51 protein-coding genes and 1 pseudogene (1 of these 52 only partly in view) are annotated in these 55,785 nt (G+C 72.3%); 30 read left to right on the top strand and 22 right to left on the bottom strand.

Going from position 1 to position 55,785, the window contains the following annotated elements; translation table 11 throughout:
• The 3 genes from IG74_RS0110715 to IG74_RS0110705 form a co-directional block, all read left to right on the top strand.
• Window positions 1–696, top strand: partial view of a transglycosylase domain-containing protein gene (locus tag IG74_RS0110715; protein WP_051854775.1) — the end only. 1,230 nt of this gene lie to the left of the window's left edge; only the last 696 of its 1,926 coding nucleotides appear in the window; its start codon lies off the left edge, out of view; it ends in the stop codon at window positions 694–696.
• A gap of 28 nt (window positions 697–724) precedes the next feature.
• Window positions 725–1,630, top strand: a complete 906-nt coding sequence (locus IG74_RS0110710) for a MerR family transcriptional regulator (protein WP_078868702.1) — start codon at window positions 725–727, stop codon at window positions 1,628–1,630.
• A 310-nt stretch (window positions 1,631–1,940) separates the two neighbouring features.
• Window positions 1,941–3,605: a hypothetical protein gene (locus IG74_RS0110705; RefSeq protein ID WP_030673494.1), complete on the top strand. Its 1,665-nt coding sequence runs from the start codon at window positions 1,941–1,943 to the stop codon at window positions 3,603–3,605.
• Window positions 3,606–3,695: 90 nt separating this feature from the next.
• Here the strand turns inward: IG74_RS0110705 and IG74_RS53370 are convergent, their stop codons facing one another.
• Window positions 3,696–6,218 carry a D-alanyl-D-alanine carboxypeptidase gene (locus tag IG74_RS53370; protein WP_234334304.1) on the bottom strand — a complete coding sequence of 841 codons (2,523 nt, stop codon included), beginning with the start codon at window positions 6,216–6,218 and terminating at the stop codon, window positions 3,696–3,698.
• A 179-nt stretch (window positions 6,219–6,397) separates the two neighbouring features.
• On the opposite strand from IG74_RS53370, the gene IG74_RS0110695 reads away from it, so the two are divergent.
• From IG74_RS0110695 to IG74_RS0110685, 3 genes are all read left to right on the top strand, one after another.
• A complete protein-coding gene (locus IG74_RS0110695; RefSeq protein WP_030673489.1) occupies window positions 6,398–7,168 on the top strand; it encodes a GOLPH3/VPS74 family protein in 771 nt (256 codons plus the stop codon).
• A gap of 466 nt (window positions 7,169–7,634) precedes the next feature.
• Window positions 7,635–8,492 (top strand): helix-turn-helix domain-containing protein, encoded by an 858-nt coding sequence (locus tag IG74_RS0110690; RefSeq protein WP_030673487.1) that lies wholly within the window; start codon window positions 7,635–7,637, stop codon window positions 8,490–8,492.
• 265 nt (window positions 8,493–8,757) lie between these two features.
• On the top strand, window positions 8,758–8,967 hold the full coding sequence (locus IG74_RS0110685) for a DUF397 domain-containing protein (RefSeq protein ID WP_030673485.1): 210 nt from the start codon (window positions 8,758–8,760) through the stop codon (window positions 8,965–8,967).
• 106 nt (window positions 8,968–9,073) lie between these two features.
• Here the strand turns inward: IG74_RS0110685 and IG74_RS0110680 are convergent, their stop codons facing one another.
• Window positions 9,074–9,943, bottom strand: a complete 870-nt coding sequence (locus tag IG74_RS0110680; RefSeq protein ID WP_030673484.1) for a hypothetical protein — start codon at window positions 9,941–9,943, stop codon at window positions 9,074–9,076.
• A 74-nt stretch (window positions 9,944–10,017) separates the two neighbouring features.
• Between IG74_RS0110680 and IG74_RS0110675 the strand changes: the two genes are divergently transcribed.
• Window positions 10,018–10,803, top strand: coding sequence for an SDR family oxidoreductase (locus tag IG74_RS0110675; RefSeq protein ID WP_030673482.1), 786 nt, complete (start codon window positions 10,018–10,020; stop codon window positions 10,801–10,803).
• A gap of 263 nt (window positions 10,804–11,066) precedes the next feature.
• Window positions 11,067–12,635, top strand: coding sequence for a sodium:solute symporter family protein (locus IG74_RS0110670; RefSeq protein ID WP_030673480.1), 1,569 nt, complete (start codon window positions 11,067–11,069; stop codon window positions 12,633–12,635).
• Window positions 12,636–13,031: 396 nt separating this feature from the next.
• Here IG74_RS0110670 and IG74_RS0110665 read toward each other — a convergent pair whose 3' ends face one another.
• Together IG74_RS0110665 and IG74_RS0110660 are read right to left on the bottom strand one after the other, a co-directional pair.
• Window positions 13,032–14,150 carry an ADP-ribosylglycohydrolase family protein gene (locus IG74_RS0110665; protein WP_234334303.1) on the bottom strand — a complete coding sequence of 373 codons (1,119 nt, stop codon included), beginning with the start codon at window positions 14,148–14,150 and terminating at the stop codon, window positions 13,032–13,034.
• A gap of 104 nt (window positions 14,151–14,254) precedes the next feature.
• Entirely contained in the window at window positions 14,255–14,695 is a 441-nt protein-coding gene (locus IG74_RS0110660; protein WP_030673476.1) for a VOC family protein, read from the bottom strand.
• Window positions 14,696–14,764: 69 nt separating this feature from the next.
• On the opposite strand from IG74_RS0110660, the gene IG74_RS0110655 reads away from it, so the two are divergent.
• Complete coding sequence (locus IG74_RS0110655) at window positions 14,765–15,682, top strand: helix-turn-helix transcriptional regulator (RefSeq protein ID WP_078868701.1); 918 nt, start codon at window positions 14,765–14,767, stop codon at window positions 15,680–15,682.
• Here the strand turns inward: IG74_RS0110655 and IG74_RS45765 are convergent.
• Entirely contained in the window at window positions 15,661–19,002 is a 3,342-nt protein-coding gene (locus IG74_RS45765) for an ATP-binding protein (RefSeq protein ID WP_234334301.1), read from the bottom strand. The two genes, IG74_RS0110655 and IG74_RS45765, sit on opposite strands and share 22 nt — an antisense overlap.
• A gap of 83 nt (window positions 19,003–19,085) precedes the next feature.
• Window positions 19,086–19,475 carry a RidA family protein gene (locus IG74_RS0110645; RefSeq protein ID WP_030673466.1) on the bottom strand — a complete coding sequence of 130 codons (390 nt, stop codon included), beginning with the start codon at window positions 19,473–19,475 and terminating at the stop codon, window positions 19,086–19,088.
• A 98-nt stretch (window positions 19,476–19,573) separates the two neighbouring features.
• Between IG74_RS0110645 and IG74_RS0110640 the strand changes: the two genes are divergently transcribed.
• On the top strand, window positions 19,574–20,176 hold the full coding sequence (locus IG74_RS0110640; protein WP_051854774.1) for a Uma2 family endonuclease: 603 nt from the start codon (window positions 19,574–19,576) through the stop codon (window positions 20,174–20,176).
• Here IG74_RS0110640 and IG74_RS0110635 read toward each other — a convergent pair.
• Both IG74_RS0110635 and IG74_RS0110630 read right to left on the bottom strand, forming a co-directional pair.
• Window positions 20,173–20,922 carry a DNA-binding protein gene (locus tag IG74_RS0110635; protein WP_030673458.1) on the bottom strand — a complete coding sequence of 250 codons (750 nt, stop codon included), beginning with the start codon at window positions 20,920–20,922 and terminating at the stop codon, window positions 20,173–20,175. The genes IG74_RS0110640 and IG74_RS0110635 overlap by 4 nt on opposite strands.
• Window positions 20,923–21,147: 225 nt before the next feature.
• Complete coding sequence (locus IG74_RS0110630) at window positions 21,148–21,564, bottom strand: ATP-binding protein (protein ID WP_030673455.1); 417 nt, start codon at window positions 21,562–21,564, stop codon at window positions 21,148–21,150.
• Between the two features lie 126 nt (window positions 21,565–21,690).
• Between IG74_RS0110630 and IG74_RS0110625 the strand changes: the two genes are divergently transcribed.
• Window positions 21,691–22,503: a helix-turn-helix domain-containing protein gene (locus IG74_RS0110625; protein WP_030673452.1), complete on the top strand. Its 813-nt coding sequence runs from the start codon at window positions 21,691–21,693 to the stop codon at window positions 22,501–22,503.
• Window positions 22,500–22,811 (top strand): DUF397 domain-containing protein, encoded by a 312-nt coding sequence (locus IG74_RS0110620; RefSeq protein WP_030673449.1) that lies wholly within the window; start codon window positions 22,500–22,502, stop codon window positions 22,809–22,811. Before IG74_RS0110625 ends, IG74_RS0110620 begins: the two co-directional genes overlap by 4 nt.
• Here IG74_RS0110620 and IG74_RS0110615 read toward each other — a convergent pair.
• Entirely contained in the window at window positions 22,799–23,098 is a 300-nt protein-coding gene (locus IG74_RS0110615) for a hypothetical protein (protein ID WP_030673446.1), read from the bottom strand. The genes IG74_RS0110620 and IG74_RS0110615 overlap by 13 nt on opposite strands.
• 218 nt (window positions 23,099–23,316) lie before the next feature.
• Between IG74_RS0110615 and IG74_RS0110610 the strand changes: the two genes are divergently transcribed.
• The 8 genes from IG74_RS0110610 to IG74_RS0110575 all read left to right on the top strand — a co-directional run bounded on the left by IG74_RS0110610 (window position 23,317) and on the right by IG74_RS0110575 (window position 29,588).
• A complete protein-coding gene (locus IG74_RS0110610; protein ID WP_030673443.1) occupies window positions 23,317–23,910 on the top strand; it encodes a DUF1707 SHOCT-like domain-containing protein in 594 nt (197 codons plus the stop codon).
• 136 nt (window positions 23,911–24,046) lie between these two features.
• Complete coding sequence (locus IG74_RS0110605; protein WP_030673440.1) at window positions 24,047–24,304, top strand: hypothetical protein; 258 nt, start codon at window positions 24,047–24,049, stop codon at window positions 24,302–24,304.
• Complete coding sequence (locus IG74_RS0110600) at window positions 24,279–24,809, top strand: DUF6879 family protein (RefSeq protein WP_030673437.1); 531 nt, start codon at window positions 24,279–24,281, stop codon at window positions 24,807–24,809. Before IG74_RS0110605 ends, IG74_RS0110600 begins: the two co-directional genes overlap by 26 nt.
• A gap of 48 nt (window positions 24,810–24,857) precedes the next feature.
• Entirely contained in the window at window positions 24,858–25,706 is an 849-nt protein-coding gene (locus tag IG74_RS0110595; protein WP_030673434.1) for a helix-turn-helix domain-containing protein, read from the top strand.
• Window positions 25,707–25,800: 94 nt separating this feature from the next.
• Window positions 25,801–26,025 (top strand): hypothetical protein, encoded by a 225-nt coding sequence (locus tag IG74_RS0110590; protein ID WP_030673430.1) that lies wholly within the window; start codon window positions 25,801–25,803, stop codon window positions 26,023–26,025.
• Between the two features lie 12 nt (window positions 26,026–26,037).
• Window positions 26,038–26,505, top strand: coding sequence for a hypothetical protein (locus IG74_RS0110585; RefSeq protein WP_030673428.1), 468 nt, complete (start codon window positions 26,038–26,040; stop codon window positions 26,503–26,505).
• 142 nt (window positions 26,506–26,647) lie between these two features.
• Entirely contained in the window at window positions 26,648–28,093 is a 1,446-nt protein-coding gene (locus IG74_RS0110580) for an FG-GAP and VCBS repeat-containing protein (protein WP_030673424.1), read from the top strand.
• Window positions 28,094–28,112: 19 nt separating this feature from the next.
• Window positions 28,113–29,588, top strand: a complete 1,476-nt coding sequence (locus IG74_RS0110575) for an FG-GAP-like repeat-containing protein (RefSeq protein WP_063761231.1) — start codon at window positions 28,113–28,115, stop codon at window positions 29,586–29,588.
• 48 nt (window positions 29,589–29,636) lie between these two features.
• Here IG74_RS0110575 and IG74_RS0110570 read toward each other — a convergent pair whose 3' ends face one another.
• The gene (locus IG74_RS0110570) at window positions 29,637–30,239 is read right to left on the bottom strand and encodes a TetR/AcrR family transcriptional regulator (protein WP_030673418.1); all 603 of its coding nucleotides are present in this window, start codon (window positions 30,237–30,239) and stop codon (window positions 29,637–29,639) included.
• A gap of 90 nt (window positions 30,240–30,329) precedes the next feature.
• On the opposite strand from IG74_RS0110570, the gene IG74_RS0110565 reads away from it, so the two are divergent.
• Window positions 30,330–31,175, top strand: a complete 846-nt coding sequence (locus tag IG74_RS0110565) for an NAD(P)H-binding protein (RefSeq protein ID WP_030673414.1) — start codon at window positions 30,330–30,332, stop codon at window positions 31,173–31,175.
• A 13-nt stretch (window positions 31,176–31,188) separates the two neighbouring features.
• On the opposite strand, the gene IG74_RS0110560 is transcribed toward IG74_RS0110565, so the two are convergent.
• The 3 genes from IG74_RS0110560 to IG74_RS0110550 all read right to left on the bottom strand — a co-directional run bounded on the left by IG74_RS0110560 (window position 31,189) and on the right by IG74_RS0110550 (window position 34,882).
• Complete coding sequence (locus tag IG74_RS0110560) at window positions 31,189–31,587, bottom strand: VOC family protein (protein WP_030673411.1); 399 nt, start codon at window positions 31,585–31,587, stop codon at window positions 31,189–31,191.
• Complete coding sequence (locus IG74_RS0110555; protein WP_051854772.1) at window positions 31,584–32,147, bottom strand: cupin domain-containing protein; 564 nt, start codon at window positions 32,145–32,147, stop codon at window positions 31,584–31,586. Before IG74_RS0110555 ends, IG74_RS0110560 begins: the two co-directional genes overlap by 4 nt.
• A gap of 137 nt (window positions 32,148–32,284) precedes the next feature.
• Window positions 32,285–34,882 carry a bifunctional FO biosynthesis protein CofGH gene (locus tag IG74_RS0110550; protein ID WP_030673404.1) on the bottom strand — a complete coding sequence of 866 codons (2,598 nt, stop codon included), beginning with the start codon at window positions 34,880–34,882 and terminating at the stop codon, window positions 32,285–32,287.
• A gap of 225 nt (window positions 34,883–35,107) precedes the next feature.
• On the opposite strand from IG74_RS0110550, the gene IG74_RS0110545 reads away from it, so the two are divergent.
• Complete coding sequence (locus IG74_RS0110545) at window positions 35,108–36,625, top strand: CehA/McbA family metallohydrolase (RefSeq protein WP_030673401.1); 1,518 nt, start codon at window positions 35,108–35,110, stop codon at window positions 36,623–36,625.
• Here the strand turns inward: IG74_RS0110545 and IG74_RS0110540 are convergent.
• The 7 genes and pseudogenes from IG74_RS0110540 to IG74_RS0110510 form a co-directional block, all read right to left on the bottom strand.
• Window positions 36,626–37,273: pseudogene (locus IG74_RS0110540) on the bottom strand (NADPH-dependent F420 reductase); the annotation flags it as partial.
• A gap of 105 nt (window positions 37,274–37,378) precedes the next feature.
• A complete protein-coding gene (locus tag IG74_RS0110535) occupies window positions 37,379–38,851 on the bottom strand; it encodes an aldehyde dehydrogenase family protein (RefSeq protein WP_030673395.1) in 1,473 nt (490 codons plus the stop codon).
• Window positions 38,848–40,581, bottom strand: coding sequence for an N-acyl-D-amino-acid deacylase family protein (locus IG74_RS0110530; protein ID WP_030673393.1), 1,734 nt, complete (start codon window positions 40,579–40,581; stop codon window positions 38,848–38,850). Before IG74_RS0110530 ends, IG74_RS0110535 begins: the two co-directional genes overlap by 4 nt.
• Window positions 40,582–40,705: 124 nt before the next feature.
• Window positions 40,706–41,824 (bottom strand): LLM class flavin-dependent oxidoreductase, encoded by a 1,119-nt coding sequence (locus IG74_RS0110525; RefSeq protein ID WP_030673390.1) that lies wholly within the window; start codon window positions 41,822–41,824, stop codon window positions 40,706–40,708.
• 110 nt (window positions 41,825–41,934) lie between these two features.
• Window positions 41,935–42,720 carry an SDR family NAD(P)-dependent oxidoreductase gene (locus IG74_RS0110520; RefSeq protein WP_030673385.1) on the bottom strand — a complete coding sequence of 262 codons (786 nt, stop codon included), beginning with the start codon at window positions 42,718–42,720 and terminating at the stop codon, window positions 41,935–41,937.
• An 11-nt stretch (window positions 42,721–42,731) separates the two neighbouring features.
• Window positions 42,732–43,694 (bottom strand): TIGR03619 family F420-dependent LLM class oxidoreductase, encoded by a 963-nt coding sequence (locus tag IG74_RS0110515; protein ID WP_051854771.1) that lies wholly within the window; start codon window positions 43,692–43,694, stop codon window positions 42,732–42,734.
• A 128-nt stretch (window positions 43,695–43,822) separates the two neighbouring features.
• Entirely contained in the window at window positions 43,823–44,464 is a 642-nt protein-coding gene (locus tag IG74_RS0110510) for a pentapeptide repeat-containing protein (protein WP_030673380.1), read from the bottom strand.
• Between the two features lie 134 nt (window positions 44,465–44,598).
• On the opposite strand from IG74_RS0110510, the gene IG74_RS0110505 reads away from it, so the two are divergent.
• Window positions 44,599–45,147 (top strand): Uma2 family endonuclease, encoded by a 549-nt coding sequence (locus IG74_RS0110505; protein ID WP_030673377.1) that lies wholly within the window; start codon window positions 44,599–44,601, stop codon window positions 45,145–45,147.
• 7 nt (window positions 45,148–45,154) lie between these two features.
• Here IG74_RS0110505 and IG74_RS0110500 read toward each other — a convergent pair whose 3' ends face one another.
• Window positions 45,155–46,432 carry an amidohydrolase family protein gene (locus tag IG74_RS0110500; RefSeq protein ID WP_051854770.1) on the bottom strand — a complete coding sequence of 426 codons (1,278 nt, stop codon included), beginning with the start codon at window positions 46,430–46,432 and terminating at the stop codon, window positions 45,155–45,157.
• An 824-nt stretch (window positions 46,433–47,256) separates the two neighbouring features.
• Between IG74_RS0110500 and IG74_RS0110495 the strand changes: the two genes are divergently transcribed.
• The 4 genes from IG74_RS0110495 (at window position 47,257) to IG74_RS0110485 (ending at window position 51,412) form a co-directional block, all read left to right on the top strand.
• Window positions 47,257–50,151, top strand: a complete 2,895-nt coding sequence (locus IG74_RS0110495; RefSeq protein ID WP_030673373.1) for an AfsR/SARP family transcriptional regulator — start codon at window positions 47,257–47,259, stop codon at window positions 50,149–50,151.
• 201 nt (window positions 50,152–50,352) lie between these two features.
• A complete protein-coding gene (locus tag IG74_RS47860) occupies window positions 50,353–50,532 on the top strand; it encodes a hypothetical protein (RefSeq protein WP_051854768.1) in 180 nt (59 codons plus the stop codon).
• 182 nt (window positions 50,533–50,714) lie between these two features.
• The gene (locus tag IG74_RS50930) at window positions 50,715–50,915 is read left to right on the top strand and encodes a hypothetical protein (protein ID WP_107058917.1); all 201 of its coding nucleotides are present in this window, start codon (window positions 50,715–50,717) and stop codon (window positions 50,913–50,915) included.
• A gap of 110 nt (window positions 50,916–51,025) precedes the next feature.
• A complete protein-coding gene (locus IG74_RS0110485; protein WP_030673368.1) occupies window positions 51,026–51,412 on the top strand; it encodes a VOC family protein in 387 nt (128 codons plus the stop codon).
• Window positions 51,413–51,416: 4 nt separating this feature from the next.
• Here the strand turns inward: IG74_RS0110485 and IG74_RS0110480 are convergent, their stop codons facing one another.
• On the bottom strand, window positions 51,417–53,027 hold the full coding sequence (locus tag IG74_RS0110480; protein ID WP_030673366.1) for a FadD3 family acyl-CoA ligase: 1,611 nt from the start codon (window positions 53,025–53,027) through the stop codon (window positions 51,417–51,419).
• Window positions 53,028–53,133: 106 nt separating this feature from the next.
• On the opposite strand from IG74_RS0110480, the gene IG74_RS0110475 reads away from it, so the two are divergent.
• The 3 genes from IG74_RS0110475 to IG74_RS0110465 are packed head-to-tail and all read left to right on the top strand — an operon-like array spanning window position 53,134 to window position 55,668.
• Window positions 53,134–54,384, top strand: coding sequence for a lipid-transfer protein (locus IG74_RS0110475; protein ID WP_420709879.1), 1,251 nt, complete (start codon window positions 53,134–53,136; stop codon window positions 54,382–54,384).
• A gap of 58 nt (window positions 54,385–54,442) precedes the next feature.
• A complete protein-coding gene (locus IG74_RS0110470; protein ID WP_063761230.1) occupies window positions 54,443–54,883 on the top strand; it encodes a Zn-ribbon domain-containing OB-fold protein in 441 nt (146 codons plus the stop codon).
• Between the two features lie 8 nt (window positions 54,884–54,891).
• Window positions 54,892–55,668 carry an enoyl-CoA hydratase/isomerase family protein gene (locus IG74_RS0110465; RefSeq protein WP_030673359.1) on the top strand — a complete coding sequence of 259 codons (777 nt, stop codon included), beginning with the start codon at window positions 54,892–54,894 and terminating at the stop codon, window positions 55,666–55,668.
• Window positions 55,669–55,785: the final 117 nt, after the last annotated feature.

The following is a 55,785-nucleotide window of genomic DNA, read 5'->3' as shown; positions in this document are numbered from 1 at the left end:
GGCGTCGACACCGGCAAGGGCCCCACCGGGATGACCCCGCGCCAGGCCCTGATCGAGGGCGGCCACGCCACCTATCTGCACCTGGGCAAGCAGGTCGGCTGGCATCGGATGCGGGCCGTCGCCGTGGACTCCGGGATGCTGCCCGCCAGCATCGGCCCGAAGGAGGACATGTTCGCCATCGGCACCTCCACGCCGAGCGCCGTCCGGCTCGCGGGCGCGTACGGCACGTTCGCCCGCGGCGGGCTCCAGCACGACCCGTACTCGGTGGTCTCGGTGACCAAGGACGGCGAGGAGATCGAGGGCCTGGAGCGGCCGCCGACGCGGCGGGCCCTGGACTCCCGGGTCGCCGGGCAGGTCGGCGGCGCGCTGCGCGGGGCGGCGGCCGACAGCCTGGGCCGGGTGTCCAGCACCCGCGGCGGGCCGGTCGCGGCGGGCCGCACCACCGACCGGGACCGCCTGAAGTCCGCGTGGTTCGCCGGGTACACGCCCGAGGTGTCCACGGCCGTCACGCTGTTCCGGATGCGCAAGGGCGACCCGCTGCTCCAGCCGCTCTCCGGCGTCGGCGGCAAGGGCTCCCGGTACGGGAACGCCCTGGTCGAGCGCGTTTGGAGGGACGCCCTTCGCGGCATTGACCTTGCCCCTGGGGCAGGGTCCAAGGTCGGTCGGGCCGGGGCGCCCGCCCCGGACGCCCCCTGACCCACCCGCGGTCACCGAGGATGCCCCCATGGACAGCACTGCCAGCCCTGACAGCACTGACAGCACCGCCGGCGACCCCGGCAGGCCCGCCGGTCTGCTGAGCATCGGCACCTTCGCCCGCCGCACCCGGCTCTCGGCGAAGGCGCTGCGCCTCTACGACCGGCAGGGCCTGCTCACTCCCGCGCACGTGGACGCGGTGACCGGCTACCGCTCCTACCTGCCCGAGCAGGTCGAGCAGGCCAGGACCGTCGCGCTCCTGCGTCGCCTGGACATGCCGCTCGCGGACATCGCGGCGGTGGTCCGCCTGGACGGCGAGCGGGCCGCCGCGGCGCTGGACGGCTACTGGGCGGGTGTCGAGGAGCGGCTCGCCGCCCAGCGCACCCTGGTGGGTTACCTCCGCGGCCGTCTGTCCGGAAGGAGTACCGCCGTGCAAGGAACGTTCGAGGTCAAGATCGTCGAGGTGCCCGGAACGCCCGTCCTGAGCGAGACCCGGCACCTGGTCAGCGACGAGCTGCCGGTGTGGATCGGCACCTCGCTTGGCCGCCTGGAGCGGGCCGCCGCCGAGGAGTGCGGCGGGATCGCCGGGTCGCCGTTCGTGATCTACCACTCCGACGTCAGCGAGGAGAGCGACGGGCCCGCCGAGGCCTGTGTGCCCGTCGCCGACCTGGAGGCGGCCCGCGCCTGGGTCAGGGAGCGGGGGCGGGCCCAGGGCCTCACCGCCCGCATGGAGCCGGCGTACCGGATGGCGTACGTCCGCATCACCAAGGCGCAGGTGGTCTATCCGCAGATCCTCGCCGCGTTCGACGCCGTGGAGGAGTGGATCACCCGCGAGGGGCTCGCCCACGCCGGGCCGTGCAGGGAGGTGTACTTCGCGGACTGGGATGCGGCCGGGCCCGAGGACGAGGTGTGCGACGTGGCGTTCCCGGTGCGCTGACGGCACCCCCGCACACCCGAGTGAGCAAACACACAACTGCAAATGACCGAGGTGTCGGCGCCGCCTGCCGAAACCCCGGAATGGCGCTGGTGCACGGGCTGCGACGGCTCTGACGTGGACGTACTGCAACCGGCCGCAATCAGTCGCATACTGACGGATACCTGGGCTCGGGGTCGCTGTCTGCCAACCATTCCGCAGCGGTTAGCGTCTACTCCGAAGGAGTTGACCCCGCCAGCCGAACGGATCGCCGCCCGTGGCCTCTGCCGAACTGTCTCCGCCGACGCTCTCCCGGCCCCATCGGGGGAGTGACATGAGGGAGCCCTGGTACTGGCGCTACCGCTTGCCGCTGATGATCACGCTGGGTCTACTGCCGCTCTACGCGCTGTGGTGGACGGTCTTCGCGACCGGCGGCGGCGACCTCGCGGCGCAGCAGGCCTGGGCGGGCTTCGTCAGACGGTACCCCGGCTCCGCGTACGGCCTCTTCTGGTACGGCGGGGTGCACACCGCCAACTACAGCGTGATCTCGCCGTACCTCATGGCGGCCTTCGGGGTGCGGACCGTGGCGATGGCCTCGGGCCTCGCCTCGACCTGGATGGCCGTCGCGCTCATCACGCGCGTCGGCATACGCAAGCCCCTGTGGCCGTCGATCATCGTCGGCTTCTCCCTGTGGTGCCAGGTGGTGTGCGGGCGCGCCACCTTCATGCTGGGCGTGGCCTTCGGCGTCGGGGCCGTCCTCGCCGCCTCCGGGAAGGCCGGGCGCGGCCGGATCGCGGCCGCCGTGGCCTGCGCGGCGCTCGCGGCCATGGGCAGCCCGGTGGCGGGCCTGTTCATCGTCGTGGTGGGCGCCGCCTACCTGCTGTCGCGGGAGTGGGGCAAGGCGCTCGCCCTGATCCTGCCGCCGTTCGCCGTCGTCGGCCTCACGACCTGGCTGTTCCCCTTCGAGGGCGAGCAGCCGATGGCGTTCGTGCGGATCTTCCCGCCGGTGCTGCTCTGCCTGGTCGTCATCCTGGCCGCGCCGCCCGCCTGGCGGCTGCTCAAGCTCGGTGCCGGCGTGTACGCGGTCGGCGTCGTGCTGACCTGGATCATCCCCACGCCGATCGGCACGAACGTCGAGCGGCTCGCGGAGCTCGCCGCCCCGGCCATAGTGCTCGCCGCCGTCCTGAACCGGGACTTCCCCCGGGTGCGGCTGCTCAAGCCCAACGGCAAGCCCGCCCTGGTCTGGCGGCACGCCCTGCTCATCAGCGCCGTCGCCCTGTCCCTCATCTGGGTGTCGATCAAGACGACCTCCGACATAGTGGCGTACACGAAGGTGCCCACCTGGGCCGTGGAGACCGACGGCGTCGTCAAGGAGCTCAAGCGGCTCGGTGCCGACCGCACCCGCGTCGAGGTGGTCCCGGCCCGCGACCACCGCGAGGCCGCCGTCCTGTCGCCGTACATCAACATGGCGCGCGGCTGGAACCGCCAGGCCGACGTCGAGCGCGGGCGCCTCTTCTACGAGGGCCGCCCGGTCTCCGAGGTGAAGGAGGGCGCCTTCAGCTCGGCGTCCTACCGCGCCTGGCTGAACCAGTGGGCCGTCGGCTTCGTCGTGCTCTACAAGGGCGACAGCGTGCCGGACGGCGCAGCCGAGCGCGAGCACAACCTCGTGACCAGCGGGCCCAGCTACCTCAAGGAGGTCTGGCACGACGACAACTGGCGGATCTACCGGGTCAAGGACCCGGTGCCGCTCGTCGACAAGCCGGGCACCCTGGTCGCCGCCGACGGCGCCAACATGACCGTACGGATGTCGCAGCCCGGCTCCGTCATCGTCCGCGTCGCCTACTCGCCGTGGCTGTGGGCCGAGGGCGCCTGCCTGCGCAAGGACGGCGACTTCACGCGCCTGACCGTCACCAAGCCCGGCGACGTGCGCATCGGCTCGAACTACTCCGGCCCCTCGGGCCCGCAGCCGCGCTGCGCGCCCGAGAACGAGAAGGACTGACCGGACACCGCACGACGCGACGACGAAGGGGTGGGGGCGAGCCTTGCGGCTCGCCCCCACCCCTTTCGGCTCGCGCTGTCGCGCGTGCCGTCAGCCGATCCGCGTGAGCTTCGCGCCGAGGCCCGGCTCCGCGAGGTCCTTCTGCAGGGCCACCGGCACCTTGATGGCGCCGCTGGTGCCGTCGCCCACGGACAGGACGCCGACCTTCGTGCCCTTCTTCGCCGAGTGCGGGATCTCCTTGCCGCCGTCGGCGAGCTCCAGCTTCGCGGTCAGACCGGACCAGCCGACGGCCTTGACGTCCTTGGTGGCGACGACCGGAGTCGTCCCGCCGAGCCCGTCGTCGACGTGGCCGACGACCGTGCCCTTCTTCACCACCGTCTTCGCCGTGAGGGCCTGCTGACCCGCGCCGATCAGGTCCTTCACGACGTTGGTGACCTTGTCGATGTTGGCGACGCCGTCCGTGCCGAACTGGGCCAGGGCGGCGCCGATGATCACCTGGGTCTTGCCGCCGACCCGCTTCTCCGCGGCGAAGAGGATGTTGCCGCCCGCGGCCGACGTGGTGCCGGTCTTGATGCCGATGGCGACCGTCGGGACGAGGCCGAAGTAGTTCTTCTGCTCGTCGCCGTTGACGTCCTTGTACTTGCCCTGACGGGCGATCTCCTTGAACGTCGGGTTCTCCATCGCCACCCGGCCGAGCTTCACCAGGTCCTCGGCGGTCGACACGGTGGTCTTGTCGAGGCCGCTCGGGTCCGTGTAGTGGGTGTTCGTCATGCCGAGTTCCTTGGCCGTCTTGTTCATCTTGGCCACGAACTTCTTCTCGTCACCGCCGCTGTCCCAGCGCGCGAGCATCCGCGCGACGTTGTTGGCGGACGGCAGCATGACGGCCTGGAGGGCCTCGTACTGGGAGATCTTCTGCCCCTCGGTCACCTTGACCACGGACTCGTTCTCCGGCTTGCCCTTCTCGTAGTGGCGCTGCGCCTGGCCGTCGACAGTGAGCGTCTTGCCCTTCGTCCCCTTCTTGATGGGGTGATCGCGCAGGATCAGATACGTCGTCATCACCTTCGCGATGCTCGCGATCGGCACGGGCTTCGCCTTGCCCGAGGAGCCGAAGGTGCCGATGCCGTCGACGTCCATGGCCGCCTGGCCGTCGGCGGGCCAAGGGATGGAGGGCTTGCCGCCGCCGAAGGAGAACGTCTCCTTGGCGGTCATGCTGAGCTTCGCCTCCGGCAGCGGACGCACGGCCTGTACGACTGCAAACACAATCGCCAGGAGCGCCACGAGCGGCGTCCAGATCTTGAACCGCCGCACGAGGGTGCGGGTCGGGGTCTCCGGGGGCGGCGGCGTGTTCGTCAGCTCGGCGAGCAGGTCGAGCGGCGGCCGGGGCGGCAGCGGCTGCTGGGTGGTCCGCTCCGGGACCTCCGGCGCCACCGGCTTCGCCACCTGCGGGGCGGCGGGCGCGGCCGCCGGGGCCGCGGCGGAGGCGGCCGGGGCCTTGGGCGCGCCCTGCGGCGGCGCCTTCCGCTCGGGGGTGGAGCGGGGCTCGTCGAGCGGCTTCAGGGCGACGAACTTGCTGGTCCGCTCGGACTCGGACTCGGCCTTGTCCTTGGCCTTGCCGCCCTTGGCGTCGCCGAGCTTGAGCATGGTGGTGGGCTGGTCCACACCGCCGGAACCGGCGGCGGGGCCGGTGGGCTTGACGGCCTTGAAGACGGCGGTGGCCTGGTCGAGGGGCCGGTCGCCGGGCTTGTCCGCGTCGGGCTCGGCGTCGGGCTTGTCCGCGTCGGACTCGGCATCCGGCTCGGCGGCGTCGGACTTGGCGTCCGGCTCGGCGTCCGCGGCCGGTACGACGGCCTTGAAGACCGCCGTCGCCTGGTCGACAGGGCGCTCATCGGTGTCGGGCTCGGCGTCGGCGTCAGGCCCGGCACCCTTGGCGTCGTCCGCATCGTCGGCGTCCGTACCGGTGGCGGACCCGTCCTGAGCTGCGGACCCGGCGGAACCTTCCGCCTCGGCGTCGTCCTTCTTCGCCCACGACGGCACGGTCTTGAGCACCGCCGTCGCCCGGTCGGCGGGAGTCCCCGCGGCGTCGGACTCACCGTCGCCAGAGGTCTCGACCCGCGGCCGGTCGGTCCGGAACACGGCGGTGGCCGTGTCGGACTTCGGCTCGTCGACGGGGGCCGCCGCGGCCTTCGACGAGGCCTCGTCGGCAGCCTTGCCGTCGGCGTCGTCGCCAGCCTTGTCGTCGGCGTCGTCGCCGGTCGCGCCCTCGGTCCCGTCCGCGGCCTCCGCCTCAGCGGAAACGTCACCGCCAGCCGGAACGCCACTCGCCCGCTCGCCCGCGCCGCCCTCGGCGTCCGCGCCGTCGTCGGCCTTCGCACCGTCGTCGGCCTTCGCCTCGCCGTCGTCCGCCGACGCGTCGTCCGCCGACGCGACCCAGGCCGCCACCGCGTTCCGCAGGCGTGCGTCCCCGTTGGCCTCCTTGGCCTTGGGGGGCGTGGGGGGCGAGGCGGCCGCGTCGTCCTCAGAGGCGCCCCCGCCAGAAACCGTCTTCGAACTGTCGGGGTACTCGCCCGCCACCGATTCCTCCTCGTACTCGCCGTACTCGCCGTGCTTCGCCACACCGACCGGGGGCCCGGACCCACTGTCCGAACCATGTACCAGTGTCCTGTGTGAGGGCTTAACCCCCGTGGTAGACGAGAACGACATACCTACTGGTTCCCGTACGTACCGCCCACGCACTCTCGACAGACCAATGTGAGAGGGGTCACCCTGTCATTCATCCACGCGGGGAGGCATGGATGGGCAGGAGCCGCAGAACAATTCCGGAGGAGCTTCTGCTGCTCGCTTTGGACCCGACCACGGGTACCACAGCGCAGCCGCAGTCGCTCGACCTCGGTCTGGCCGGAGCACAGCTAGTGGAGCTGGCGCTGGCCGGACGGATAGCCCCTGACGGGGATCGTATCGCCGTGGTGATGCCACGGCCGACGGGAGATCCGACTCTGGACTCCGCACTGGAGCTGCTGCGCAGGCGCGGCAGCCCGGTCCGCGCGGTCCACTGGATCGGCGGGCCCCGCCTGGGGCTGCGCCAGACCTACCTTTCGCATCTGGAACGGTGCGGCATGGTGCATGCCGTGGCGGGCCAGATGTGCGGAGTGCTGCCGACGACTCGCTATCAGGCGACGGACACGGCGATCAGCCGGGAAATCAGGTCCCGGCTCGATTCGGCGATCCGCACCGGCGTACCGCCGGACCCGCGGACCGCGGCGCTCGCCGCGCTGGCCCACGCGGTCGGCCTCGGCAAGCACCTGTATCCGGGCAACGAGGGACGATCGTCCCGCTCCCGGCTGCGGGACCTGATCCGGCACGACCCGATGGGCGGCCTCGTGGCGCACGCCGTGATGGACGTCCAGAACGGCGTGGCGGCGCAGCCGCGCCGCAGCCCCGCGACGGCGGGGCAGGGCGCACGGCCGCCCGCACGGACGACGGCGAGGGCGGCGACGGACCCCGGCAGGGTGCCGATGCAGCCGCGCCGGGGTGCGGGAGCCATGGCCCGCGCCGTGGCCCACTGAACGAGCGGCCGCGCACGGGGAGCCGATCCCCGGGCAGCACCGCAGTACGCACCGGGACCGGTACGGGCGCCGACACCGGCATCGGTACCGGCACCACGAGCGCGCGGCCCGCACCGGCCGCGGCGCACGGCACCGCACCACGCAGCACCACCGCACGCAGCACCACCGCACGCCGCGTCACCCGCACCGTGTGACGCGCCCCGTGCCGCGGTCCCGAGAGACCCGGCGCGGGAGCCGCTGAGCCGTGCGGGTCCGGGCGCCGGTCGCACCGGCGCCCGGGTCCCGCGCGACCGCAACCACCGCACGTGACACGCCTGTTGAGAAGCACATGCGACGCCATCGGGGCGTCGGCACCCCCACATGACCGCCGTTCTGCTGTTTCCCAGCGGCGAGTTGCCCCTTGGTGGCACTCTGCTCCACAGCAGACACGCAATGTAGAGGCATATTTGCCGGAGGTGCACTTCCCGTGGCGTCCAACGTCAATCCCACCGTCAGGCGTCGCCGGCTCGGCCAGGAGCTGCGGCGGCTCCGTGAGCTCAAGGGCATGACGGCGGAGGAGGTGGCGGAGCGCCTGCTCGTCTCGCAGTCGAAGATCAGCCGCCTGGAGAACGGCCGCCGCTCCATCAGCCAGCGCGACGTCCGCGATCTGTGCGGGGTCTACGAGGTCGAGGACCACCGCATCGTCGACTCGCTGATGCAGATGGCCAAGGACTCCCGCCAGCAGGGCTGGTGGCACTCCTTCGGCGACATCCCGTACAGCGTGTACATCGGTCTGGAGACGGACGCGGCGTCCCTGCGCGTCTACGATCCGCAGGTCGTGCCGGGCCTGCTCCAGACCAGGCCGTACGCGGAGGCGCTGATCACCGGCGCGCTGCCGGAGACCACACCGACGGACATCGAGAAACGGGTCCAGGTCCGCATGCGCCGCCAGGAGCGCATCGCCGCGCCGGAGAATCCGCTGCGCCTGTGGACCGTCCTCGACGAGTCCGCCCTGCGCCGCGTCGTCGGCAACCGCGCGCTGATGCGCGAGCAGCTGGAGTGCCTGGTCGAGCAGTCCCAGCTGCCGCACGTGACGGTGCAGGTGATCCCGTTCGAGATGGGCGCGCATCCCGGCCTGAATGGCCAGTACGCGATCCTGGAGTTCCCGGACGCTTCGGATTCCAGCGTCGTCTACATCGAGGGCGTCACCAGCGACCTGTATCTGGAAAAGGCCAATGACGTGCAGCAATACAGCGTCATGTACGAGCATTTGCGGGCCCAGGCGCTGAACGTGGAGCAATCGCGGCAGCTGATCGCGGACATCGCCAAGGACTACGCCCGCTGACGGCACGTCGGCGACGCCCGATATGCGGAAGCGAACGGTCCACTTATGGCCGAAGGCCGCCGGGACCGGAAAAGCGCCGCACGGTACACCTTGGCATCGGCGCGACGGAAGACCCCTCTGGAATATGCCATCCGGTTGAGTGAACGAACCATCCGCCACTCGATGTTGGCGAGTAGCGTCATTCACGCCAACAGAGCAACGGCGTTGGCGTATACCGCTCTCCCGCGGGATACCGCAATTCACCAACTGCACAAACGGAGCAAACATGGCAATCCAGCAAGGCGCGTCGCCCTCGTGGACCAAGTCGTCCTACTCCACGGGTAACGGCGCGTGCGTCGAGGTCAAGTCCCCCGTTCTGCACGCGATCTCCGTGCGGGACTCCAAGGTGACGGGCGGCCCGGTCCTCGCCTTCCCCGCCGACTCGTGGAACGCCTTCGTGACCGAGGTGCGCGAAGGGTCCCACGACCTCGGGTGATACGTGCCAGTGAAGGCAACCGCAGAGACAACCGCATAGCTCCACCCGCAGAGCCCTCTCGACTGGTCCGCCGTCCCGGCCGAGGGGGCTCGGCCTTGCCCCGGCGCTACCGGAGCTGGTCGACGTACCGGTCCGTGCCCGGCACCGTCGGGACGAACGGCGCGAGCAGCTCCACGCGCCCCGGGCTCGCCTCGGACACCTCCGCCGCGCGCCCCGCGAAGTGCTCCGCCCAGCACGCGCGCGGGTCGCACTCCAGGAACCACAGCAGCGTGAGCCGGGTGTCCACGCCCTCGACCTGCTTCACGTACGTCATCCGGTCGCCCGGCAGCGGCGTGGGGCGGAAGACCGTGACCATGGCGGCGGGCGAATCCCTGAGCGCCCGGGGCAGGTGCCGGGCGCGCAGCCACTCCAGCACCTCCGCGCGCTCCCCGGGGCCCGCGGCGTCGATGACCTCCAGGACGAGTCCCTGGTACGGGTGGTCCAGGGCGTGCAGGTCGCGCGGTCCGGCGGCGCCGTCGCGGTAGACGGTGGCCTCGTGGTCCTGGAAGGCCGTGAACACGTGCGTGCGGGCCTGGTGGACGCGGCCGTCGCGGTTGAGGCGCTTGTTGATGGCGACGGTCCACTTCATGTGCTCGTCGTAGCGCCCCTCGGTGATCCAGTACGTCGACAGATAGCAGCCCGCCGTCACCGGCTGCGCGACCGCCGACTTCTCGGGCACGCGCAGGAGCTGCAGCTCCCGGGTCGCCACCCAGCGCCGCCCCGCGTACATCCAGGGCATCGCCATCGCGCCCGCGTAGTAGTGGTCGTCCTCGTACCAGCGGTTGTACGCGAACTCGTGCCCCGGGTGCGGCTCGACCATGGTGATCAGCGCGTGCCCCGGGCGCACGCCGTACGGGCCGACCGCGGCGAGCTCGCCGTACGCCTCGCCACGGGCCTCGGTGGACCGGGTGCCGTCGGACCGGGTGTCGTCGCCCATGCCTCTCCCCTTCTGCCGCGCGGACCCATACTCTGACGCCCCGTCAGACATAAGGCCAGAGCCGGGAGGCCCGCATGCCGCTGCTCCAGGGAAAGACCGTGATCGTCTCCGGTGTCGGCGCCGGGCTCGGCCACGAGGTGGCCGCGGCCGTCGTGGCCGAGGGCGGCAACGCCGTGCTCGGCGCGCGCACGGAGGCGAACCTCGCCAAGTCCGCGGCCGAGGTGGACCCCGACGGCGCCCGCACCGCGTACCGGCCGACAGACATCACCGACGAGGAGCAGTGCGGGGCGCTCGCGGAGCTCGCCGTCGAGCGGTTCGGCCGCGTCGACGCGCTGGTCCAGGTCGCCGCGTTCGACAGCCACTTCGGCGGGCTCCAGGACGCGGACTTCACCACCTGGGCGAACGTCCTGGACGTGAACCTGCTCGGCTCCCTGCGCATGACCCGGGCCTGCCTGCCCGCCCTGAAGGAGCGCGGCGGCTCGGTGGTCCTCATCGGCACGCAGTCGTCGGTGGCGGCGCCCTCGCAGGTGCGCCAGGCGGCGTACGCGGCGTCGAAGGGCGCGCTGACCTCGGCGATGTACTCCCTTGCGCGCGAGCTCGGCCCGCACCGGATCCGGGTCAACACCGTGCAGCCCGGCTGGATGTGGGGCCCGCCGGTGACGGCGTACGTGACGCTGACCGCGCGGGCCGAGGGCGTGCCCGAGGCCGAGGTGAAGCGGCGGCTCACCGAGCGCATGGCGCTGCCCGACCTGGCCACCGACGGGGACGTGGCGCAGGCGTGCGTGTTCCTCGCGTCGGACCGGGCGCGGGCCATCACCGGACAGTCGCTGCTGGTGAACGCGGGAGAGCTGATGCGCTGAGGCGCCAGGACCCGCCCCGGACCACCCCCGACCCCCGGCCCGCCGCCGGGGGTTCTCTCCTTTCTGGGCGATCACGTACATGAACCAGAATCGCCAACTCGAACGATTTTACTTCCTCTTGACTGTGCGGCCGGTTGTCCGCGCCGCGCGGCCGAACCGACGATGAGCGGGCCCTTCCCGGCCGTTCCCGCGCCGCACGGGTGAAGTTCCCACCAGATCAGCGGAGTTGACCGAGTTCACAAGGCGGACCCCGGGAGGGGGATATGAACGGACTCGACTGGGCCGTGCTCATCGGCTACTTCGGCGTGATGGTCGCGATCGGCGTCTGGTCCCACAAGCGCGTGGACAACGTCAGCGACTTCTTCACCGCAGGCGGCAAGATGCCGTGGTGGCTGTCCGGCATCTCGCACCACATGTCCGGCTACAGCGCGGTGATGTTCACCGGCTACGCCGGCATCGCCTACACGTACGGCGTCACGTCCTTCGTCACCTGGTCCTTCCCCATCGCGCTCGGCATCGCGATCGGCTCCCGGCTCTTCGCGCCGCGCATCAACCGGCTGCGCTCGCGCCTGCACGTGGCGTCCCCGCTGGAGTACCTGAAGAACCGCTACGACCTGCCGACCCAGCAGGCGCTCGCCTGGTCCGGCATGCTCCTGAAGATCGTGGACGTGGGCGCGAAGTGGGCGGCGATCGCGACGCTCCTGTCCGTGTTCACCGGGGTCTCCCTGAACCAGGGCATCCTCATCACCGGCGCCGTCACCGCCGTGTACTGCACCATCGGCGGCCTGTGGGCGGACGCCCTGACCGAGCTGGGCCAGTTCGTCATCCAGCTGCTCGCCGGGATCGCGATGTTCGTGGCCGTGGTCGTGGAGCTCGGCGACTACGGCGGCTTCTTCGGCGTGTGGGACCGCCCCGAGCTCGACGGCCACGAGAAGCCGCTGATCGGCCCCTACGGCACGGTGTTCCTGCTCGCCTTCCTCTTCATCAAGCTCTTCGAGTACAACGGCGGCATGCTCAACCAGGCCCAGCGGTACATGGCCACGGCCAACGCCCGCGAAGCCTCGCGGTCCGCGAAGCTGTCCGCCGTGCTGTGGCTGGTGTGGCCGCTGGTCCTGTTCTTCCCCATGTGGATGTCGCCGCTCCTCGTCGACGCGAAGAAGCCCGACGGGTCGGACTCGTACGCCCTGATGACCGAACAGCTGCTTCCGCACGGCCTGTTGGGCCTGGTCATCGTCGGCTTCTTCTCCCACACGATGGCCATGTGCTCCTCCGACGCCAACGCCATCGCGGCCGTCTTCACCCGGGACGTGGCGCCCGTCCTGTCCAGGAAGGCCCGGCAGTGGACCGACCACGCCGGACTCGTCGCGGCCCGGCTGACCACGGTCGTCTTCCTCGGTCTGTCCATGGCGGTGGCCACCCAGGTCAACTCCCCCACCTTCAACGACATCATCACCGTCGTCATCAAGTGGGTCGCAGGCCTCATGGGCCCCATCGCCATCCCGATGATGCTCGGCCTGCTGCGCACCTTCCGCCGCTCGGGACCCACCGCCGCGCTCACCAGCTGGGCCGCCGGGCTGCTCGCCTTCTGGCTGGTCAACTACCCCGTCCACTGGAACGTCGACGGCGGCGTGCCCCTCCAGTACCAGGTGTCCATACCGCTGGCGGTGTCCCTGGTCCTGTACGTCGTCATCGGCTGGGCGAAGCCGGAGGACACGCCGGAGCGCGACGCGCTCATCGAGCGCATCAACACGGACGACGACGGCTCCGCCGCCGCGGCCCTCCCCCTGCCGGGCCAGGCGGAGGAGCCCACCCCCTCGAAGCCGGTGCCGTAGCCCTCGCGGGCGCCGTGGTGGGATGCCCCCATGCAGACCGCACGGCGTGTGCTGATCGTTGCGTACGACGACACCCAGATCCTCGATGTCGCCTGTCCCAGCGGGGCGTTGGACATCGCGAACCGGTACGGGGCGGATCCGCCGTACGAGATCGAGCTGGGGACCGTCGGCCGCGCCCCCGCGCGCAGCAGCGCCGGGATAGCCCTCGGCGCCGGGCGGAGCCTGGAGGAGGTCGCCGGGCCGCTGGACACGCTGCTCGTGGCGGGCGGCGCCGGGTACGCGCGGGCGCTGCGCCGGGCCTTCCTCCTCTTCGCCTGCGGATTCGTCTTGGCTGGTCGCGCCCGCGCGGCGGAGCCGCAAATCGACAGGGCCCCGCGCCCCTTTGGGGCGCTCCGGTCAAGCCCTCGGATATCTCGCCAGCCAGCCCGGTGCCGCGCCCGCCGGGCTGTGCAGGGCCGGGCCCTGGGTCATCTCCATGGCGAAGTCGTCCGCGAGTTCCAGGACGGTGGCGCGGCCCTCGAGCTCGGTGAGCCAGCCGGGCGGCAGGGCGGTCTCGCCGTGGAGGGCGCCGAGCAGCGCCCCGCACAGCGCGCCCGCCGCCGTGGAGGACGCGCCGTGGTTGACGGCGAGGCGCAGTCCGTGGCGGACGTCCTCGCCGACCAGGGCGCAGTACACGGCGGCGGACAGCACGCCCTCCGCGTCACCTTCGCCGATCAGCTCCTCGACGCGGGCCGCGTTCGGCATGCCCTGCCGTACGGCGCCGAGCGCGTGCCGGAGCCCGTCGGTGACGGCCTGGTGGCCCGGCCGCGCGGCGAGCAGCGAAAGGGCGCGCTGCACGGCCCCGTCGAGGGACTCGCCGCGGGCGAGCCCGTGCACGAGGACGGCGTGGGCGCCCGCGGCGAGGTAGGCGTGCGGGTGCCCGTGCGTCTGCACGGCGCACTCCACGGCGAGCTGGAGCACGAGCTGCGGCTCCCACCCCACGAGCAGTCCGAAGGCCGCGGACCTGGCGGCGGCCTCGGCGCCGCGCTCGCCCGGGTTCTTGGGCACGTCGAGGGTGCCCATGCGCTCGTCGGCGAGCCCGGTGAGGCAGGCGCGGGCGGGCGCGCGGCGCGAGTACAGCCACTCCTCGCGGGCCAGCCAGCCGTCCTCCTTGCGCCGCTCGTCGGGCCCCCAGTCGCGCTGGGTGACGGCCCACCGCAGATAGGCCCGGTGCAGATCGGTCGGCGGGTGCCAGGCGCCCGTGTCGCGCCGCACCTGGGCCCGTATCAGGCCGTCCACGGTGAAGAGCGACAGCTGCGTGACGGCGGTGACGGCGCCGCGTCTGCCGTGCGCGGGCGCGAGTTCGGTGAGCCCTTCGGTGCCGTGCGCGGCCCGGATCTCCGCCAGGTCCGCGCCGTCCACGGGCGCCCCGAGGGCATCCCCGACGGCGGCCGCGAGCAGCGTGCCGCGGACCCGGCTGCGGAAGTCCTGCTGCTCGGTGCGGCCCCACACCCCGGTGGTTGCTACGGCAGTCACCGAACCCCCTTTCCCGTGCCTCGCCGACCGACTCCGCAGCACTGTAATCGAACGGGAACGGTGGGTTCAGGGGGCAAGTGGTTTGTGCGGAAGGTGCGGTTTCCCTAGTTCCCGTCGGGAGTTGGGCGGTGTTCGACGTATTCGACGACGGTGCCGTCGGGGTGCCGGACGGTGAAGCCCGTGCCGGTCGGGACGCGGTGCGGCGGGTCGAGGATCTCGGTGCCCTCCTCCGCCGCGAGCCGGGTCAGGTACGTCTCGGCGGAGTCGATGATCAGCGTGCCGTCCGTGGCCCGGAACAGGGCGAGCGTCTCCTCGTCGCCCTCGACGAGCAGGAAGCTCCCGACGACGGCGAGCGCGAGCCGCTTCTCCGGATACGTGAACCACATGTCCCGCTCCACGCCGAGCAGCCGCTCGTAGAAGGAGGCGACGGACTCCAGGGTTCCGGTGGGGGTGTAGACGCGGATGAGGGTGCGGGGCGCGGTGAAGCCGGAGGAGTCGTTGACGCGGCGCCAGACGGTGGGGGTGAGGTCGATGTCGTTGCTCATGCGGCAACCCTCGCCCCGGGAATGGAGGCCGGCCAGGGGGGTGTTCATGGGGTGAGCGGAGGTAACACGATGACGGACCAGCTGCCGGGGCCCCCGACCACCCCGCTGGCGAACTCGCCGACGGCCCCGGCGCCCACCCCACGGACCACCCCAGCGACGGCCCCGGCCCCGGCCCCCGCCGCGCTCCGCCACCGGCTCGGTGGCTTTCTGCGTGCGCACCGTGAGCGCGTGACCCCGGCTGACGTGGGGCTCCCGGGCACGCCGCGGCGGCGCACGTCCGGCCTGCGCCGCGAGGAGGTCGCGGCGCTCTCCGGCGTCTCGGTGGCCTGGTACACCTGGCTGGAGCAGGGCCGCGTCGACACCTCGCGGCAGGTCCTGGACGCGGTGGCGCGGACCCTGCGCCTGGACGCCGCGGCGCACCGCCACGCCCTCGCCCTGGCGGGTTACGCCCCCTGCGAGACGGCCCCCGCCGCGCCCCCGGACCACCAGCCGATGCTGGACAGTTGGCCCACCCCGGCCGCGCTCCTCGACCCGGCCCTGGACCTGCACGCCTGGAACGGCCCGTACGCGGCGCTCTGGCCCGACCCGGCCGGTGTCCCCGCGGCCCGCCGCAACCTCCTGCTGCTCCTGGCCACCGACCCCGCCCACCAGCGCGTCCTGCCCGACTGGCAGCCCCTTGCCGTGGACCTCTACCGGCACTTCCGCACCCGCGCCGACCGCGAGCCCCCGCCGTCCCGAAGCCACGAGGTGACCGCCCTCCTGCGCACCGAGCGCCCCGAGCTCGACCCGTGGTGGGCCTGCCGCTCGGTGGCCGACTTCACCCCCCGCGCCGTCACCCTCACCACCCCCACCGGCGACGAGCGACCGTACGAGATGACCTTGCTCCTGGCACCGGGGCCGGGGGCCGGCGCCGTCCTGGTCCAGACGCCGGTCGGCGGGCCGCCTTCCGCGCCGGACCGACGACGCTACGCGGGCGGCTCCGCGTAGCGCGCCCGGAAGGCGTCGCGGGCCTCGGCCACCCGCGCCACACGAGGCGCGAGCCGGGCGCGGTCGGCGCCGGGGGCGCGGCGCAGTTCCGTGAGGAGGTCCACCAGTTCGGCGCGGTCCGCCCAGTTCATGCGGGGGTCGTCGAGCGGGACGCAGCGGGCGAGGCGGGCGTCGAGCGCGGCCCAGTCGGCGAGACCGGCGGCGACCACGGCGCTCAGGTACGTGACCTCGGCGGGCCTGCGCCCGTCGGCCCGCAGCAGCCGGTCCGCGTCCTGCCAGGCGGTGCGGGCCGCCGCCGCCCCCTCGCAGCCGCTCACGGCGAGGGCGTGGGCCAGCGCGCCGAGCGTTCCGTCGTGGGCGCGCAGGGCCGAGGCCGCCGCGCGCGCCTGCGGCCAGCGCCCCAGGAGGCGGTACGCCTGAGCCAGCGCGTCCGCGCCGAAGGCGACCCGGGCGACGCTGTTCCCGCCGTCGGCGGTGAGGCAGGACAGTGCCGGGCCGGGGTGCCCGGTCACGAGGTGGAGCGCCGCTTCCATGCAGCGCGCCCACTCGGAGGACTTGCCCTGGGCCGTGAGACGGGCGAGGTCCTCCGCGGCCCCGGTGAGCCGGCCGACGCGCACCTGGACGAGGCATCTGCCCTCACGGAGCGAGGGGCGGTCCGCGTCGGTCGCCACCGCGCGGTCCAGGTCCCGCAGCGCCTGCTCGTGCAGCCCGAGCTCGGAGTGGACCCTGCCGCGCAGGGCCAGCGCGGGTCCGTAGTCGGGGGCCTTGTCGACGGCCCGGTCGAGCTCCGCACGGGCTTCCTCGTCCCGGTGCAGGTCGACCAGCGCCCGCGCCCGGCAGTACCGCACCCACGGCGAGTCGGGCCACAGCTCGACGGCCCGGTCGGCATCGGCGAGGGCGCCCTCGTAGTGGCCGAGGTGACGGCGCGCGCGGGACCGCTGGGCGAGCGCCCACGCCCGGTCCGGGGCGAGTTCGAGGGCCCGGTCCAGGTCCACGAGGGCCTCGCGCGGCCGGTCGAGGCCGAGCAAGGTGACTCCGCGGCCCGCGTAGCCCGACGCGTACCCGTCGTCGATCCCGAGCGCACGGCTGTAGTCCGCGAGCGCTTCCTCGTAGCGGCGCGCGATGCGCAGTACGTCGCCCCGCACGCACCACACCCACGCCCAGTCGGCGGAGTCGTCGACGGCCCGGTCCAGGTCCGCGAGGGCGCGCTCGGACCGGCCGAGGCTCACGTACAGTCGCGCGCGCTTCACCAGCGCCCAGGTGTAGTCCGGCTTCAGCTCCAGGGCCCGGTCGAAGTCGCCGAGCGCTTCGTCGAGGCGGCCCAGGCTGTGCAGGGCGGCGCCCCGTGACGCCCAGGCGTACTCCTGCTCGGGGGCCAGCTCGATCGCCCGGCCCAGGTCGTCGACGGCCTCCTCGTAGTGCCCGAGGACCCGCTGGAACTCACCTCGCATGCGGAGGGTCACGATCTGGTCCGGTGCGAGCGCGTCGGCCCGGTCCAGGTCCACGAGCCCGGCGGCGTAGTCGCCCCGTTTGCCGTGCGTGCTGGCTCTGCCGCGGTAGGCGCGCACCAGCTCCGGGTCGAGGGCGACGGCCCGGTCGTAGTCGGCCAGCGAGCCCTCGTGGGCGCCGCTCTGGCGCCGGAACCGGCCCCGTATCGCATGTGCGAGGGCCCGGCGCCGGGGGTCGAACCCGGCCCGGTCGATCAGCAGCCCCAGCGGCACCGTGAGGTCGTCGCGGCCGAGCGCCGCCAGCAGGTCACGCCCCCACTCCTCCGCCACCCGGCCCGTGGAGTCCCCGCCCGCGTCCGCCAGGACCCGCGCCCACTGCCGGGCGACGGACTCCCCCTGGTTGCACGCGCTGACCACATCGCGCAGGACGTCCGGCAGCGCCGCCCGCTCGCCCGCGCACAGCAGGTGGTACGACTCCGCGAGCCGCAGCTCCCGCCACCGCCCGTCGATCCACAGCTCGTCGGCGTCGAGCGAGGCCTCGGTCTCCGCCCGCCACGCCCCGAACGTCCCCGCGAGCCTCCCGTGCCGCTCCGCCCACCCCCGCGGCGACCGCTGCCGCTGCAACCGCAGCATCGGGTCGCGCACCACGTCGTGGTAGACGAGCCGGTCCCCGCGGTCACTGACGAACGGCAGCTTCCGCAGCCACGCGAAGAGTCCCGGCACCTCCTCCTCGGCGCACAGGCCGTCCACCGCGGCCCGGAACACGTCCTCGTCAAGGCCGCGCGGCAGCGCGCACGCCAGGGCCACCGCGCGCCGCACGGGGTCCGGCTCCCACTTCAGGAAGCGCTCCACGGCCGTGGCACACGGGTCCCCGACACCGTCCGGGGCGGTGGGGCGGCTCTCGGCGAGCGTCGACACCAGGACGGGGAGGCCGCCGGAGAGACGGAGCACCTCCTCGACGACCGGCTCGGCGGTCACGCCCTTCCCGGCCAGGAGCCCGCGCGCCTCCAGCTCCGTGAACGGCTCCAGCGGTACGTCCGTCATGAAGTCGAGGTAGCCGTCCCACCGGGCCGTGTCGAAGGCCTGCTGTCCCGCGGTCACGACGACGAGGTTGGCGGGCAGGGCCCCGTACCTGTCGGTCGTCATCACGTCGCACAACCAGCCGTCGAGGAACGGACCGATCCGTTCGTACGTGTCGAAGAACAGGACGACCCACGGGTACGCGCGTGCGGCGTCGACCAGCTCACCGAGGAGCACCGGAGTCAGCACCCGCTCCGGGGACAGGACCAGCTGGACGTCCTCCTGGTTGCGGAACCGGGCGCTCAGCCCGGCCCGCAGCCGGTCGGCGCCCTGCGCCAGCTGGGCCGGATCGACGGCGCCCGCGAGCGCGCCGACACCGGGGAGCAGGCCGAGCCCCGCGAGACCCGCGCGGGCCGCCGTCATGCTGCCCGCCGAAGGGGGCGGGGCGGCGCCCGGGTCCTGGCCGAGGTCGGCCGTCGCCGCGAGGCTCGCCATCTCGGCCTCGTGCCGCCGTTCCCGGTGCGCGGTGAGCATCCGGTCGAGCTCCTTGCACCTGCGGCCCCGCCGGGCGAACTCGGCGCTCACCACGGCCATCAGCTCCGGCACGCTGCCGACCGCTTCGTCGACGTAGGCGGTCAACGCGCCCTGCTGCCTGGCGATCTGCTCCAGCTCCTGGACCAGCGACGTCTTGCCGACGCCCGCGTTGCCGTGCACGTGGAAGAGGAAGCGGTGGCGCTCGTCGGACACCGGCACGTCGAAGTTGTCGCGGAACGCGGCGAGTTCGTCCCGGCGCCCCACGAAGCCCGATCGCCTCCGCCGGCGGATCAGTTCCTGCATCGACGGCTCGCTCATCGGCCTCCCCTGCCCGCGTCCCTGGCGGTCCAGTGTCCACCACGAGGCCCCGGAGCGCCGGGCTCCGCCGAGACCGGTGCGGCCTAGCCGTCCCGGCGGCGCGCGTACGTCTCGATCTCGATCTTCATGCGGGGGTCGGCGAGGCCGCAGACCAGCATCGTGGCGGCCGGCCGGACGTCGCCGAAGGCGCGGCGCAGGACCGGCCAGCAGGGTTCGAAGTCGGCGCGCTCGGGCAGCAGGTAGCGCACGCGCACCACGTCGGCGAGGGTGCAGCCGGCCTCGGCGAGGGCCGCCTCGATGTTGCGTACGCACTGCTCGGCCTGGTCCACCACGTCGGCGGAGATGGTCATGGTCGCGTAGTCGAACCCGGTCGTCCCGGACACGTGCACCCAGTCGCCGTCGACCACGGCCCGGGCGTATCCGATCTGCTCCTCGAAGGTCGAACCGCTGAAAATCGCACGTCGCTCGCTCATGCGCCGAAGGCTAAGCCACGCGCCCGCCCGCCTCCGCATCACGGTACGTTGCACGTCAGGGACGTATGTGGACGTGCCCAGCTGGACGGAGGTACGAGGTGAGCGCTCGGCCCAGCGAACCGGCATCCCAGGACCTCTACTACCAACTGCGTGACTTGGCCGATGACTTCACCGACGCGGCGGACCGGCGCGGCGAGCGCGTGCGGGCCGAGATCACGGACAACAGGATCGACATCGTCCTGGTCAATCCGACCAAACGGCACGGCCGGATCGTCAGCCTGCTCGTCAGGCAGATCGAAGACCAGGACGAGCGTGCCGCGACCATGGCGGAGACGAAGATCGAGCATCCTGAGCTCGGCTTCTACCGGACCGCCGACCTCGTCGTGATGTCGCAGGACGCCTACGAGGCGTCGGACGACGACGCACCCGCGTTCGCCCCCGACGTCGACCTGGCCGTCGAGGTCGTCTCCAAGTCCAACCCCGAGAACGACTACATCAAGAAGCTGCGGGACTACCCGTGCATGGGCGTGCCCTGCTACGCGATCGTCGATCCGCGCGACGGCACGGTCAGCGTGTACAGCCCCCCGGGCACCATCGGTGGCCGGCCCCAGTACCGCGACCACAAGCGGTTCGCGTTCGGGGACAAGGTACGGATGGGTCAGTGGCTCATCGACACGGCGGAGTTCCCCCGGCCCCGCTAGGCGGCCGCGTACGCGCGGCAGTCCCGGCACCGGCCGGGGTCGGCCGCGCGGAAGGCGCGGTCGCAGCCGTCGCAGGTCTGGAAGGGATCGGGCGGCGGGGCCGGGCGCCGGTCGGGCAGTGGGGGCGGCAGCAGCGCGGTGAGCCGGTGGGCGAGGAGCGCGGCCGGGTGCCGGATCACCCCCTCCGGCAGGCCGTTCGTCAGTGCTCCCCGTACGGCGTCCGGCGGTACGCCCCGCGCCAGCCAGGCGGCGACACCCGGCACCAGGCGCCGTACGTCCCGCTCGGAGAGCAGCAGGCGGGGGTCGCTCGCGCGCAGCCCGAGCAGCAGGTCGGCCGGGGCGTCGGCGGGCACGGGGTCCGGGTCCGGGTCCCGCTCGCGCGGGGCCTCCGGCGTCGGCGGCTTGTTGTACGACACCGTGCGCGTCACGATCCGGCCCGACGGCAGCCGCTCCTTGACCCGGGCCAGATACCCGTGCGCCTCCAACTCCCGTAACGCGGCGGCGATCCGCATCTCGCCCTCGGGGAACCGCTGCGCCAGCGCCTTGATCCCGATCCTGGACCCGGCGGGCAGCGACTGGATGTGCGTGGCCAGGCCGATCGCCGTCAATGACAGATCTTGATGCTGTGCGAGGTGGTTTCCGACCACGGTGAAGCGTTCGCGGTGCGCTTCGGATACGTGGCGGAGTCCGGAGCCGGAACGTCCGGACGCGTGGCGCGGCGGCGCGCTAGGCTGCTGAGTAGTCATCGGGAAGTTAGGCCTTCCTCGGTGAACAGGCCCTCGCCGTGGGGTGCCAGCCCAGGCGGGGGCCGTTTCATGTCTGCGGGTGTCGGCGTCGACGCTGCACCATCGACTGCGGTACAAGCCAGCCGAGTTGGCCATGTTCACCCTTGAGGGTGAGCTGCGGGGACGGTGGGGCTGGGTGGTTTCTTCTCCCGCGTTCTTTCCTCTTTGGCGTCGGGTCCGACCGGGTCACGGTTCCGCGCGACCCGGTGCGAGTTCGGCCCACACCGTCTTGCAGCCGGAGGGCGCCCCCGCCACGCCCCAGCGCTCCGCGCACCCCGCGACGATGCGCAGCCCGCGCCCCGACTCCTCGTGTTCGCCCGGGTCCTGGATGCGCGGGATCCGGTCACCCCGGGCGTCGGTCACCTCGATCCGGAGCGTCCCGGCCGCGTCGAGCCGCAGCGTAAGGCGGAAGTCCCGGCCCGGCACGCGGCCGTGCGCTACGGCGTTCGCGGCAAGCTCGGCGACGACGTGCGGGGCATCGCCCGACGGGCAACCCCAGGCGTTGAGTTGACGCTCCGTGAGCAGCCGCGCGAGGCGTGCGCCCCTTCGCGAGGCGGTCAGCAGCAGAGTGAAGTGCCGCGCCTCGACGGCGGCTTGAGTCATTTCACCATTCACATCACTCAGCGTGGTCACTCCTGTCTACCCTGACCAGCAGGGAAGCCGGTACGCAGAGCGACTGTCCGGGTACCGCTCGGAGCCGTCCGGCTCGTACGCGGAAGGTGGGCCGCAATGGAGGACGAGGAAGCCGCGGCGGTACTCAAGGCGGTGGGCCGCCAGGTCAAGGCGTGGCGCGAGGCGGCGGGCATGACCCAGGCGGAGCTGGGCTCGGCCATCGGGTACGGCGAGGAGATGGTGTCGTCGGTGGAGCGGGGGCGGCGCGTGCCGAAGCCGGTCTTCCTGGAGAAGGCGGACGAGGTCCTGCGCGCTGGCGGCAAGATCCTGGCGATGAAGAAGGACGCGGATGAGGCGCGGTACCCGAAGAAGGTACGGGACCTGAAAAGGCTGGAGGAGGAGTCGGTCGAGCTGGGGGCCTACGCCAGTCTTCACATCCACGGGTTGCTCCAGACGCCGGAGTACGCCCAGGCCTTGTACGAGATGCGGCTGCCCGCGTACTCGGAGGACGAGATCGAGAGTCATGTAGCAGCACGCATGGCTCGGAAGTCCGTCTTCGAGCGCAATCCTCGGCCACATCTCACGTTCGTCCAGGAAGAGGTGACATTGCGGCGGCCGATCGGGGGCAGACTGGTTCTGCGGCGCCAGCTCGAACACCTGTTGGAGGTCGGCAGGTTGAGGCACGTGGAGATCCAGGTGATGACGACGGACTGCGAGGATCACGCGGGCATGGCTGGACCGCTTCGCCTGCTGAAATTGCGCGACGGCAAGACGTTGGGGCATTCCGAAGCCCAGCTCCACAGTCGCGTGATCAGCGATCCCCGGGAAGTCCAGATCCTGGAGATGCGCTATGGAATGATCCGGGCGCAGGCTCTCACGCCCCGTGAGTCACTCGCGTTCATCAAGAAAGTGCTGGGAGACGAGACATGACGGCCGAGCTGGCGTGGTTCAAAAGCAGTTACAGCAGCAACGACGGACCCGACTGCGTCGAAGTAGCCCTGGAATGGCACAAGAGCAGCCACAGCAGCAACGAGGGCCCCAATTGCGTTGAGGTCGCCCTGGATTGGCGCAAGAGTAGCCACAGCGGCAACGACGGACCCGCGTGCGTCGAGGTGGCGATAGCCCCCGCCACCGTCCACATCCGCGACTCCAAGAACAAGAACGGAGCCCAGGTGACCGTCGAAGGCGCGGCCTGGGCTCCGTTCGTCGGCTTCGCCGCGGGGGCTCAGACCGTGTAGGCGGTCCAGCCCACGGTCTCCGTGACGTGCTTGCCGTCGGCGCTCACGCCGCCGCCGAGGATCTCGTTGAAGCGGATCTTGAAGCCGGTGCGGGTCACGTCGTGCAGGCGGACGCCGGGGGTTTCGGGTCCGTTGAAGGTCTGCACGGTGACCTGGACGACGACGTCCGAACCGGTGGGGAACGGGGTGGGGAAGGTGACCTGATCAAAGGTGTCGGTCTTCCCGCCCTGGGTTTCGGTGGAGTGGGACGAGTCCATGGTCAGCTTGCCACTCTGGATCATGCTCATGGTGGTAGCCCTCTCTCACACGCGAGGGAGTGCCGGTCGGCACTTCCGGTGCAGCTCTGTGCGAGGAGGGATTCAAGCAGCGGGACGGCAGGGAAGATAGGGCGCTTTCGGGACATTCGTCCGGGAGTTATGGGGGCACCCTGAGATCCGTCAGGGTCTTCCCTGATCTCGGCTGGGAACCGTTGCCGGGGCGTCGGGCCGCCGCGCACACTGGACGCATGGTTGATGCAGCTATGCGGGTGTCGCACCGGGAGCGGGACCAGGCGGTGGAGATCCTGCGGGCCGCGGCGGGGGACGGGCGGCTGACGGGGGCCGAGTTGGAGGAGCGGGTGGAGGCGGCGCTCGCGGCGCGGACGGTCGGCGACCTCAGGGAGCTGACGGCGGACCTGCCGTGGGAGGGCATGCCGCCGCAGCCGCGCGAGGTCCTGCGGATCGACCAGCGCTTCGGGGAGGGCAGGCGCACCGGGCGGTGGCGGGTGCCGCGCCGGATGGAGGTGCGGCTGATGTTCTCGAATCTGAAGCTGGACTTCACGGAGGCCGTGCTCGGCCACGGCACGCTGGACATCGCGGTGGACCTGCGGATCGGCGGGAATCTGACGCTGATCACGCCGCCGGGGGTGGTGGTCGACGCGGACGGGATCACCAAGAGCCGAGGCGAGATCAAACTCCCCCCGGTCCCGGGCCCGGAGACCCCGACACACCTGCGCATCTTCCTGACCGGCACCTCGACGGGCGGCGACATAACGGCCCGCCCACCCCGCCGCCTCCCCTGGCCGCGCAAGGCCAAGCCCAGGGCGGGCGGGGAGCGCTGACCGGGCCCCGCCGGGCACGGACCCCGTCACCACATACTTGGAAAGGTCTGCCTGTTTGCCCCGGCCCTTGACGACGGGCCCCCGTAGCGCCACGCTCGTGCAAGCTGGCGCAAGCCACTCGACGCCGGAGGCAGTGATGGCGCTGCGGTTCATCGGGATCGATCCGGACACCGGACAACAGGGCTCCCCGACCATCTGGGTGGATGAGGTCAGGCGCGAGTTCGTATTCCAGGGCTTGAGGCCGGACACGGAGCTTGAGCAGCAGTGCGCGGCGTTCGAAGTACCCGGGCACGCTCCCGGCATTCCCTCGCACGAGGCCGTGGTCCGGGTCCCGTTCCGCATGGTGGCGATGCTGAGGGAGGCGTGTGATGTCGCAGAGCGAGCCGGGCTTTGACGAGCTGCTGGCCGCGGCCGAGCAGTCGGCCGTGCATCTGGAGATGCGCGACGCCTACGCCGTGGGCGACGAGGCGGACGACTTCGAGGAGTGGAAGCGCACCGGGCACCGGGATGTGGACCCCGGCTCGGCCTATTGGACCCCCTGGGTCGAGCTGATCAGGCGCACGGTAGCCCGGGGCGTGGTGGTGCGCCGCGCCCGCGTGGTCTCCGAGCCGGTGACCGACTACATCCGGTACGAGCACGCGGGCACCGTCGTCAACATCCACGCGGGCGAACAAGTCCGCTGGCTGCCCCGGCGCCAGGCTTCGGACATCGCTCTGCCGGGCAACGACTGCTGGGTTTTCGACGGCAGGACCGTACTCTTCAACCACTTCTCAGGGACCGGCTCCTGGTCGGAGCCGGGCTGGGAAGTACGCACGGAACCATCGGTCGCCCAGCTGGCCTCGACCGCCTTCGATGCCGTGTGGGAGCGTGGCACTCCGCACGAGAAGTACACGGTCTGAGTCCCGCAGAGCACACATCAGAGAGCACGGAGTACCAAGAACCCACTCATGTCCGCCTCTCCCTCGTCCAGCGCTCAGGCCGCACGTGAGGTCATCGCCGCGCGGCTCCGGGATCTTCGTGTCGAGGCGGAGCTGACCGGACGCGAGCTGGCGGTCCGGTGCGGCTGGAGCCCTGCCAAGTCGTCGCGGATCGAGCATGCCAGGACCCCGCCGTCCGACGCGGACATCCGGGCCTGGTGCACGGCCTGCGGCGCACGGGACCAAGCGGCGGACCTTGTGGCGGCGAACCACCAGGCCGACCAGATGTACGTGCACTGGAAGAAGCTCCACCGGCACGGAATGCGCCGGGCACAGGACGAGGTCGTACCGCTCTACAAGCAGACCCGGACGTTCCGCGTGTACTGCTCGAACGTCGTCCCCGGCATGGTCCAGACCGAGGCGTACGCCCAAGCCTTGCTGTCCACGATCGCCGCGTTCCAGGACACCCCGGACGACTCCGCCGAAACCGCCGCGTCACGCGTCGAGCGTTCGAACGTCCTCCACGAGGGCCGCCACAGGTTCGCGCTGCTCATGGAAGAGACAGTGCTGCGCTACCGCATCGGCGACACCCGTACGATGGCAGGCCAACTCGGTTACCTGCTGGCCGTCATGGCGCTGCCGAACGTCAGCCTGGGCATCATCCCGTTCACCGCCCGGCGCCGGGTATGGCCGCTTGAGGCGTTCTACCTCTTCGACGACCGACGAGCCAGCGTAGAACTCCTGACAGCCGCGGTGAACGTGTCAGCCCCCAGCGAGATCGCCGTCTACGCCAAGGCGTTCGACCAGCTCGCGGAAGTCGCCGTGCACGGCTCTGCCGCCCGCACACTCATCACGGAAGCGATCGACTCTCTCGGGTAGTTCGCGTGCAATCTCGTGCAAGAACGTGGATCGGTGCCCGCCGGGCTTCCTACGGTCAGTGCATCCCGTAGAGCCAGCCAGAAGGGGCACCATCATGCGGAACGGATTCGACCTGTACGCACTCGACATCACCACCGCCGAATTCACGCAGGCCTGCGGCGGCCCCTGCACCGAAGGCTGCCTGACCCTCGCGAAGATCGGGCCCGGTGCCTGGGCGGTGGGGGACAGCAAGCGGCCCGACCTGGAGCCGCTGCGCTACAGCACGGTCGAGCTGGATGCCGCCGGGATCGACCCGGCCCGGTTCGGCCTTCAGGCCTGAGCACCCTGCCCGGTGCACCACCACGGATACCTGTGGGCGGGCCCGAAAGCGCGCCTCGACGACGAGGCCCTGCGGCGGCCCGCACACCCCGACCCTCCCCCGGCCGGGAACCGGCCCGAGCTGATCCATCGGCACCGCGAGGTCGTCGCCGAATTCCCCCGTGTGGACCTGCCTCCGCTGGAGACGGCGTACTGGCTCATCAAACCGGCGGACCTGATCCGGGGAACGTGGCAGCAGTCCCAGGGCGCCGCGGGCTGGCTCAGCGGGCAACTAGCCGCACATGCGCCGCGGTTCGCCACCTCGGCGGACCGCGACCCCCGCCGCCTGGAGGCGCTGTCGCGCTCCGCCGCCGAGCGCCTCGCCCGGGGTCACGACGTCTCCCTCGGCTTCTACCTGGAGCGCCCCACGTTCCTGTCGCTGGCCCTGGTGTGCTGTACCCCCAACCACGCCAAGCCGCACCTGCCCTGTCCACTCCGGTGACGCACCACGCCCCGCAGCCGTGCCGGGCTGAGCCAGGGGTTCCGCTTCTCCCTGTTCAGGGGCGTGCAACCCTCCCGTCACCTCGGCTGTCTCCTCTCTGTCGGTCCCTGATCAAAAGGGCCACTCAGTCACAGGAGGAACAGTGCGTCGCTCCCTCGTCGTCGCCATCGCGGCTGCCGCCGTCGCCGCGCCGCTGGTGGTCGGTGCCGGCACCGCGTCCGCCGCGCCCAAGGCGGCCACGGCTCCCGTCGTCGACTTCAACAAGGACGGCTACGCCGACCTCGTGCTCGGGGCGGCGACCGCGACGGTCGGCGGGAAGCAGGAGGCCGGGTACGTGGCCGTCGTGTACGGGTCGAAGAGCGGTCCGGACCGCGCGCACCCGAAGGTCGTCGACCGGTCGAGCGCGGGCGTGCCCGGGGACGTCAGCGAGTACGGGGCCTTCGGCGACGAGCTGACCGCCGCCGACCTGGACGGGGACGGGTACACGGATCTGGTCGTCGGCGCCAACGCGGGCAGCACGGTGGTTCTTTGGGGCTCCGCCGCCGGGATCGCGGACGTCGTGACCGAGCTGCCGGGCGCGGGCGGGTCGCTGGCCGCCGGTGACTTCAACGGTGACGGCCACCGCGACCTGGTGACGCAGGAGTACAAGACCGCACCCGAGAGCGACGACACCGGCATGACCGTCTCGTACGGGCCGTTCACGCGCGGCGGCGCGGCGGCCTCGAAGGACGCGATCGGCTTCGGCTCGTTCCGCGAGCTCGGCGACTTCGTGGCGGGCGACCTGGACGGCGACGGCGTCGACGACCTCGTCACCAGCCACGGCTTCGAGGACCGGGCGTACGGCAGCCGGTTCTGGAAGGGCTCCAAGTCCGGCCTCGGCCACACGTACAAGAACCTCAAGGCCTCCGTGGGCGGGGCCGTCGCGGACGTGGACGGCGACGGCTACAACGACTTCGTCACCCGCGACAACGGCTCCAGCAACGAAGACCTCGACTCCGATGCGGGCACCGTCCGCGTCGACTACGGCAGCAAGAACGGGCCCGCCGCCACCCGCAGCGTGAAGATCACCCAGGACAGCCCGGGCGTCCCCGGCGTCGGCGAGACCGGCGGGTACATCGGCGACGAGTACTACAGCGGCGACCAGTTCGGCGCCTCGGTCAGCGCCGGTGACGTCAACGGCGACGGCTACGCCGACATCGCCGTCGGCCTCCCCGGCGAAGACGTCAAAGCCGCTGGAAAGAACGTTCTGGACACCGGCAGCATCGTTCTCCTCAAGGGCTCCAAGAGCGGCCTCAGCGGCACCGGCGCGCAGGCGTTCACGCAGACCACGCCCGACGTGCCCGGCGCCTCCGAGAAGGGCGACAAGTTCGGCGCCCGCGTCCTGCTCTCCGACGTCGACGGCGACAAGAAGGCCGACCTGACCGTCACCGCGCCCTGGGAGGACGGCACGTACCGGGACTCCGGCGCGGCCTGGGTTTTCAAGGGCGCCGCCACCGGCCTGACGACCGCCGGGATCACCTCCTTCGGCCCGGCCGCGCTCGGCGCCCCGGAGAAGAACGCCCGCCTGGGCGAGCACCTCGCGCGCTAGCGCCCGTACCACCACTGACATGCCAACTCGCACGTACACCACAGGAGAAACAGTGCGCCGCTCCCTCATCGCAGCCGTCGCGGCGGCCGCGGTCGCCGCACCGCTCATGCTCACCGCGACGGGCACCGCGTCCGCCGCGCCCCGGCCCCCCAAGGCCCCGGTGGCCGACTTCAACGGCGACGGCTACGCCGACCTCGCGATCGGCGCGATGGGCGCCGACTACGTCGCCGTCACGTACGGGTCCAAGAACGGGCCGGACCGCGCGCACCCGCGGATCATCGACCGCGACACCCCGGGCCTGCCCGGCGACGTCGCCACCGACGGCGGCCTCGACATCCGGAAGCTGGTCATCGGGGACTTCGACGGCGACCGCTACACCGATCTGGTCATCAGCCGTGACTCTCCCGCGAAGAGCGCCGTCGTCCTGTGGGGTTCCGCCGCGGGCCTTACGGGGGCGTCCGGCAAGGTCCCCAACGGCGGCTACGGCAACATCGCCGCCGGGGACCTCAACGGCGACGGGCACCGCGACCTCGTGACCGAGGTGTTCACGGGGGGCGGCGACGACAAGGGCACCCTGCTCGTCTCGTACGGTCCGTTCACGCGCGGCGGCAAGGCGGCCAAGAAGAAGCAGCTGACCGTGACGGGGGCTCCCGGCATCGGTCTCGTGGCCGGGGACATGAACGGGGACGGCGTCGACGACCTCGTCACCAGCCACGGCGACGAGGACGGGCCGCAGCAGAGCCACTTCTGGAAGGGCACGAAGAACGGCATCGGCGACCGCCACACGAAGCGGCTCGAACCCTCCGACGAGGGCGTCGTCGCCGACGTCAACGGCGACGGGTACGGCGACTTCGTGACCCGCGAGCTCAGGGGCGACGGCGAGGTGCAGTACGACGACCCGGGCACCGTCCGCGTCGACTACGGCAGCAAGAACGGACCCGCCGCCACCCGCAGCGTGAAGATCACCCAGAACAGCGCGGGCGTCCCCGGCAAGAGCGAGTCGGGCGGGCCCATGGACGACGGGGGCGAGTACCACCGCGGGGACCACTTCGGCACCAGCCTCAGCGCGGGCGACGTCAACGGCGACGGCTTGGCCGACATCGCCGTCGGCGTACCCGACAAGGACATCAAGGCCGGCGACAAGAAGGCCTACGACGCGGGCCGGGTCATCCTCCTGAAGGGCGCCAAGAGCGGCCTCAGCGGCACGGGCGCGCAGGCCTTCACCCAGTCCACGGCGGGCGTCCCCGGCGTCTCCGAGACGGGCGACCGCTTCGGCTCCCAGGTCATGCTGTCCGACGTCGACGGCGACAAGAAGGCCGACCTGACCGTCACCGCGCCCGAGGAGGACACCACGGTCCAGGACGTGGGCGCCGTCTGGGTCCTCAAGGGCACCAAGTCCGGCCTGACGGCCACCGGCAGCACGTCCTTCGGTCCGAGCGCCGTGGGCGCCCCGGACGCCGAGCGCGGCTACTTCGGCGTGTGGCTGGGCCACTGAGCACGGGCGGAGGCGGGCGGCCGTCCGATGCGACGGCCGCCCGCCGGCTCACCCGGCTACGCCCCCCAGTGAGTCCAGCCACTCGGTGAGGCGTGCGCCTTCCTGGGTCATGACCTCCGGCTCCCGCAGGGCGTTGGCCAGGAGCGACATGCCCTGGTACGCGGAGACGAAGGTGACGGCCAGAGCGTCCGGGTCCGGGAGGGCCAGGGCGCGGAACTGGTCCGCGGACCAGTCGAGCAGGCGGCGGATCACCGTGGCGGCCGCCACGTCGAGAACCCCGTCGGCACGCTTGTCGAGCTCGACGGCCAGCGTGCCGGTGGGGCAGCCGAGCCGCGCGGCGACCTCGCGCCGGTCGACCCACGCCGCGACGAGCGCCTTGAGGCGCTCGCGCGGGTCGGGCAGCTCGTCGAGCTCCGCCGTGATCTCGTCCAGGCGCGCGCTGTGCTCGGACAGGGCGGCGCGGATCAGCTCGTCCTTGGTCTTGAAGTAGTAGTAGACGTTCCCGACGGGCACGTCCGCCGCGCGCGCGATGTCGGCCAGCGTGGTGCGTTCGACGCCCTGCTCGTGCAGCACCTGGGCCGCCGCGGCCGAGAGCCGCCGCCGCTTGTCGGCCCCGCGTACCTTCGGCCCGGGCTTCACTGAGTCGGTCACCCAACTAACTATAGGCAGGCGGCGAACGGCCGTGCTACGGTCCTGCCAAGGAAGTGAGTCAGCCAACTAACTAACTCCCAGGAGACTTCGATGATCGTGGTGACGGGTGCGACGGGCAACATCGGCCGGACGCTGGTCCCCCTGCTGGCCGCCGCGGGCGAGGACGTCGTCGCGGTGTCGCGGCGCGAGCGGCCCGCGGACCTTCCCGCCGGGGTCCGGCACGCACGGGCCGACGTCGGGGACGCGGCGGGCATGCGACCGGTCCTGGACGGCGCGGACGCGCTCTTCCTGCTGCTCGGCGGGGAGTTGAACAGCCACGGCGAGAGTCCGCGGGCCCTAGTCGACGCGGCCGCGCGGGGCGGGGTCGAGCGGATCGTCCTGGTGTCGTCGCAGCTCAACTCCACCCGCCCCGAAGCCCCTTCGCACGCACGGCTGCGCGCCTTCGAGGCCGCCGTGCGCGGCTCCGGCCGCGACTTCACGGTCCTGCGCCCGAGCGGCTTCGCCTCGAACGCCTTCGCCTGGGCCGACGCGGTCCGCGCCGAGCGGACGGTGCACGCCCCCTTCGGCGACGTGGCGCTTCCGGTCGTCGACCCGGCGGACATCGCCGAGGTGGCGGCGGCCGCGCTGCGCGAGGGCGGGCACGCGGGGCGCACGTACGAGCTGACCGGGCCCGAGGCCGTCAGCCCGCGGCAGCAGGCCGCGACGATCGCCGGAGCCCTGGGCGAGGAGGTGGCGTTCGTGGAGCTGTCCCGCGAGCAGGCCCACGCTCAGATGGCGCGGTTCATGCCGGAGGAGGCCATCGGCGGGACCCTGGACGTCCTCGGCGTACCGCTGCCCGCCGAGCGGAAGGTCAGCGGCGACGTGGAGCGGGTGCTCGGCCGCCCGGCCCGCCCCTTCGCGGAGTGGGCGGCGCGCCACGCGCCCGCCTTCCGCTAGTGCCGTGCGGTGGCTAGCCCCACACCCGCGAGCAGAGCACCAGGTGGTAGCCGTCCGGGTCGGTGAGCGTCACGCCGTGCTCGTCCCAGTACGGGTTGTGCGCGGGGACCCGGGTGCCGCCCGCCGCGAGCAGGCGGTCCACCAGGGCCTCGGCCACCGGCTCGCCCAGGTAGACCACGAACAGGTCGTCCACCGTCGGGGTCGGCTCCAGCGGGTTCTCGGGGTCGTGGGTCAGCTCGAAGTGCCAGGAGCCGCCCGGCGGGCCGACCATCAGCAGGTCGTGCTCGCCGGGGACGCGCTCGGTGGACCGCCACAGGACACCGAGGCCGAGGGCGTCCACGTAGAAGCGCTCGGCGGCGGCGAGGTCCCGCGAGGGACGGGCCACGCGCACGTGCGTCGTCGCGTCGATCACTGAGCGGCCTCCGTCTGCGCGGCCTCGGTCTGCGCGGACTCCGTCTTCGCGGACTCCAGGGCGGCGCGCCACACCGGGCTGTCCACGTAGTGGTTGTCGAAGCGCTCCCCCGACTCGGCGATCTCCTTGAAGTCGGCCTCGCCGCGCAGCACCCGGCCGAGCAGGCGCAGGTAGTCGAAGCGGTCCATGCCCGGCGTGAAGACGAACAGGACGTCCGCCTCGTGGCCCGGCGCCGCCGCGAAGGCGTGCGGGGTGTGCGGCGGGACGGCCAGGAAGTCGCCCGCGTCCAGGACCTTGATCTCGTCGCCGATCAGCACCTGGAGGGAGCCGCTGACCACGAAGAACAGCTCCGTGGCCTTGGTGTGGAAGTGGGCCGGGGCGCCCACCGCGCCCGCCGCGAAGGTCGAGCGGTAGCTGGTGAAGCCCGCGGCACCGCCCGTCTCGCCCAGGAAGGTCATGACGCTGCTCGGGTCGGCGCTGGTCTCGGCCTCCGCGTGGCGGGTCAGGACCGGCTGGAAGGGCGGGGTGGCGGTGTTCGCGAGGGCTTCGTTCGTGTTCATGATCAGAACTCTATGGCTGAAATGACTCCCTGAGTAGGGTCACTTTCGCTTGCGGATGATGGGTCAATTCTGCTCCGCGCGCCAGCGTCTCGCGGGGCGCCCACGCGTATCCCCCCGCGCGGGCGCCCCGCGACGGGCTACGCGTCGAGCACCGGCAGCAGCTCCGGCAGGTGCCCGTCCGACGCCGCCGCCGTCCGTACCCGCTCCTCGGGGACCTCCCCGTACAGGGTCGTGCGCGGCCGCGCCGGGCGCCCCGCCGCCTCCGCGATCGCGACGAGGTCCTTGACCGAGCGGTAGGAGCCGTAACCGGAGCCCGCCATGCGGGAGATGGTCTCCTCCATCAGCGTGCCGCCGACGTCGTTCGCGCCGGAGCGCAGCATCTCGGCTGCCCCCTCCGTGCCGAGCTTCACCCAGCTGGTCTGGATGTTGGGGATGTGGGGGTGGAGCAGGAGCCGGGCCATGGCCGTCACCGCGCGGTTGTCGCGGGTGGTGGGGCCGGGCCTGGCGATGCCCGCCAGATAGACGGGCGCGTTGGTGTGGATGAAGGGCAGCGTCACGAACTCCGTGAAGCCGCCGGTCTCCTGCTGGATCGCGGCCAGGGTGCGGAAGTGGCCGAGCCAGTGCCGCGGCTGGTCGACGTGGCCGTACATCATCGTGGACGAGGAGCGGAGCCCCAGCTCGTGGGCGGTCTTGACGACCTCGATCCACGTGGCCGCCGGGAGCTTGCCCTTGGTCAGGATCCAGCGGACCTCGTCGTCGAGGATCTCGGCGGCGGTGCCGGGGATGGAGTCGAGGCCCGCCTCCTTGGCGCGCTGGAGCCACTCGCGGATCGACAGGCCCGTGCGGGTCGCGCCGTTGACGACCTCCATCGGGGAGAAGGCGTGCACGTGCATGCCGGGCACGCGCTCCTTCACGGCCTCGGCGATGTCGAAGTACGCCGTGCCGGGCAGGTCGGGGTGGATGCCGCCCTGCATGCACACCTCGACGGCGCCGACGTCCCAGGCCTGCGCGGCGCGGTCGGCGACCTGCGACAGGGACAGGGTGTAGGCGTCGGCGTCGGTGCGGCGCTGCGCGAAGGCGCAGAAGCGGCAGCCGGTGTAGCAGACGTTCGTGAAGTTGATGTTCCGCGTGACGATGTACGTGACGTCGTCGCCCACCACGGACTTGCGGACGTCGTCGGCGACGGAGCAGAGCGCGTCCAGGGCGGGGCCGTCCGCGTGCAGCAGCACGAGCGCCTCGGCGTCGGTGAGGCGGGTCGGGTCGTCGGCGGCCGTGGCGAGGGCGGAGCGGACGTCGCCGTCGAGCCGGGACGGCACCATGCCGGGCGCGGCCTGCTCGCGCAGCGCCTCCCAGTCGCCGTACACCTCGTCGAAGTCGTCACGCCGGTCGGTGGTGCGGCCCGTGGTGTCGATGGTGCGGTGCAGGTCGGTGCGGCCTGATGAGGCCACGTACCCCTCGTCGGGCTCCTGCCAGGGCAGGCCGCGCACCGGGGCGTCCGGATTCGCCAGGCCCGTCTCCGGGTCGGCGAGCGCGTCCACGTGCGGGCGCAGGCGCGGGTCCAGCCACGGCTCGCCGCGCCGGACGAACTCGGGGTAGACGCAGAGGCGTTCGCGCAGCTCGAAGCCCTCGGCGGCCGACTGCTCGGCGAGCGCCTCGATCTGCGGCCAGGGCTTCTCCGGGTTGACGTGGTCGATGGTGAGCGGCGAGACGCCGCCCCAGTCGTCGATCCCGGCGCGGATGAGGCGGCCGTACTCGCCGTCGACCAGGTTCGGCGGGGCCTGGACGCAGCCGGAGGGGCCCATGATGTGCCGGGCGACGGCGACCGTGGCGACGAGCTCGTCGATCTCGGCGTCGGGCATGCCGCGCATCGCGGTGTCCGGCTTGGCGCGGAAGTTCTGGATGATCAGTTCCTGCACGCCGTGGTACGAGCGGGACACGCGGCGCAGCGCGAAGAGGGACTCCGCGCGCTCCTCGTACGTCTCGCCGATGCCGATGAGCAGCCCGCTGGTGAAGGGCACGGACGAGCGGCCCGCGTCCTCAAGGACGCGCAGGCGGACGGCCGGTTCCTTGTCCGGGGAGCCGTGGTGCGGGCCGCCGGGCTCGGACCAGAGCCGCTCGGCGGTGGTCTCCAGCATCATGCCCATCGAAGGGGCCACCGGCTTCAGGCGCTGGAAGTCGGTCCACGACAGCACGCCCGGGTTGAGGTGGGGCAGCAGGCCCGTCTCCTCCAGGATGCGGATCGATATGGCCCGTACGTACGCGATGGTGTCGTCGTAGCCGTGCGCGTCCAGCCACTCGCGGGCCTCGGGCCAGCGGTCCTCGGGCTTGTCGCCGAGGGTGATGAGCGCTTCCTTGCAGCCGAGCGCGGCGCCCTTGCGGGCGATGTCCAGGACCTCGTCCGGGGACATGAACATGTCGTGCCCGGCCCGGCGCAGCTTGCCCGGCACGGTGACGAACGTGCAGTAGTGACACTTGTCCCGGCACAGCCGGGTCAGCGGGATGAACACGCTCTTCGAGTACGTGATGACGCCAGTGCGACCCGCGGCCTCCAGGCCCGCGTCCCGCACCCGGGCGGCCGAGGCCGCCAGGTCCTCCAGGTCATCGCCGCGCGCCTGGAGCAGCACGGCGGCCTCCGCCACGTCCAGCGCGACGCCGTCCCTGGCCCGCCGCAGGGCCCGCCGCATGGCGTTGGCTGTGGGACGTCCGTCCTCGGGGGGCTGTGCGCTGTTGGTCATGTCCTTGAGCATACGAGCGACAACACATGACACCTACAGACACTTCCGCCAGGTCGCGGCGGCCCCCGCGGGCGCCGTCCCGGCCGCCCCGGAGCGCCCCCGCCGTCCCCGCCCGTAAACCTGTCGATTCCCTTCCCTTACAGGGGAGTTCACGGCTCAATACCAGGGTTGCACGCACCACTCATGTCTCGTCGTCACCGTCGTCACCGACTCTGGGGAGCCACCATGTGCGAGGACGAACACCACCTGAACAGACGGGCGCTGCTCGTGACGGGGGCGGCCACCGCCCTTACGTTGGGAACCGTGAGCTTCGCAGACGAAGCCGGGGCCGCCGAGCGGCGCTCCGGCAAGGAGACGAAGACCGTCAAGGGCACGCTTCCCACCGGTTCGCCCGACTTCGTCTACCTGCCGGTGGACGTGCCGCGCGGCGTGCGGGAGATCCATGTCGCCTACGCCTACGAGAAGCCGACGGTGCCCGCGGGCACCGTCGGCAACGCCCTGGACATCGGCATCTTCGACGAGCGCGGCACGGACCTCGGCGGCGAGGGCTTCCGCGGCTGGTCGGGCGGCGCCCGCACGGAGTTCTTCGTCCGCGCCGACGACGCGACCCCGGGCTACGTCCCCGGGCCGGTGCGCGCGGGCCGCTGGCACATCGCGCTCGGCCCGTACACGGTGGCCCCGCAGGGCCTTCCGTACGAGGTGACCATCACCCTCACCTACGGGGCGCCCGGCAGCACGCCGAAGCCGACGTACCCGCCGGAGCGGGCCAAGGGGCGGGGCCGCGCCTGGTACCGGGGCGACTGCCATCTGCACACCTGGTACTCGGACGGGCGGCGCACCCCCGCCGAGATCGGGGCGCTCGCCCGCGCGGCGGGCCTGGACTTCATCAACACATCGGAGCACAACACCCACTCCGCGCACGCCCACTGGTCCGAGGTCGCGGGGGACGACCTGCTGGTGCTGCTCGGCGAGGAGATCACCACCCGCAACGGCCACGTCCTCGCGCTCGGTACGGACCCCGGCACGTTCATCGACTGGCGCTACCGGGCGCGCGACAACCGCTTCGGCCACTACGCCCGCGCCGTGCGCCGCGCCGGAGGCCTCGTGGTGCCCGCCCATCCGCACGCCACCTGCGTCGGCTGCAACTGGAAGTTCGGCTTCGGCGAGGCCGACGCGGTCGAGGTGTGGAACGGCGCCTACTCGCCCGAGGACGAGGTCGCCCTCTCCGAGTGGGACAACGCCCTGGTGGCGGCCGCGCGCGGCGGGCGCCGCTGGACGCCCGCGATGGGCAACAGCGACGCCCACCGCGACCCGGACCCGGTGGGCCGCCCGCAGACCGTCGTCCTCGCCGACGACCTGACGCGCGAGGCCGTCCAGGAGGGCATCCGCGCGGGCCGCTCCTACATCGCCGAGGCCAAGGAGGTCGAGCTGACCTTCTCCGCGGCCGGCGGCAAGGGCCGGCACGCGGGCATCGGCGAGCGCCTGCGCGTGGACGCCGACGCCCCGGTGACGGTCCGCCTGGACGTCAAGGGCGCACCCGGCTGCACGATCCGCTTCGTGACGGACCAGGGCGTCCTGTTCACGAGCCCGCCCGTCGCCGAGACGGGCACCGGCTCCGCCGAGTGGCGGACCACGGCCTCGTACGCGGCGTACGTACGCGCCGAGGTGCGCAAGCCGCAGGTGGCGCCGCCGCTGCCGGGCCCGATGCGGGCGCTCACGAACCCGATCTTCCTGGGGCGCTGATCACTTCGCGGCCGGGGGCACCACCCGGATGTTGAAGGCGTGGGTGCCGAGGGCTCCCGCAAGGGCCACGAACATGTGGGCGAAGTGCTCCTGGCCGCGGGCGGTCTCGATGCCGCCCAGGTCCAGGTGGGCGGACTCGGGCCAGCCGAGGTCGGTGAGCAGGGCGCCCGTCACCTTCTTCGCGGCGGGGTCGTCGCCGGAGAGGAACACCGTGCTCTCCCCGGTAAGACCGCCCGGCGCGACCATGGTCACGGAGTCCATCGTGGTCAGGGTCTTGACGACCCGGGCCGCGGGGAAGGCCCGCTGGATCTCCTCGCCGAGGGACACCTCGGCGTGGGTGAGGACGAAGCCGTGGGGCTCGACGGTGTAGCCCACGGCGATGTCGACGAGCACCTTGCCGTCGAGGACGTCGGCGCCCGCCGCGCGCAGCAGGGCCACGGAGTCCGCGCCGGGCGTCGCGTTCACGACCACCTCCGCGCCCGCCGCCGCCTCCCGCACCGCGGCGAGCGGCAGGCCGAGCTCCGCGCCGACGTCCTTCCTGGCCCCGGGGTCACGCGAGCCGAGCACCACGTCGTGTCCGGCGGCGGCCCATGCCCGGGCGGTGGCGCGGCCGACGTTTCCGGTTCCGATCACTGCGATTCTCATGCCGGGGACGCTAGTTGGGGCCGCGACCGGCCCGTATCCGTCCCGGGGACCAGCCGGGGACCACGCCGGACCTAGTCCCCCGGTCCCGTGCGGGCTGGTCCCGTGCGGTCACCCCGCCCAGACCACGGACTGCGTCTCGCTGTACGCGGCGAGGGCGTAGGACCCGCAGTCGCGGCCGACCCCGCTGGCCTTGAAGCCGCCGAAGGGCGCCTCCATGTTGCGGGCGATCGTGTTCACGCCGACGCCGCCCGAGCGAAGGCGCCGCGCGACGCGGAAGGCGCGGGCCGCGTCCGCCGACCAGACGTAGGAGAGCAGGCCGTAGTCGCTGTCGTTGGCGAGGGCCACCGCGGTGTCCTCCGCGGCCTCGGCGGAGTCGCCGTCGAAGGGGACCACCACGACGACGGGCCCGAAGATCTCCTCCCGGACCACGCGCATGTCGGGGGTGCAGTCGGCGAGGAGCGCCGGGGTGACGTAGAAGCCGGGGCCCGGCGGCCGAGTGCCGCCGGTGACCAGGCGCGCGCCCTCCTTGCGGCCGAGCTCCACGTACGCCTCGACGCGGTCCCGGTGCGCCGCCGAGATGACCGGGCCCACCACGGTGCCCGGGGCCCGCGGGTCGCCGACCTTCAGGTACGACGCGTACGCGGCGAGCTTCTCCAGGAGCGGTTCGTAGACGGCGCGTTGGACGATCACCCGGGTCGGTGCCGTGCAGATCTGGCCGCTGTAGAAGGAGAACGTCGTGCCGATCCCGGCGACCGCCGCGTCCAGGTCCGCGTCCGCGAAGACGACGGCGGCGCCCTTGCCGCCCAACTCCATGAGCTGGCGCTTCATGCCGCGCCCGCACGCCTCGCCGATGCGCCGGCCGACGGCCGTGGAGCCGGTGAAGCTCACCATGTCGACGTCGGCGCACTCCACGGCCGCCTCGCCGACCGCGGCGGAGGTGCCGCTGACCACGTTCACCACGCCGGGCGGCGCCCCGGCCTCCGCGAGCGCCGCGGCCATCCGGTAGACGGACAGCGGGTCCTGGGGCGCGGGTTTCACCAGGACGGTGTTGCCCATCGCCAGGGCCGGGGCGACCTTGCCCACCGCGTTGGCCCAGGGGTTGTTGTACGAGGTGACGCAGGTGACCACGCCGACCGGCTGGCGGATCGCCACGGCGCCGACGGCGGCCGCGCGGCCCAGCGGCCCCGCCTCGTTGACCTGCGGCGGCAGACCCTCCTCGACGGGTTCAAGCGCCCCCTTCGCATACCGTCTGAAGCGTGCCGCGGCCACCGCGACCTGCATGCCGCGCGCCGTCGCCGTCGTCGCGCCGGTCTCGGCCTGGGCGAGGGCGGAGAGCTCCTCGGCGTCCCGCTGGAGGATGCCGGCCGCCCGGTCGAGGACCGCCGCGCGCTCCTCGGGGGCCGTGCGCGACCACGGGCCGAAGGCCTCCCGCGCGGCCGCGGCGGCCTGCCGGACCTGCGCGGGGCTCGCCTCGGGCGCGCGGCCCACGACCTCCTCGCTCGCCGGGTCGAGCACGTCGTAGCGGCCGCCGTCGGGCTCGACCCGCTCGCCGTCGATGAACAGGCTCTCGGTGAAGGTCACTTGGTGGCCACCGTCCGGGTGTCACGGCCCGACCTGAGGACCCGGCCGGGCACCGCGCCCGTCACCACGTCGTCGCGGATCGCCTCGACGCCGTTGACCCACACGGCCCGCACCCCGAGCGCCTTGGAGTCCAGGCGCGGGCTGTCCCCCGGCAGGTCGTGCACGAGCGTGGCGGTGCCCGCGGCGATGGTCTCCGGGTCGAAGAGGACGAGGTCCGCGTGGTAGCCCTCCGTGACGCGGCCGCGCTCGCGCAGGCCGAAGAGGCGCGCCGGGTCGTCCGTGAGCATCCGCACCGCCCGCTCCAGGCCGACCAGCTTCCGGCCGCGCAGGCAGTCGCCGAGGAACCGCGTCGTGTACGGCGCCCCGCACATGCGGTCCAGGTGCGCCCCGGCGTCGGAGCCGCCGAGCATCACGTCCTCGTGCTCCCAGGTCTCGGCGCGCAGCGCCCACGACGCGGGGTCGTTGTCGGTCGGCATGGGCCACAGGACGGTCCGCATGCGGTCGTTGGCGCAGATGTCGACCAGGCAGGCGAAGGGCTCCTGGCCGCGCTCGGCGGCGATGTCGCCGACCACCCGGCCCGCGAGCCCGGCGTTGGCGTCGGAGTACGTGTCCCCGATGACGTACCGGTCGAAGTGCGCGAGCCGCCGGAAGACGCCCGCCTCCTCACCGGTGGCGCGCCGCAGCAGCTCCGCGCGCACGTCCGGGTCGCGGAGCCGCGCGATGCGCTCGGGTATCGGGAGCCCCAGGACCTCCCCCCATCCCGGGATGAGGTTCAGGGCGCAGAACGTGCCGAGCGACATGTTCATCGGCGTCAGGATCGGCATGGTCAGGGCGACGATCCGGCCGCCCACCTCCCGGGCGCGCTCGCTGGGCACGAGCTGGCGCGGCACGCGCTCGGGCACGGCCGCGTCGATGGTGAGCACGTTCCAGTTCAGCGGCCGTCCCGCGGCCGCGCTCAGCTCCACGAGCAGGTCGACCTCGGCGTCGCTGAACCGGTCCAGGCAGCCGGCGACGATCGCCTCCAGCTGGGTGCCCTCGTGCTCGCCGACCGCCCGCGCGAGCGCGAGCAGCTCGGCGGGGCGCGCGTGCCGGGACGCCACAGGGGCGCCGTCGCCGTCCGAGTGCGTCGACGACTGCGTCGTGGACAGGCCCCAGGCGCCCGCCGCCATCGCCTCGTGCAGCAGCGCGACCATCCGCTCCAGCTGCGCGTCCGACGGCTGCCCGCCGACGGCGTCGGCCCCCATCACGTACCGCCGCAGCGCGCAGTGCCCCACCATGAACCCGGCGTTGACGGCGATCCGCCCCTCCAGCGCGTCCAGGTACTCCCCGAAGGACCGCCACGACCAGGGCGCGCCCTCTTCGAGCGCCACCAGGGACATGCCCTCGACCTTGGACATCATCCGGCGCGTGTAGTCGGCGTCGTCGGGCCGCGCCGGATTCAGCGGCGCCAGCGTGAACCCGCAGTTCCCGCCCGCGACGGTCGTCACCCCGTGGTTCAACGACGGTGTGGCGTACGGATCCCAGAAGAGCTGCGCGTCGTAGTGCGTATGCGGATCCACGAACCCGGGCGCGAGCACGAGGCCGCGACCGTCTTCGACGGTGCGGCTGTCCGTGGTGACACCCGGGGCGACGACGGCGACGCGCCCGTCCTTGATGCCCACATCGGCCACGCGGGCCGCGGCACCGGTCCCGTCGACGACAGTGGCCCCCGTGATGAGGTGGTCAAGCATGCGAGACGGCCTCCCATTTTCAGCCCGTCCGGCGTTTGAGGACGAGCGCGAAGCGCGACAAACGGGGGTACGGGGGCGAAGCCCCCGGTTCGGGAAGGGGCGGGCCAGGGGCGCCCCGCGAGGGCTAAGCTCCGCCCCGGAACCGGCTCGTGCGGTGCACGGGATCCGTGTCGATCTTGGGAATCACGTGCTCCCCGATCAGCCGGATCGTCCGCAGCGTGTCCTCGGCGGAGATCCCCACCGGAAGCCCGAAGGACAGCTGGTCGGCCCCGGCCTGCTCCCACCGCTTGCACTGCCGGAGCACCTCGTCCGGGTCCCCGCAGATCATCAGCTCCTCGGCGATGAGCAGCTCGACGATCTCCTCGGTGTACGCGGGCAGGACCTCGGGCCACCGCGGGATGCCCTCGGGCCGGGGGAAGGTGTCGTGGTAGCGGAAGACCAGGGACTGCACGTAGTTGAGCTCGCTGTTGACCGCGGTGCGCACGGCCTCCTCGTGCGTGGGCGCGCAGATCGCCGTGGACGTCACCATCACGTTGTCGTTGACGAAGCCCCCGACGGGGTCGGCGTCCCGGATCGCCGTCTTGTACTGCTCCAGGACCCACTCCATGTCGGAGACCTTCTGCACGCTGAAGCCGAGCACGCCGAGCCCCTTCTTCGCCGCCATCGCGTACGACGGCGGCGACCCGGCCGCGTACCACATGGCGGGGTGCGAGGCCCCGTACGGCTTGGGGAACACCTTGCGCGGCGGCAGCGACCAGTGCTTGCCCCGGAACCCCTCGTACTCCTCCTGGAGCCACATCTTGGGGAACTCGGCGATGGTCTCTTCCCAGATCTCCTTGGTGTGGTTCATGTCGGTGATGCCGGGCAGGAAGCCGAGGATCTCGTGCGACCCGGCGCCGCGCCCGCTGCCGAACTCGAACCGGCCCTCACTGAGGTGGTCGAGCATGGCCACCTTCTCGGCGACCTTCACCGGGTGGTTGACCTGCGCGAGCGGGTTGAAGATCCCCGAGCCCAGGTGGATGCGCTCGGTGGCGTGCGCCAGATAGCCGAGGAAGACGTCGTTGGCCGAGAGGTGCGAGTACTCCTCGAGGAAGTGGTGCTCGGAGGCCCACGCGTACTTGAAGCCCGCCTTGTCCGCCGCGATGACGTACTCGGTCTCTTCCATCAGCGCCCTGTGCTCGGCCAGCGGGTCGGTCCGCGCCCGCTTGCCGACGTATCCCTGTACAAAGAGCCCGAATTCCAAGGCGGTTCACCGTCCTCATCATTTCTGACGCACCGTCAGATCGAGTGCCTCGACTGTTCCACCGGGGACTCGGAGCGTCAATAGCGATACCCGGCCGACCTGACGGCCCGTCAGAAAACGTTGACCCCGGCCAGCCAGCCGCCGTCGATCACGAACGGCTGCCCGGTGATGTACGCCGAGTCCTCCTCGGCGCTGAGGAACAGGGCGAGCCGCGCCACCTCGTGCGCCCGGCCGACCCGGCCGAGCGGCACGTGCTTGCGGTACAGCGCGTCCAGACCCCGGGACGCCTTCTCCGCGTCCGCCGTCGGGTCCAGCTGGGCGGGGTTGCTCATGGCGGTGTCGATGGCGCCGGGGCAGATGGCGTTCACGCGGACCCCCCGGCCCGCCAGCTCGATCGCGGCGACGCGGGTCAGGCCGATGATGGCGTGCTTGGTCGCGCTGTACGCCCCGATGTAGGCCATGCCCGTGAGCCCCGCGTACGAGGCGGTGTTCACTATCGTGCCGCCGCCCGCGTCCCCGATGTGCGGGGCCACCGACTTGATGCCGAGGAACACGCCGGTCTGGTTGACCTGGACGATCCGCTGGAACTCCTCCAGAGGCGTGTTGACCAGCTCGTTGAAGCGCAGGATGCCCGCGTTGTTGACGAGCCCGTCGACCTTGCCGAAGGCGTCCATCGTCGCCTCGACCGCGGCCCGCCAGTCGTCCTCGCTGCCCACGTCGAGGCGGACGTAGCGCGCCGCGTCCCCCAGGTCCTTGGCCAGCGCCTCGCCCTGCTCGTCCAGGACGTCCCCGATGACGACCCGGGCCCCTTCGGCGACGAAGAGCCGCGCCTCCTGCTCCCCCTGGCCGCGCGCCCCACCGGTGACGATGACGACACGCCCGTCGAGCTTGCCCATCCGGGTCCCCTTCAGCCGAGCAGCGGCGCGACCTGTGCGCCGAACGCCGCCATCTGGTCGGTGAGTTCGGTGCGGCTCCGGCTGCGGAACCGCACCTGGATCTGGTGCACGCCCATCGCCGCGTACGCGCGCAGCGAGTCGGCGAGCGCGTCCGGCTTGCCGGTGAGGGTACGCCGCCCGACCGGCCAGGACGGCTCGCCCACGTAAAGGGGCTCGGTGATGGCGCCGACCGTGATCGGCTCCTCGATCCCGGCCCGCTCGCGCAGCCGCGCGAGCTCGGCGATCTTCGCGGGCAGCCGGTCGCGCGGGTCGCCCTGGGGCAGCCAGCCGTCCCCGCGCGTCGCGGCGCGGCGCACGGCGGCGGGCGAGGAGCCGCCCACCCAGATCGGCACCCGCTCCCGGGCGGGCCGGGGCCGCTGCCCGAGGTCCGCGAAGTCGAAGGCGGGGCCGTGGTGCTCGGGGTACTCGGCCGGGCCGAGCGCCGCCCTGAGCGCGTCCACCGTCTCGTCGAGCAGCGGCCCGCGCCGCGCGAAGTCCACGCCGAGCGCCGCGAACTCCTCCGGCACGTGGCCCGCGCCGACGCCGAGGACCAGGCGGCCGCCGCTGAGGTGGTCCAGGGTCGCGTACTGCTTGGCGGTGAGCAGCGGGTGCCGCAGGGCCACCACGGCGACGTGGCTGAGCAATTGGACGCGCTCGGTGACCGCCGCGAGGTGGGCGAGCGTGGCCACGGGGTCGTACCAGGTCGTGCCCATCGCGTCGGCGAGCCGCCGCGGGATCGCCACGTGGTCGCAGCACGCCACGTACGCGAACCCCGCCCGGTCCGCCGCCCGTGCCACCGCCACCAGATCGGCCGCGCCCGCGCCCGCCTCCCACGCCTCGGCGAACACCACGCTGCGCGCCTGCACCGGCAGCTGCATGCCGTAGCTGAGGCGGTCCGCGGGGAAGCCTTCCGCACTGTCCGGCACCGGCACCATGGGAACCCCACCCCTCGACGACATCTGACAGTACGTCACTTGTCTCGCCGCACCACATGGTCGTACCTGACGACCCATCAGACAAGGCCCAGGGGCGCCCGGTCCGCCGACCCGGCCCGCCCGACCGCTCAGCCCACCTCGAAGCCGAGGGCCCCGGCGATCACCCCCGCCTGGTCCAGGTCGACCTTGGTGCCGCCGATCGCCACGGTCAGCGGGTCGAGGGCGGACAGATCGCTGCCGCGCAGGTCGGCCCCCCTCAGCTGGGTGCTGTGCAGCTGGGCGCCCGACAGGTCGCAGCAGGTCACCGTCGCCTCCTCCAGGCGGGCCGCGGTGAGGTCCGCCTCCCGCATCCGCACCCCGTCGAAGACGGCCTTGCGCAGATCGGCGCCGGGCAGCGCGACGAAGGACCAGTCCCCGCCCCGCACCTCCAGGACCGTGTACGCGCACTGCTGGAAGAGGCTCCCCACCGCCTTGCACTGCTCGAACCGGGTGTCGAAGAAGACGCAGCGCTTGAAGGTGCAGTTGGTGAAGGCCGTCGAGGCGAACCGGGCGGCGTTGAACTTCACCCCGGCGAAGGTGCACCCGTCGAACACGGCTCCCTCGGCCCCGGCCTCCGTCAGATCCGTGTCGAAGAACGTGAAGCGCTCGAACACCTCCCCCGACAGGTCCCGCCCGTACCAGTCCCCACGCCGCACCACCCGCTCCGCGTCCGGCACGTGCGGCTCGTGCGAGTAGGGGTCGACATTGGCCCGCTCACGTCTGATCGCCATGCCTCCGATTGAAACCCGAGGCACTGACATGTCACTCATGGCGAGATCGCGATGACCCGAGGTGCACGCACACCGCCCCGCTAGCCTGGAACACGCGGGAGATCCAGCCAGTGAGGGCCGGAAGGACGACGGCGATGACAGTGCTCGACCGCCTCTGGCGAGAAGTGGAAGCGCGGAGCACCAACACCGAGGGCTATGTCGTCGAGATCATCGACGGAAAGGTGATCATGACTCCGCAGAGCCCCGTGCGGTCGAACACGATTCGCAACGTGACCCGCCAGGCCGAGCGCATCCTGGGCGAGCAGGTCCCCCTCGTCGTCGACGTCGCCATCGACTTCCCCGGAGAGACCTCGTCAGCGCCCGACATCACCATCCTCGACGAGGGCGCACAGCCCCGCGGCAAGCGGTACACCTGTCTGGACGTCATCGCCGCCGTCGAGATCGTGTCCACGGAGTCCGACGACAACGACTACGTCACCAAGGTCGCCACGTACAGCCGCTTCGGCATCGAGACGTACCTCATCCTCGACCCGTTCAAGAAGCTGTGCACGCTGTACGAGGGGTCCGGCGCCACCGGCTACCGCAGGAAGACCGAGTACCCGTACGGGGCGGCCGTCGATCTGAAGCTCTCCGACGGCCGCGAGTTCACGCTGGACACCAGCGGGCTCCCCGTGGAGGACTGAGGCCGGCTCAGGCCGCAGGCCCCGGCCACAGCCCGTCGGGGGTCAGCCCCAGGAGATCGATCGCGTTGCCGCGGACGATGCGCTCCACCGCGTCCGGGGCGAGATGCCCCATCTGTGCCTCGCCGACCTCGCGCGATTTCGGCCAGGTGGAGTCCGAGTGCGGGTAGTCGGTCTCGTACAGGACGTTCCCGACGCCGATCGCGTCGAGGTTCCGCAGGCCGAAGGCGTCGTCGAAGAAGCAGCCGTAGACGTGCTCGGCGAACAGCTCGGACGGGGGCCTGCGGACCTTGTCGGCCACGCCGCCCCAGGCGCGGTTCTCCTCCCACACCACGTCCGCACGCTCCATGATGTACGGAATCCAGCCGATCTGTCCCTCGGCGTACATGACGCGCAGCCGTGGAAACCGCTCGAACTTGCCGCTCATCAGCCAGTCGACCATCGAGAAGCAGCAGTTCGCGAACGTGATGGTGGAACCGACGGCGGGCGGCGCGTCGGCCGACGTGGAGGGCATCTTGCTGGACGACCCGATGTGCATGGCGACGACCGTGCCGGTCTCGTCGCAGGCCGCGAGGAAGGGATCCCAGTAGTCGGTGTGGATCGAGGGAAGCCCCAGGTGAGGGGGTATTTCCGAGAACGCCACGGCCCGTACGCCGCGGGCGGCGTTGCGCCGCACCTCGGCCGCCGCGAGGTCCGCGTCCCACAGCGGGATCAGGGTGAGCGGTATCAGGCGCCCTCGGGCCGCGGGCCCGCACCACTCCTCCACCATCCAGTCGTTATACGCGCGCACACAGTGAAGTCCCAGGTCGCGATCCTTGGCCTCGGTGAACGTCTGGCCGCAGAAGCGCGGGAAGGTCGGGAAGCACAGACCGGACTGGACGTGATTGACGTCCATGTCGGCGAGGCGCTCCGGGACGCTGTGGGAGCCCTGTCGCATCTGCTCGTAGGTGATGACCTCGAGCCGGATCTCGTCACGGGAGTAGCCGACGGCCGTGTCGAGACGGGTCAGGGGCCGGTGCAGATCCTCGTACACCCACCAGTCCCCGATGGGGCCTTCGTCCCCCTTCGCTCCCATCACCGGGGCGAACTTTCCGCCCAAGAACGACATTTCCTTCAGGGGGGCGCGGACGATGCGCGGCCCGCGGTCGCGGTACTTCCCCGGCAGCCGGTCCCGCCAGACGTGCGGGGGCTCCACCGTGTGGTCGTCCACCGAGATGATCCGGGGGAACGGGGGCCTGGTGACGGCGGTGTCCCGGGTGCTCTCCGCAGTGTTCTCCACGGTCTCCATGCCGACCACGGTAGCGCGTATCTGACGATCCGTCAGTTGTCCGAATCCGGTCACTGGTGCGATGACCCTGTGAGAGCCGTCTCGCACGGCTGACGCATTCGCCCTCGACAAGGCAAACTGTGCACCGCAGTACGTCGTACGGGCGGGCAGGCCCGTATCGGGCACAGCAGGCACGAACCGGGCACAGCCGCGCACAGTTGGGCGTATTTGATCAGACATAGGCAACTGCGTGCGGCAGGGCAGCAGGGGGAGCGATGGACGGTCTACCGCGAGTTCCGGAGCAGCGGCGTCCGGCGGCGGGAAGCGCTTCGCTTGGCGCGGGCCAGGAGCCGGACCCCGGCACGGGCCCGGCCGGGCCCACGCCTGCCGCGGACCACGGGCCGACCCCTGCCCCGGGCCGGTCCGCGCGCGGCGGCAGGAGCAAGAGGGGCCTGGCCGCGGGGCCGCTGTCCGCGGCGGGCGCCGCAGGCACGACGGGTGCGGGCACCTCGGGGGCGGGCATCGCGACTGCCGCGGACGCCGCAGGCACTGCGGGTGCGGGCACCCCGTCTGCCGCAGACGCGGCAGGTACCGCCGGAAGGACCGGTGCCGCAGGCGCGGGCATCGCGACCGCCGCAGGCGTGGCGGGCGCCGCAAGCACCGCGAGCACGATGGGTGCAGGCACCGCAGGCACGGGCATCCCGAGTGCCGCAGGCACAGCGGGCGCCGCAGGCACGGCGGGTGCATGCACCTCGGGCGCAGGCACAGCGGGTGCCGCAGGTGGTGGTGAGAGGGCGGGCGTGGCCGGGGTCGAGGGTGACGTTCAGCCAACCGCACGGTTCAGCGTGCTCGGGCCCGTCCGCGCCCGGCTCGGGGACGAGCAGCTGTCCACCGGCTCCCCGCAGCAGCGCGCGCTGCTCGCCGCCCTGCTCCTGCGCGACGGCCGCACGGCCACCGCGTCCGAACTCATCGACGCCATCTGGGGCGAGGAGTCCCCGTCCCAGGCCCTCGCCGCCATCCGCACCTACGCCTCACGGCTGCGCAAGGTGCTCCCGCCCGGCGTCCTCGTCAGCGAGTCCGGCGGCTACGCGGTGCGCGCCGCCGAGGGCGCGCTCGACCTCGCCGAGGCCGAGACCCTGTGGACCGTCGCCGAACGGGCCCGCGCCCAGGGCGACCTGTGCCAGGCCCGCGCCCTCGTCAACAAGGCCCTGTCCCTGTGGGACGGCGAGCCCCTCGCGAACGTGCCCGGACCGTACGCCGACGCCCAGCGCACCCGCCTGGAGGAGTGGCGCCTGCAACTGGTCGAGGCCCGCCTCGACATGGACCTCGAACAGGGCTGCCACGCCGAGTCCGTCTCCGAACTCACCGCCCTGACCGCCGCGCACCCGCTGCGCGAGCGCCTGCGCGAACTGCTGATGCTGGCCCTCTACCGCTCCGGCCGCCAGGCCGAGGCCCTCGCCGTCTACGCCGACACCCGGCGCCTGCTCGCCGACGAGCTCGGCGTCGACCCGCGCCCCGGCCTCCAGGAGCTCCAGCAGCGCATCCTCCAGGCCGACCCGGCCCTCGCCGAGCCCTCGGCCCCCGCCGCCGAACCGTCCGCCGGCGTGATCCGGCCCGCGCAACTCCCCGCCACCGTGCAGGACTTCACCGGCCGCGTCTCCTTCGTCAAGGAGCTGAGCGACATCCTCTCCACGGCCGAGGGCCGCGTGATGGCGGTGTCGGCCCTCGCGGGCATCGGCGGCGTCGGCAAGACCACCCTCGCCGTGCACGTCGCGCACGCCGCGCGCCCGCACTTCCCCGACGGACAGCTGTACGTCGACCTCCAGGGCGCGGGCCCCAGAGTCGCCGAGCCCGAGACGGTACTTGGCGCCTTCCTGCGCGCCCTCGGCACGGCCGACCCCGACATCCCCGACACCCTGGAGGAGCGGGCCGCCCTGTTCCGCTCCGTCCTGGACGGCCGCCGCGTCCTCGTCCTGCTCGACAACGCCCGCGACGCCGCCCAGGTCCGCCCCCTGCTGCCCGGCACGGAGGGCTGCGCCGCCCTGGTCACCTCCCGCACCCGGATGGTGGACCTGGCCGGGGCCCACCTCGTCGACCTGGACGTGATGTCCCCCGACGAGGCGCTCCAGCTGTTCACGAAGATCGTCGGCGAGGAGCGGGTCGCGTCCGAGCGGGAGGCGGCCCTCGACGTGGTCGCCGCCTGCGGCTTCCTGCCCCTGGCCATCCGCATCGCGGCCTCGCGCCTCGCGGCCCGCCGCACCTGGACCGTCTCCACCCTGGCCGCGAAGCTGGCCGACGAGCGCCGCCGCCTCGACGAGCTCCAGGCGGGCGACCTCGCCGTCGAGGCCACCTTCGAGCTCGGCTACGGCCAGCTGGAGCCCGCCCAGGCCCGCGCCTTCCGCCTCCTCGGCCTCGCCGACGGCCCCGACATCTCCCTCACCGCCGCCGCCGCGATGCTCGACCTCGCCCCCGAGGACGCCGAGGACCTCCTGGAGTCCCTGGTCGACACCTCCCTCCTGGAGTCCGCCGCCCCCGGCCGCTACCGCTACCACGACCTCGTCCGCCTCTACGCCCGCGCCTGCGCCGAACGCGACGAACTCCCGCCCAGCGAACGCGAGGCCGCGCTCTCCCGCCTCCTGGACTTCTACCTGGCGTCGGCGGCCCGGGTGTACGCGATCGAACGTCCTGGCGACCGGACGGTGGATCACCTGGAGTCCGTCGACCACCCCGTGCGGGGCTTCACGGACGACGGCAAGGCCCTGGACTGGCTGCACGCGGAGGCGGCCTGCATCCTGGCCTGCGTCCAGCAGTCCCTGGGCCACGCCGGACTGCGGCGCGCGGTGGACCTGCTGCTCGCGGCCAAGGACCTGGCGGAGTCGGGGGCGAGCTCGCACCGCTTCGAGCTGGTGACCCGGGCGGCCTGCGACGCCGCGCACGAGGCGGAGGACCCGCACGCCGAGGGCCGGGCCCGCGTGACCCTCGGGCAGGTCCTCAACAAGCTCGGCTCCTTCGAGCAGGCCGCCGTGGAGCTCCAGCGCGCCGCGGACCACGCCGAGACCACCGAGGACCCCTGGACGCGCGGCAACGCCGCGAACGAACTGGCCATCTCCGTGGGCTGCATGAACCAGCACGCGGGCAGCGATCCGCACGCGCTCAAGACCGTCGAGAAGCACGTCCTGCGCGCCATCGAGGCCTTCCGGCTCGACGGCAACCGCCACGGCGAGGCCAGCTCCCTGTGCAACTGGTCCCGGACCCTCGCCATGATGGGGCGCACCGACCAGTCCATCGAGCTCGCCCGCCAGGGCATGGCCCTCTACGACGAGCTCGGCATCAGCTTCCGGGTCGCCAACGCCCGGTACGCGCTGGGCATCGGCCTCAGCCAGTCCGGCCGGCACGCGGAGGCGCTCGTCCAGCTGACCGAGGCCCAGCGGGTCTTCGCGGAGTACCGCCAGCGGCTGTGGGAGGGCACGGCGCACTACCGCATCGCCCAGACCCACCTGGCGGCCCGCCACCCGGCACAGGCCGCCAAGCACGCCGAGCAGGCCCTCGCCACCGGCTGCGTCGGCGGCGACTGGATGCGCGCCAACGTCCTCACCGTGCTCGGCAAGGCGCTCGACAGCCTCGGGCAGATCGACCGGGCACGGGCCTGCTGGAACAAAGCGCTGGCCCTGCACGAGCAGACCGGGGCTCCGGAGGCGGACGAGGTGCGTGTCCTGCTGCGCCCGGTAGCGGCCGCGTAAGGCCTTCTTCGAGCACGTTCATCGAACGTTTATGACGGGCTGCCACTCTTATTTCAACGATCCGTCGCGTCGGGGGGCAGACGGGTCGCGTGGGCCCCACAGCTATCGTGAGCGGCCCTGGACCGCCCGCTCGGCGACCCTCGGGGGAGTTGCCGAGCGGGCGGTCTAGTCCCGGAGCCCCGCACCAAGCTGGAGTCACACATGAGCGACAACAAGAAGAAGAAAGTCCTCAAGCCCATGGGGGACGGGCACATGCCCGCACCGCCTGAGGACGGACCGATAGTCCCGACCGGCGAAGGTCACATGCCCACCCCTCCCAAGGGCGGGGCGACCACGAAGGGTGACGGCCACATGCCGGCACCGCCCGCGAAGGACGCCTGACACTTTCATCCTGACGGGGATCGGCCGCGGCGGCGCGGAGGGGGAGCCGCCGCGGCCGAGGCGTATCCCGACCTGCACGCTTGCGAAGTAACATATAGGGATTTACCCGGAGTTATTAGAACAAACGCTCTCATATGCGGCTAGAGTCCTCAGTGAAAGTCTGCCCCCTCCAAGGAGTTGGAATGACTAAAACCAGAAAGACCCTCGTCACGCTGGCCGTGATAGCCGCAGCCTCGGCGGGAGCGTCCGCTCCGGCCTTCGCCGACAGTCACTCTCCGGCAGGACCGCTCGGGGACGGTCACATGGCGGTCGCCCCGCTGGGCGACGGGCACTTCCCGGCACCGCCCGGTGACGGCCAGATGCCGACGCCGCCGCGGACCTGAGCGCCCCCGGGGCCGAGCCGCCCGCTCGGCCCCGGGCTCGGGGGCGTTCACGGGCCCGGGGGGCCGGAAAGCGTTGGACAGCTTCGGTGCCGTGCCCCATAGTCCGGCCCATGACCACACTGGTGCGCCACATCACGTTCGACTGTCACGACGCCTATGGGCTCGGCACCTTCTGGGCGGGGGTGCTCGGCGGGTCGATCGCCGAGAGCGACCTGCCGGGGGACGACGAGGTCCTGGTCAGTACGCCCGAGGGGCCGACCCTGCTCTTCGTCCGCGTACCGGACGACAAGACCGCGAAGAACCGCGTCCACTTCGACCTCCAGCCGCAGGAGCGGTCCCGCGACGAGGAGGTGGAGCGGGTCCTGAAGCTGGGGGCCGCACTCGTCGCCGACCACCGCAGGCCCGACGGCAGGGGCTGGGTGACCCTGGCCGACATCGAGGGCAACGAGTTCTGCGTGGAGCGGAGCACGGCCGAACGGGCCGCGACCGAGGGCTGAGCCGTCAGCCGGTCGCGCCGCGGCGGCGCAGCTCGCCCTTCAGCACCTTGCCGCTCGCGTTGCGGGGCAGGTCGGGCACGAACTCCACCTCCCTGGGGACCTTGTAGTTCGCCATCTCGCGCCGCGACCAGGCGATCACGTCGTCGGCCGTGAGCGTGGCGCCGGGACGGCGCACCACGTACGCCTTGCCGACCTCGCCCAGGCGCGCGTCCGCGACCCCGATCACGGCGACGTCGGCCACGTCGGGGTGGACGCCGAGGAGCTGCTCTATCTCGGCGGGGTAGGCGTTGAAGCCGCCGACGATGAACATGTCCTTGATCCGGTCGGTGATGCGGAGGTTGCCGCCCTCGTCGAGGACGCCCACGTCGCCCGTCCGCAGCCAGCCGTCCCCGGTCAGGACCTTCTTGGTCTCGGACGGGTCCTCGTAGTAGCCGCTCATCACGTGGTGGCCGCGGACCAGGACCTCGCCGGGGCTGCCGGGCGGCAGCGTCTCGCCCGCCATCGACACGATCCGCACCTCCGTGCCGGGTATCGCACGGCCCGACGTCGAGGCGACGACCTCCCCGGCGTCGTCCCGACGGCACATCGTGACGATGCCGCTGGCCTCGGAGAGCCCGTACGCGGTCAGGACGGTGGCGATGCGCAGCTCGCTGCGGAGCCGCTCCACCAGGCGCAGCGGCACCACCGCGGCGCCCGTCACCACGAGCCGCAGCGCGGACAGGTCGTGGGCGCCGCGCGCGGGGTGGTCGAGGAGCGCCTGGTGCAGGGTGGGCGGTCCGGGCAGGACCGAGACGCGCTCGGCGGCCACGTTCGCGAGGACCGCGTCCACGTCGAACACCGGCTGCGGGATCATCGTGGCGCCCCGCATCAGGCAGGCGATGATCCCGGCCTTGTAGCCGAAGGTGTGGAAGAAGGGGTTCACGATCAAGTAGCGGTCGCCTTCGCGGAGTCCGGCGAGGTCGCTCCAGATCTCGTAGCAGCGCAGCGTCTGCGCGTGGGTGATCACCGCGCCCTTGGGGCGCCCCGTCGTGCCCGAGGTGTAGACGATGTCCGACGGCCAGCCGCCCTCGACGGCGTCCGCGCGGGCCCGCACCTCGGCGCCGGTGACCGCGTCGCCGCCCGCGAGGAAGTCCTTCCAGGTGCGGAAGTCGGCGGGGGCGTCGTCGGCGAGCACCACCACCTCCTCCAGGTGCGGCAGCCCTGGCAGCGGCCCGTCGCCGGTGCCGTCACCGGCCGCGCGGCGCAGCGCGGCGACGTACGAGGTGCCGAGGAACGTGCCGGTGACGAAGAGCAGCCGGGCGCGCGAGCGGCGCAGGACGTAGGCCGCCTCCGTGCCCTTGAAGCGGGTGTTGATGGGGACGAGCACGGCGCCCGCGCTGACCGCGCCGAGGGCCGACACGATCCAGTCGAGGGTGTTGGGCGCCCAGACGGCGACGCGGTCGCCGGCCCGCACTCCGCGCGCCAGACACGCGGCCGCGGCCCGCTCGACGCGCTCCCCCAGCTCCTCGTACGTCACGCGCGTACGGCCCTCGACGACCGCCTCCCGGTCACCGAAGCGCCGCACCGCCGCCCGGACCAGGCCCGGGACACTGCCCCACTCCAGGTCACCGCGCATCCTCACCCATCCCCCTCCGTCACGTAGCTGACTATCCGTCAGATTAGCTGTAGCCTGGCGCGCTGTCAGCAGCGTGGCGCACCGCGAGGCGTCTGGAGGCACCCGGATGACTTCCCCCAGAAAACTGCCGGCAACCGACGGTTCCACAGGACCCGCGGCCACCGGAAGGGCCACAGGGCCCGCCGCTCGCGCCGGAAGACCTGACGGAACGGCCTCGATCAAGGACGCCACGGCGATCGTCGGCATCGGGCAGACCGCCTTCGCCCGGCAACTGCCCGAGAGCGAGAAGGCCTTGGCGTGCCGCGCCGTGCTCGCCGCGCTCGCCGACGCGGGTATCTCCCCCGCCGAGGTCGACGCCTTCGCCTCGTACACCATGGAGGAGACCGACGAGGTGGAGGTGGCGAAGGCCATCGGCGCCGGTGACGTGACCTTCTTCAGCAAGGCGGGGTACGGGGGCGGCGGTTCCTGCGCCACGCTCGCCCACCTCGCCGCCGCGATCACCACGGGCCAGGCGACCGTCGGCGTCGCCTGGCGGTCCCGCAAGCGCGGCAGCGGGCCGCGGCCGTGGAAGAACACCACCGCCCAACTCCCCACCCCCGCCCAGTGGACCCGGCCCTTCGGCCTGCTTCGTCCTGTCGACGAGATAGCGATGCTCACCCGCCGCTACATGCACGAGTACGGCGCGAGCCGCGATCACCTCTTCAACGTGGCCCTGGCCTGCAGGAACCGCGCCAACCAGAATCCCGACGCGATCATGTACGAGCGTCCGCTCACTCGTGACATGTACATGACCTCGCGCTGGATCAGCGAGCCGCTGTGCCTCTTCGACAACTGCCTGGAGACCGACGGGGCGTTGGCCTGCGTGCTCGTCTCCGCCGACCGCGCCCGCGACTGCCGCCACCGGCCCGTGTACGTCCACTCCGTCGCGCAGGCGCTGCCCGCCCAGCACCACGGCATGGTCAACTACTGGAACGACGACCCGCTCTCCGGGCCCGCCTGGACCGCCGCCCGGCACCTGTGGAAACACGCCGACTTCGGCCCCGAGGACGTCGACGTCGCCCAGATCTACGACGCGTTCACCGCCCTCGTCCCGCTCTCCCTGGAGGGCTACGGCTTCTGCGACCGGGGCGAGGGCGGCGCGTTCACCGAGGGCGGCGCCCTGGAGATCGGCGGCCGCCTCCCCCTCAACACGGCGGGCGGCGGCCTCAGCGAGGCGTACGTGCACGGCTTCAACCTGATCACCGAAGGCGTGCGGCAGCTGCGGGGCGCGAGCACCGCGCAGGTGCCCGGGGCGGCGACGTGCCTGGTCACGGCGGGCGAGGGGGTGCCGACATCGGCGGTCCTTCTGCGGAACTGAGGAGCGGCGGCCGCTCTCGCCGGAGCGACCGACAGGCCACGGAGGAGCTGAGAGGCTGATGAACGAACTGCTGACCCCCGTCGTCGACGACGACGGCGCCCCCTTCTGGGAGTACGCGGCCCGCGGCGAACTGCGCGTCCAGGCCTGCGCGGCCGACGGCTGCGGCGCGCTCCGCTTCCCGCCCCGCCCCTGCTGCCCGCACTGCGGCTCCTTCGCCACCGCCTGGCGCCGGACGAGCGGCAAGGGCCGGATCTGGTCGTACGTCGTCCCGCACCCACCGCTGCTGCCCGCGTACGCCGCCCTCGCGCCCTACCACCCGGTCGTCGTGGAGCTCACCGACGCCCCGCGCATCCGGCTCGTCGGCAACCTCGTCGCGCGGGCCGGGGCGCCGCTGGACTCCCTGCCGCCCGGCAGGATCCGCGTCGGGGCCCGGGTCCAGGCGGTCTTCGCCGACCAGGGCGGCGTCGTCGTGCCGCGCTGGGTCCTGGAGCGGCCGTGACGGCGGCGGTGCCCGCGGGCCTGCGGCTGGAACGGGACAAAGACACGGGCGTGGCAGTCCTCACCCTGGACCGCCCGTCCCGCCACAACGCGATCGACCTGCCCTTGGCAGCGGAACTATCCGCCACCTGGCGGGAGTTGCGCCACGACGACACCGTCCGGGCCGTGGTCCTCACCGGCGCGGGCGACCGGGCGTTCTGCACCGGCATCGACCGCGGGGCCGAGGTGCCGCAGCCGTCCTCGCCCTACTCCCTCGACGACCCGCTGCTCACGGTCGGACCCAAGGCCAACGACCTGTGGAAGCCGGTACTCGCCGCCGTCAACGGCATGGCCTGCGGCGGGGCCTTCTACCTGCTCGGCGAGGCGGAGTTCGTCATCGCCGCCGAGCACGCCACGTTCTTCGATCCGCACACGACGTACGGAATGGTCAGCGCGTACGAGACCGTCCACATGGCGCAGCGGATGCCGTTCGGGGAGGTGGCGCGCACGGCCCTCATGGGCACGGCCGAGCGGATGTCCGCACGGCGGGCGTACGAGGTGGGCCTCGTCTCCGAGCTGTGCCCCGGCGCCGAGCTGCTCCCCACGGCCCTCCGCGCGGCGACGACGATCGCCTCCCACCCCACCGAGGCCGTACAAGGCACGGTACGAGCCCTCTGGTCCACCAAGGAGCCCTCCCGCACCCATTCCCTCGCCCTGGCCCCCCACCTCATCACCTTGGGCAACACGCCCACTGAACACCAGGCGTCACTCTTCACCACCCGCTCCAGGGACCACCGCCTCCGGTAGGCGTTGGGCTTCCTGTCACCTGTGCCGAATCCTCCACGGTGGGGGCGGGCGGGTGGGAACACCCCGGGCGGGCGGAGCGCGGGCTGCTGGCGCGCGGGGCTCGTGGCTCTGCGCCGG

Source organism: Streptomyces sp. NRRL B-1347 (assembly GCF_000720325.1).
Taxonomy (GTDB): Bacteria; Actinomycetota; Actinomycetes; order Streptomycetales; family Streptomycetaceae; genus Streptomyces.
The sequence above is the reverse complement of the archived record's forward strand: the minus strand, read 5'-3'. Positions and strand labels throughout refer to the sequence as shown.

What these genes read in the sequence shown, in the direction of transcription:
- IG74_RS0110710 (WP_078868702.1), top strand. Translation starts at nt 725, where the DNA reads ATGGACAGCACTGCCAGCCCTGACAGCACTGACAGCACCGCCGGCGAC.
- IG74_RS0110705 (WP_030673494.1), top strand. Translation starts at nt 1,941, where the DNA reads ATGAGGGAGCCCTGGTACTGGCGCTACCGCTTGCCGCTGATGATCACG.
- IG74_RS0110695 (WP_030673489.1), top strand. Translation starts at nt 6,398, where the DNA reads ATGGGCAGGAGCCGCAGAACAATTCCGGAGGAGCTTCTGCTGCTCGCT.
- IG74_RS0110685 (WP_030673485.1), top strand. Translation starts at nt 8,758, where the DNA reads ATGGCAATCCAGCAAGGCGCGTCGCCCTCGTGGACCAAGTCGTCCTAC.
- IG74_RS0110680 (WP_030673484.1), bottom strand. Translation starts at nt 9,943, where the DNA reads ATGGGCGACGACACCCGGTCCGACGGCACCCGGTCCACCGAGGCCCGT.
- IG74_RS0110675 (WP_030673482.1), top strand. Translation starts at nt 10,018, where the DNA reads ATGCCGCTGCTCCAGGGAAAGACCGTGATCGTCTCCGGTGTCGGCGCC.
- IG74_RS0110670 (WP_030673480.1), top strand. Translation starts at nt 11,067, where the DNA reads ATGAACGGACTCGACTGGGCCGTGCTCATCGGCTACTTCGGCGTGATG.
- IG74_RS0110660 (WP_030673476.1), bottom strand. Translation starts at nt 14,695, where the DNA reads ATGAGCAACGACATCGACCTCACCCCCACCGTCTGGCGCCGCGTCAAC.
- IG74_RS0110655 (WP_078868701.1), top strand. Translation starts at nt 14,765, where the DNA reads ATGACGGACCAGCTGCCGGGGCCCCCGACCACCCCGCTGGCGAACTCG.
- IG74_RS45765 (WP_234334301.1), bottom strand. Translation starts at nt 19,002, where the DNA reads ATGAGCGAGCCGTCGATGCAGGAACTGATCCGCCGGCGGAGGCGATCG.
- IG74_RS0110645 (WP_030673466.1), bottom strand. Translation starts at nt 19,475, where the DNA reads ATGAGCGAGCGACGTGCGATTTTCAGCGGTTCGACCTTCGAGGAGCAG.
- IG74_RS0110635 (WP_030673458.1), bottom strand. Translation starts at nt 20,922, where the DNA reads ATGACTACTCAGCAGCCTAGCGCGCCGCCGCGCCACGCGTCCGGACGT.
- IG74_RS0110630 (WP_030673455.1), bottom strand. Translation starts at nt 21,564, where the DNA reads ATGACTCAAGCCGCCGTCGAGGCGCGGCACTTCACTCTGCTGCTGACC.
- IG74_RS0110625 (WP_030673452.1), top strand. Translation starts at nt 21,691, where the DNA reads ATGGAGGACGAGGAAGCCGCGGCGGTACTCAAGGCGGTGGGCCGCCAG.
- IG74_RS0110620 (WP_030673449.1), top strand. Translation starts at nt 22,500, where the DNA reads ATGACGGCCGAGCTGGCGTGGTTCAAAAGCAGTTACAGCAGCAACGAC.
- IG74_RS0110615 (WP_030673446.1), bottom strand. Translation starts at nt 23,098, where the DNA reads ATGAGCATGATCCAGAGTGGCAAGCTGACCATGGACTCGTCCCACTCC.
- IG74_RS0110610 (WP_030673443.1), top strand. Translation starts at nt 23,317, where the DNA reads ATGGTTGATGCAGCTATGCGGGTGTCGCACCGGGAGCGGGACCAGGCG.
- IG74_RS0110605 (WP_030673440.1), top strand. Translation starts at nt 24,047, where the DNA reads ATGGCGCTGCGGTTCATCGGGATCGATCCGGACACCGGACAACAGGGC.
- IG74_RS0110600 (WP_030673437.1), top strand. Translation starts at nt 24,279, where the DNA reads ATGTCGCAGAGCGAGCCGGGCTTTGACGAGCTGCTGGCCGCGGCCGAG.
- IG74_RS0110595 (WP_030673434.1), top strand. Translation starts at nt 24,858, where the DNA reads ATGTCCGCCTCTCCCTCGTCCAGCGCTCAGGCCGCACGTGAGGTCATC.
- IG74_RS0110590 (WP_030673430.1), top strand. Translation starts at nt 25,801, where the DNA reads ATGCGGAACGGATTCGACCTGTACGCACTCGACATCACCACCGCCGAA.
- IG74_RS0110575 (WP_063761231.1), top strand. Translation starts at nt 28,113, where the DNA reads ATGCCAACTCGCACGTACACCACAGGAGAAACAGTGCGCCGCTCCCTC.
- IG74_RS0110565 (WP_030673414.1), top strand. Translation starts at nt 30,330, where the DNA reads ATGATCGTGGTGACGGGTGCGACGGGCAACATCGGCCGGACGCTGGTC.
- IG74_RS0110555 (WP_051854772.1), bottom strand. Translation starts at nt 32,147, where the DNA reads ATGAACACGAACGAAGCCCTCGCGAACACCGCCACCCCGCCCTTCCAG.
- IG74_RS0110550 (WP_030673404.1), bottom strand. Translation starts at nt 34,882, where the DNA reads ATGACCAACAGCGCACAGCCCCCCGAGGACGGACGTCCCACAGCCAAC.
- IG74_RS0110545 (WP_030673401.1), top strand. Translation starts at nt 35,108, where the DNA reads ATGTGCGAGGACGAACACCACCTGAACAGACGGGCGCTGCTCGTGACG.
- IG74_RS0110530 (WP_030673393.1), bottom strand. Translation starts at nt 40,581, where the DNA reads ATGCTTGACCACCTCATCACGGGGGCCACTGTCGTCGACGGGACCGGT.
- IG74_RS0110520 (WP_030673385.1), bottom strand. Translation starts at nt 42,720, where the DNA reads ATGGGCAAGCTCGACGGGCGTGTCGTCATCGTCACCGGTGGGGCGCGC.
- IG74_RS0110515 (WP_051854771.1), bottom strand. Translation starts at nt 43,694, where the DNA reads ATGGTGCCGGTGCCGGACAGTGCGGAAGGCTTCCCCGCGGACCGCCTC.
- IG74_RS0110510 (WP_030673380.1), bottom strand. Translation starts at nt 44,464, where the DNA reads ATGGCGATCAGACGTGAGCGGGCCAATGTCGACCCCTACTCGCACGAG.
- IG74_RS0110505 (WP_030673377.1), top strand. Translation starts at nt 44,599, where the DNA reads ATGACAGTGCTCGACCGCCTCTGGCGAGAAGTGGAAGCGCGGAGCACC.
- IG74_RS0110500 (WP_051854770.1), bottom strand. Translation starts at nt 46,432, where the DNA reads ATGGAGACCGTGGAGAACACTGCGGAGAGCACCCGGGACACCGCCGTC.
- IG74_RS47860 (WP_051854768.1), top strand. Translation starts at nt 50,353, where the DNA reads ATGAGCGACAACAAGAAGAAGAAAGTCCTCAAGCCCATGGGGGACGGG.
- IG74_RS50930 (WP_107058917.1), top strand. Translation starts at nt 50,715, where the DNA reads ATGACTAAAACCAGAAAGACCCTCGTCACGCTGGCCGTGATAGCCGCA.
- IG74_RS0110485 (WP_030673368.1), top strand. Translation starts at nt 51,026, where the DNA reads ATGACCACACTGGTGCGCCACATCACGTTCGACTGTCACGACGCCTAT.
- IG74_RS0110480 (WP_030673366.1), bottom strand. Translation starts at nt 53,027, where the DNA reads ATGCGCGGTGACCTGGAGTGGGGCAGTGTCCCGGGCCTGGTCCGGGCG.
- IG74_RS0110475 (WP_420709879.1), top strand. Translation starts at nt 53,134, where the DNA reads ATGACTTCCCCCAGAAAACTGCCGGCAACCGACGGTTCCACAGGACCC.
- IG74_RS0110470 (WP_063761230.1), top strand. Translation starts at nt 54,443, where the DNA reads ATGAACGAACTGCTGACCCCCGTCGTCGACGACGACGGCGCCCCCTTC.